A 57,671-nucleotide genomic window follows, 5' to 3' on the forward strand; every position below is an offset into this window, starting at 1 on the left:
TAAATCACAAATTGAGCAACATCCTACCAACATTTTTTGTACAACGTTAAATAAAAATGAAAATTTACTCTAAATTTATTTATCGAAGAAAATGGAACTTCAACCGCTAAATTGACTCAAAACCACAACATCTTCTAATAGACCCTTGTCAGCATAGGGACTGCTTGGGTATGATGACCGACAGAATTTAGGAAGTAGCGCAGACAATGATAAACAAAAAACAAAGTCTTACCCTTGTAAGCGCAGTAGCGCTTTCATTATCACTTAGCGGATGCAGTGTGTTTGATTGGTTGATTTATAAGCCAGACGTGCCACAAGGCAACTACATGGAAACACAGCAAGTCGAAAAACTTCGTGTCGACATGACTAAAGAGCAAGCAGAATATATTTTAGGTCGTCCAGTATTGCGCGACAGCTTCTCCGATGACACTTGGTATTATGTGTATCATTTTAAAAGTGGTCGAGATGCCAGCATTACCCATAAAGAATTAATCATTCATTTTAATGGCGACAAGATCTCCAGTGTTGCTGGTGATTATGACTTAAGTGCTGAATTTAACACCCCGCTTGATCAAAGCTCATTGCCGTCGGTTAACGAACCGGATCTTAAGCCTTTATTACCAGAAGTTCGCCCAGATGCGAAACCTTTGGTTGAAGAGCAACGTCCTGCGTTAAAAAACCAAGCTGAAAATGATAATGCACCAACATAAACCACGATAACATGTGATTTATGCCAATAAAAAGCAGGACCTCTCACGAGAGTCCTGCTTTTTTTATGACATTTTTCTAATATTATAATTTGATCAATCTAGTTAACTCTGCTCGAATTAACTGATGGAATAAAATCAATCTAGATTCAACATGGTAGGCTTAGCAAAAAATTTAAGATTAATATATTAGCTAACTTTAGCACCAGTAATTTTATTAATACGACCTTCATCTTTAGCTTTTTCAGCGCGCTTACGACGAACATCTTTAGGGTCTGCAATTAACGGCCGATAAATTTCAACACGCTGCCCAGGTACGAGTACTTCATCATGTTTGGCCTGGCGACTAAACACCCCAAGCTTAACCTCTTCAAGGTTAATATCCGGAAAAAATTTAATAATATCACTTTGCTTAACCGCTTCAATGAATGTGGTACCTGGCGACACCATCACCGAAATAATTTTCTGCTGTTTTGGCAATGCATAAATAACATCTACCGAGAACTTTTCTGTTTCATTAATCACGATAAATCACCTTTGCCCTATCGGTAAATGCCATTACCATCGACGACATCAAATCCTTAAACACTTTACCAAACGCCATATCAACCAGCATGTTTGAAAATTCAAAGTCCAAATCAAATTCAACTTTACAGGCATCTTCAGTCAGCTCAGTAAATTTCCACAAGCCATGCATGTGCTTAAACGGGCCATTTTCCAATTCAAGTGAAATCGATTTAGCTTGGATCACTTGGTTGCGGGTGGTAAATGTTTTACTGATCCCCGCCTTACTGACATCAACCGATGCCACCATGGTTTGACCATCAAACTCAAGCACCTTACCACCGACACAGCCCGGTAGAAAAGCATGATACGATTCAACATCATTGACTAAATCATACATCTGTAAGGCACTAAATCTAACCAGCATACTTTTGGAAATCTTGGGCATCTGACATCACTATCCTTAATACAATAGTGCGATTTTATCACGTTAAATAAAAAAGGCATCTCCGAGAGCGTTAAATCACGTTGGAAATAACACAATCACCAAGAAACTGGGTATAATCGTTGAAATATCAAAAATCTCCCCCATATCTATTAGTTAATAGTATTAGCATAATAGAGTTTATCAAATGGGCTCACTGCGGGTTGTCCAGCACCATCCTTCAGGTCAATAACGGCAATCAGAACGGTAATAATAATGGTAAAAAAGAAATCAGCAAACGCCTCAGCGAGCATCGCACGCAATAAACGCGCGACCTTTGAATACCGCATAGAAGACAAAATCGAAGCGGGATTACAACTTATGGGCTGGGAAGTTAAGTCCATTCGCATGGGTAAAGTAAATTTATCTGATTGTTATGTCTATATTAAAGAGGGTGAAGCCTTTATGCATGGTTGTACTATTCAACCACTTAATACAGCTTCAACCCATGTAATATGTGATCCAATCAGAACCAAAAAACTGCTATTAAAGCGCAGTGAAATTGACAAACTTGCCGGCCTAATTGAACGTCAAGGCTACACCTTGGTGCCACTATCAATGTACTGGCGCAAAGGTGCCTGGGTAAAAGTTGAAATTGGCTTAGGTAAAGGTAAAAAAGATCACGACAAACGTGAAGACACCAAAGAACGCGAGTGGAAAATTGAAAAAGCTCGTGTAATGAAAAAAGACAAAGAAAACGCTTAATCTCGTTGATAGGCCACTGAAACAATTAAAATTGATAAGTTGTTATTGAACACAGGCCTATAACGAACAGATAGTGAACAAACGATTATATTTTGTTAATGGACACTAGGTATTCATCTAACAAAGCGTTATAGTTAACTCAATTGGGGGCGATTCTGGATTCGACAGGATTCACGAAACCCAAGGAGCATGTCGAGGGGCGGTTGGCCTCGTAAAAAGCCGCACCGTTATAGTTGCAAACGACTCTAACTACTCTCTAGCAGCTTAGGCTAGCTAGCCATCAACCACACGTTTCGCACGTGGACAGTGGATTCTGATGGTCATATTACAGTGTGCTAGCGAGGGAACTCCGTCCGGGGGTGAACCGCGAAACAGTACCGGACTCACCAAGTAGCATCCTGTCTTTCGGAGACTGCTTGGTTAAATAAAAGAGAGACTAAACATGTAGTGCCGAGGATGTAGGCTTTCTGGACGCGGGTTCAAGTCCCGCCGCCTCCACCAATTACCGAAAGGGCTTAGCAGCAATGCTAAGCCCTTTTTCTTTATCTGCTAGCTCAGTTTAATCCGCTTTATTTTTGTGGTTGGATGAGTTTTATTATCCAATTAGTTTATTCGATACCAACACTTCATTGATACTTATTGCCTAGGCAACATTTACATCGTTAATGCCAATTTCAATCTTCATATTAAACAGTTATGAGTATGATAATATCGCTTTTTGAATATAAGCAACGTCGTGGCGCTTCGCCCACACCCGACCAAGAAGGGAAAAACTGCTTTCCCCTCTTGGATCTCCCCAGCAGCTCCGACAAAGTGTTGATCCTCATAGCTATAATAAAAATCGCCTAACGGCTCAGATGGTACATCCATGTACCCCTGAGCCTGTGCCATCATCCATGATGTCACTACGGCATTTTCATCACGCTATTTCGGACACTTCGGACGGAGAATCATTGAGCCTGCGGGTTAATTTCAAATCGAAGAGTTACTATGGTTAGAGCTTTACTTTAAAGTATCTTATTTAGACCATATTCAGTTAACAGCTATACAATATTTGACTAAATGGACGAATTTACATTATTAGGAAGATAACTATGCAGATTGAAAACGCTAAAGAATGGCGACAAAAATACCAGCTAAATAGAGACGATAACATAACGATATGGCGATATCTCAGTCTAGAAAAATGGTTATCCATGCTAACTACCCAAAAAATGGTATTTTCAAAATTAGCAGAGTTTTCTGATAGAAATGAAGTTGAATACCTAATTAATATTCTTACAAAAGATAATAAAAAGCAGCTTGGTAAAAGTTTAGTAGACCATATTGCGCATTTAAAACATGATTATTATGCTGTGTGCTGGAATGCTAAAGAAGGTGAATGCCGCTCACTTTGGTATGCATATACTGGGAATGCTAGGCTTGGAGTTGCAATACAATCTTCTGTTAAATCATTTTTTCGCAGTGTTGGATTTACGAACCCCTCACCTAGTTGCTACAAAGTAGCTTATGGGGTAATTACAGAAAACCCTGAATATCTGCAGATGAATGAACTTCCACTTTGTTGTAAATCAATAGCCTATGAGAGTGAGAATGAAATAAGGTTCTTACTAAACAATAGTACTGCTAGAACCGATTGGTCTAATATACCAGTTACATCTACAGCACCAGAGCTCCAGCCTCCGGTGATACAATTTGATTGTGACCTCAACATGCTTACAGAAGGATTTATGATTTCTCCTTTTGCTTCTGAGTGGCAAAAAGAAGCCATCCTTGAAACCACAAGAAAACTAGCACCAGAAATCATGGATAAATATATCAAATCAAGTATTAATGAGCATAATAGCTAGTAGGCTAAAATTTAGTCACGTAACGTGCAAGTGGTAGATTCAGTGTAACTGTCACTTGAGTTGCACATTTTTTCCAAGTCAAACTTTTCCAAGACTATATAATCAACAACAGCACTTCTAGTCATGCTGTTGCACATAGTCAAATTTATTGACTCTGGCTACATTACTAATAAGAGTAGGCAAAAGCGTCCATAAAAAATCCCTGCTGGCATTGCTGCCTGCGGGGATTTTTTGTTAATCAGCCTAAAGCTGATTAATGGTCACTTATAACGACTAGTTCAATCGTTATTAGCTTTGTTTTTTAACAAACTTCGATTTCAGCATCATTTGGCCGTTGCCATCGACTTTACAGTCAATGTCGTGGTCGCCGTCGACAAAGTGGTTGATCACTGCTTTAGTGCCGACTTTAAGCACGAGTGATGAACCTTTTACTTTAAGGTCTTTGATTAAGGTGACTTTGTCGCCTTCTGCTAATAAATTGCCGTTGGCATCTTTTAAAATGATGGCGTCTGGATCAACCACTTCTTCATTTGGGTTCCATTCATTGGCGCATTCTGGGCAAATTAACAATGTGCCGTCTGAATAAGCGTACGGAGACTCACATTTTGGGCATGGCGGGATTACATCACTCATATCTTTACTCTCTGTGTTCTTGGCAGTTGTCGAATAAGTTAATAGCGCTAATACGCAGTTCGACAGGCTTTATCGATTGGCGTGAGATAGAAAAACATCTACCCTGCCGAATATTGTAATAACATTATAATGCCATTATCACAAATTGACTACCCTAGGGTGATAAACCAGCTGATCCACTAGCCTGCTAACGTGACTATTGGAATTACCACTAGTGTCACCAATAGCCTAACAATAGGCGAATTGAAGCTTAGCTTTTTACTTGTGGATTAGGGCGACTTTGATTGTCACCAAAGCTCACATCATGCTTTTCGAGGTATTCGCGAATAAGCTGACGGGTGACTTGTGATGGGGTGAGATCTTGCGCAGCACACAGTTGTTCAAATGCCTGCTTTTTTAGCGGGTCCATTAATACAGTAAAACGTGCAGTTTTATTTTCCACAGTGGGCTAGCCTTTCATTACGACATGATAATTTGATTATAATGTAGTGTGTGGCTAAAGACCATATTCAGTATTTTTTATTCGCTGAACGATTCACTTGAGCTGTTCATTAGAGCTATTAACTAAAACCATTTACTCGAGCTAAGAAACAACTAGGCTGGTTAAACCTAATGATGCCCTAGCCCGAGTGTGTTTAGCTGTTAAGCAATGCTCGCTAAACGTGGTAACAGCGCTTTAAAAGTCGGTCTGGTTGATGAACTGTGCTGCAAGCAATCTTGCACTAACTGGCGCAACATTGCCGCTTGTGGTGTGTCTGGGTTATCGATGAGGTTTAGCATGTCATCGACCAAATAACCAAACGCCCTAACCTCAATAGCTTGCATTAATTGCAAATGCTGTGGGGTGAACTGCTTTAAATTTGAGGCGGCGCCAAAATCACCAAACAGCACGTTATCGTGGGTATTTATCATGATGTTGTGGGCATAAATATCACCATGACTTATACCATTTTGGTGTAAGTGAGCCAAAATATCAGCCATTTGGCTGGCAATATGAGTAATGCGCGCCCAGGTAAATACCGTTTGCGCTTCAAAAGTGTCACGGCTACAGGTTTGCAACGACGGCGGTAAACCTAAATTGCCGTAGCTTGGCGGAATAAGTTGCATCACTAAACCCAGTTGTTCTGGTTGATTAATTTGTGCCACCACATTAATCAAATTAGGGTGCTCGCCAGCGGTTAAGCAACAATCAAGCTCATCTGCTGGATAACCATCACTGGTTACCATGCCCTTAAACAATTTAATTGCGACATCAGCGTCGCTGCTAAAGCTTGTGTCAACTGAGCTTTCTGTATGGTGAGTTGCTTGATAAATTAATCCAGATGCGCCCTGCCCGAGTAACTGACCTAACGTAAACTGGGTTAATGGCACTATAGGTACGCGAGTATTATCGCAATGTTCTACATGACTAAACGCGTTACCTGCAAAAGCCAACCAGGCTAAGTTAGGTAGCTCAAATAACCAATATGGTAAGGCGGTAAGCTGGTTAGCCGATAAACGGATAAGAGCCAATTGATGACAATTAGCCATACTATTAGGCAGTGCGGTTAATCGGTTACCCGCTAACGCGAGTTTTTCCAGACGATGACACTGACCTAAACTGTCTGGCAACTGCTCAATGTGGTTATCGGTTAATATTAACCAACGAGTTTGCTTTGGAATGGATGTTTCGGGTACGGTGCGAATTTGATTGGCTTTAAAACCTATCATTTCGAGCTTTGGACACTGGCCTAATACGGCTGGTAGATGTTCAAATAGGTTATTCGACACAAACAAGATTTTGAGTTGATGCAAGTCAGCAAAGTTATCGGGCAATGACGATAATTGGTTATTGCTAAGATCGAGTACTTCTAGAGTATCGGCTAACTCAAACAGTTTTACAGGAAACTCCGTCAGTTGTTCTGCGATATTGACTCGTTGATAACCCAGTAACAAACCATCATTTAATTGTTGCAGTGTTTGCATCATGTTTCTCTTTGCCGAAAATTGTCGACATAGTAATAGAGTGCACCCACTGAGACAAATTTCTGCCAAAAAAAGACCACAGCAAAAGCTGTGGCCAAGACGGATGCTAAAAAACAAAAATTGGGGTTGATGACTTTAGCGCCATTTCTAACATAGAAAATACTGCTTAGAAATGGATTCCTACAAACTACGTTTTACTAACCTCTGCTGAAATCAGTAACGTAAAACAACAAACTAGGTTAAATCAATTCCGTTAACATGGTATCGGCGTATGCCACTAATTCGCCGCCATCACGTACTTTTGCCACATAATCTGGATTAGCAATAAATGGACGGCCAATAGCCAACAAATCAAACTTGTTGTCGGTAATGGCTGCACTACCCGTTTCGGCGGTGTAGCTACCTACACCCACTAAGGTGCCAGTGTAAACACTGCGTAGGTAGGTCGATATGCTGCCACCTAAGTAATCGAACTGCATTGAATCGTCAAAAATACCGCCATGTAAAAATGCTAAATTGCGTTTAGCTAACTCAGGTAACAAGTAGTCAAACACGTCACGGTCGCGTGGATCGGTAGCCATATTGAAATAGGCACCTGGAGAAACGCGAATAGCGGTGCGATCTGCGCCAATTCTGGCAACAATAGCGTCAACTACTTCTAAAGCAAAACGTGACATGTTTTCAGGGGTTTGGCCGTATTCGTCCTCACGACGGTTACTGTCATGATGTAAGAATTGATCAATTAAATAACCATTAGCACCATGAATCTCGACACCATCAAAACCAGCATCAATCGCATTTGCAGCTGCTTGAGCATAATCAACAACTAACTGCTTAATATCATCTAACGTGGCAGCCTTTGGCGTTTGGTAAACTAATTCGCGCATTCTAGGCACAGTACCTTCAACAGCTTGTGCAGAAGCAGATAATACGTCGCCACCATCAAAAAAATGTGGATGTGCTACACGGCCAGTGTGCCAAAGCTGAGCAAAAATTTTTCCGTCATTTTTGTGCACCGCATCGGTCACTACGCGCCAGCCGTCAATTTGAGCTGGAGTAAATAAACCAGGGGTATTTGGATAGCCTTGTGCATCTGGACGAATAATTGTCGCTTCACTGATAATCAAACCCGCTTCAGCACGGCGAGCATAATAGTCTGCAATAGCTTGAGTAGGAACAAGATCATCATCCGCCATACAACGCGTTAATGGTGCCATTAAAATCTTGTTTGATAATGTTAGGGTGTCATTGAGTTTGTATGGTGTAAATAAACTTGCCGTCATGTGCGATCTCCTTTCTTGAATATACATTCAAGATTAATCTTAATTGAATACACATTCAAGTATTTTTTGAATAATCGATCAAATGTAGTTAGACTCGAGCGTTATGAGTTATCACGCTTTGTTGTTGACCAGAAGTGACCAGATATGAGACACGCTGAATTTGATAGAGAAACGGTTTTACGCGCTGCAATGAGCACCTTTTTAGTGAATGGATACGCTAAAACCAGCATGCAAGATCTCACTAAAGCAACGGGGCTACATCCGGGGTCAATTTACTGTGCCTTTGATAATAAAAAAGGCTTATTTATTGCTGCTATTGAGCAATACCAACAAGATCGTAATGAACAGTTTCAGCAATTGTTTGCCAATGACCGATCAGCAGTCGACAACTTAGGTGCTTATTTAGCGCTAATCGTACAAGAATGTTTAAGCTGTGATGCAACCCAGGCGTGTTTACTGACCAAGTCACTCAGTGAAATGGGCGAGCAAGATGAACAAATAAAACAAATGACTTGCCAGTTTTTACAGCTATGGCACCAGTCACTTGCAATGGTGTTCGATACAGCAAAAGCGCAGAAGCTGATAGCACAGGACAGCGACAGTCAATTTTTAGCGCAGTATTTAGTGATGGGAATATACGGTTTACGAACAGTGGCTCACACTCAGCCTAATGAGCAAGTATTACAGCCTTTAGCAGATAAACTGTTAGCTGATTTACTACGCTGTGAGCCGGTAAAATAGTACAGCTAACTCGCGTGATAAATGCCCACATGTTAAAAATTACAAAAAAAAAGACACTTCACGTGTCTTTTTTTTACTTGAGCTTCATTTAATTTTCTAATTTGCTCATAACTCGTTGTGAGTAAACACGTTCACCCAGTGAGTTAAGTATTTTGCACTCGCCTTCTAATACCGCAATAATAGATTTACCTCGACGAAATGATTCAGGGATCATTACACGCCCAGTTTGGCTGATTTGCAGATCGGTCATCACAGCATTATGCATTTCTAAACCAACAGGGGCTTCGTAATACAAAATAGTCACCGTCGTATTTGACGTTTGACCTTCAGCAGATTCAGATTTCATATTCGGACTCTCATTTCTAACATACTGATTAAGTTTAGAAATGATATTGATCATCTAACTCATCAATACATCTCAGGGTAAAAGGATGAAACAATGGACTTTCAATATTGAGTTCACCCAATAGAGAAGTCGTTTCTCTTATTTTTATATTTCGGCTTTATACGATAATACACTGTTAAATTGTATTATCGATTTAATGCTCTTAGCACATAAACTTAACACAACTGATGTGTAAATATGAATACTTATGTCCTGTAAGTGCGAGGTGCTAGCGTTTTATTATGCAGTATTTACACTGTAAACAAGCCTATTAAACCTCATCTCGGGATGAGAAATAGGCCAACGCAAAAAGTCAGACGATTTCACGAGGGTCATCGCAAACGTTTTTGTTGCCTTATAAACAACACCAATTTACTTGGCAATTGCAGATCTATTGTACGTGAATGCAACCTAGTGACTAGGGCAAAGGACTGTTTGATAAACTTTTATTATTTTGCTACAAGGTTATTTATGCAAAATTTAGAACCAGCACCTAAACAGCACAACTTATTCCTGCTAGAATCGGTGACAATTTTTAGCCTTTAAACATTTAATAAAACGAGATTAAGATGGGCAGAGCATATCAAAATAAAAAAGAGTCCATGGCGAAAACCGCTGGCCAAAAGACACGAATTTACTCACGTTACGGTAAAGAGATTTATATTTGCGCTAAAGGTGGCGTCGACCCAGATGGCAACCTAGCACTACGTAGCTTGATTGCCCGCGCGAAGAAAGATCAAGTTCCTGCACACGTAATTGAACGTGCCATTGAAAAAGCTCGTGGTGGTGGTGGTGAAGATTATGATACCGCCCGCTATGAAGGTTTTGGTCCTGGCGGCTGCATGGTGATTGTTGACTGCTTAACAGACAATGGTAATCGCACATTTACTCAGGTTCGCCAAGCATTTGTTAAAAATGATGCCAAGTTAGGTAGCCCTGGTACTGTTGGCCATATGTTCGAACATCAAGCAGTTTTTGTGTTTGAAGGTGAAGACGATGAAGCCATTCTTGAATTGCTTATGATGGCCGACGTCGACGTTGCCGATGTAGAGCTAGAAGATGGCATCATCAGCGTATTTGCACCCGTATCTGAGTTTAACAATGCGCGCACTGTGTTAACTGAAGCCTTTCCAGAGATAGACTTTAAGGTAGAGAATTTAGCATTTGTGCCACAAACAATGACTGAACTTACTGGTGAAGATATTGAAAGTTTTGAAAAGTTCTTAGCGGCTCTTGATGATTGTGATGACGTTCAGAACGTTTACCACAATGCAGACATTAACGACGAAGAATAACTCAAACTAAGGCTGTTAAAGCGTTCTAAGCCTAAGTGCTAGAACGCTTTGCAGCTTGTTTCTATCAAAGCCGTCACGTCATTTTGTCACTCTCAATATCCACAACCTAAACATTCACAAGCTAAACACTAGGACGCTTCGCAGATAGATTCTATAAAAGCGATGAATCTGAAAGATTAAAAGTTCAACAGTCGAATCGAATCCCCCTTCCCGCTTTATTTTGCTATAGCTTTATTTTGCTATAGATTTTTAGTGATCTATGTAAGCGAAGCATACGCTTTTCATCATTGTTATCGCCCTAACAATCCGCCGAACACTTTGTCAGCAATGCATTCGAGGTTATCACCCTTACCGATGTTACCGCTTTAATTACTTTAAGCATGTTAAATTGGGCATGTTAAAAAGATCATTGGATAAAAGCTTAATTCATGTCACTCTAAATAATATTCTTTATACATGTTCTTTTTGAATATCAAACATCACTCAAATCAATTCTAACGACATATCGGCACTAAGCATTTAAAGGATGACCCATTGCTAACATTCATTAAAAATGAAAGTAAAAGTAACGGAGAACTTCAGCAGGCTCGCGTTATATCTCTGTTTTCATTAGTCGGAATGTCGATGACTTTTGTGATGGGCGTAATAAGCTTATTTAACAGTAATAATGTATTAACCATCACTCTATTTGTCTCCAGCATCATTTACTGTTTGGCTTACATTGTACTCAAAAAATACAACAAGCTTAACCTGAGCTCTTTTATTATCATTTACTCGTTATATATACTGATGTTCTACTTAGTCTTTACTGGCGGGGTGGAACAAACAGGTCCATTGTGGATATTTATTGTGGCGCCAGTTTCCGTCTATGTACTGGGATTAAGTTATGGTCTGGTTAACCTGCTATTTTTCTTGAGTATTATCGCTATTATTATGTTTTCACCGATAGAGATGCCTCAATATGCAACTTACTCAACTGAGTTTAAAGTCCGGTTAATATTGTCATTTTTAACCACTACCTTCCTCTCCGCGTTATATGAATATTCAAGAATGTTATCCTACAATAGTGCGCTGAAGCTCGGTAAAAAATATCAACAACTCGCATTATCTGATCCATTAACGACACTGGCTAACCGACGTAATGCGTTAACCATTTTACAGCAGGAAAAATCAAGAATTTCACGAAACAACGAACCATTATCTGTTTTGCTCTGCGATCTTGATCATTTTAAAATGGTCAATGATAAATACGGCCACAATTGCGGCGATATGGTGCTTACTGAGTTATCGCAGGTGTTTAAACAGAGTGTGAGGCAGCAAGATTGTGTCGCACGTTGGGGAGGCGAAGAGTTTCTGTTTATTCTGCCGCAAACCTCGGCTGAGCAAGCTTCTGTCATTGCAGAAAAAATTCGTACTAACGTACACCATCATAAGGTGTATTTTCTTAAACACGAGATTAGTCTAACCATCAGTATTGGCATTTCACAATTAACCGATGATCAAAATATTGATGAGCTTATCAACAATGCCGACAGATATTTGTATCAAGCGAAAAAGAATGGCAGAAACCAAGTGTATCCACAGCAAACAACATCTATCGACCTTTAAGCCGATTGGAGTATTTTCCATCACATAAATGTTGTTGCTGTTTTATACCCAAAAATAACAGCTAAATGCTAGAACGCTTCGCGGCTAGACTCTATACAAAGATAACGCAGAAGCTTTACAAACTTAACAAGCTGCAGCGAACGTATTGATGCTTTACTGCGCTTAGCTTTTTAGCAATGAAACGTTCTAGCAAGTCTAAGCTAGCTTGAGTTTGCTAGGTTGTTAGTTATGACTGGACAAGGTTAGTTATTATGACGCTTGAACAAAAAAACGCAGCCTAAGCTGCGTTTTTGGGTATCGTTATATAAACGACGATGCTTAACGTAAGTCCATTTCTTGCACTTTTTCGTAAGCGATTTCAGGTGCAGTTACATCTGGTTTTTCATGTAAGTCTGCTTTTAATTGACCTTTACGATGCTTTAGTGCCGCATCTAATTTTTTAGCGGCGCTCGTGATAGCGGGATACATGACTAAGTCAGTACCTTTAGCAGCAATGCGAGTTCCTTCATAGTTAGTTCTAATTTCAACATCATATTCACCATGCTCTTTAGCAATGATGATATCTAGCGAGATAAGCGTCGGGAAATGGCTAGCTATTTTAGCGAATTTTTCATCTACGTGTTGTTTGACAGTATCAGTAACATCAACATGGTGACCAGAAAGATTTATTTTCATAGATTGTCCTTAAAAGAATTTACTTGCCAAATTTATTGCGTATTACAACTGCATGCTGACATAAATAGTGTTGTTGTACAAATGCAGGCTGACATATTTAGACATCGGCATGTGCTTTGTATCACAAGTACTCAAACCTATAATGTGTTTTATATCTGTTTGTATACTTTACCAGCAATACCATTAATAAACGTGCATGGGGTCTATCTAATTGACCTAACCCTTACATTGATTAAACATCAGATTACTGGTTAAGTATAGACACAATTTAGTCCCAAAGGTTGCAACTTTTGTGTTGTTTACACAAGTGATGGTAAACCAATCAATTAACCGCTAAAAGCAGTTAATTTATAAGCAACTATACCCATTTTATTTTTGTAGACTTAACTAAATTAAGTCGAATTAATCATTAACAGGAACATTCATGGCTACTAATCAGATCCAAATTAACATTATTTCAGACGTAATGTGCCCATGGTGCATTGTCGGTTATCGCCGACTTGAACAAGCATTGAACAAATTTGACGATTTAGAGGTTAAATTGCAGTGGCATCCGTTTGAGCTAAATCCAGCAATGGGGCCAGAAGGTCAGCATTTAGGGGAACACATTGCAGAGAAATACGGTTCAACACCAGAGCAAAGCGCACAAAACCGTCAGCGATTAACCCAAATGGGTGCCGATTTAGGCTTTGAATTTAATTTTTCCGACTCATCACGTATTTACAACACGCTACTGGCCCACCAGCTACTCTATTGGGCTGCAGAGACGGGTAAGCAAACTGACTTGAAATTGGCGCTGTTTAGCAGTTATTTTACTGAGCAGAAAAACCCAGATGACATTGAAGTACTCATTGAAGCAGCTACAAAGGTTGGCTTAGATGCTGCTGAGGCACGTGCAGTGCTCAGCGACAAACGCTTTGAAACTGCGGTAAAAGAAGAAGAGCAATTGTGGATCAGCCGCGGAATTCAAGCCGTGCCTGCCATTGTGTTTAATCAACAATATTTAGTCTCTGGCGCACAAGCCCCCGACACTATTGCAGAATTGATTACCAAACTGCTCGCTGAAGCAGCATAAGTCGCTTTGAAGAAACACACAAAACCCAGCCTAAGCTGGGTTTTGTTTTTTACGAGACAACCACTTAAACCTAGTCCAACTTGGTAACTAATAAGGTTGGCGACTCAGTACTTGGGCCTGTCACCGTAAAGCGATAGGTACTGGCGATTGTGACATTAAAATGCATGTTGGTGCCTTTTTTCACTAAGGTTTTCAACAGCCCTTCAGTCACAGCGTCATCACCGGCTATTGCGCCGAAGTCAATTGTCGACCAATCTGTTGTCGCGATTTTAAATTCATTATCACCAGCAGCTAACGTAATATCGACGTGGTAAATGACATAGCACAGCACATACGCATTGATTACAAATAGATAGTATTCCGTTGTTTGAAAACTCATAGATAAATAACGAAAATATATATAAAAGCATGATTCAAAAGATATTTAAATCGCATTAATGGATAAGGCTTTATCAACATTGTTTGTATCGATTTCGCCACATTTAGTGGTCGTTTCAGTTTGACTATTTGGGTCAAATTAATGGACATTAGGGTACGCTTGGTGTTGAATCAATAGAGATGTGTTACCGTTTGGTGAGTGACCGATTTTCAGAGTAATTCACGCTAAATTAAGTTGTTATAAACACCACGTCTATGTGGTTTGGGGAGTACAAAATGGGCTTTAAATTAACGGTAAATTGGCAGTCTTCACCAAGTGAGGAAGGTGAATTTAATCGCGATCATGAGGTTAAATTTGGCACTGGGCAAACGATTCAAGCGTCATCTGCGCCTGAATACAAAGGTAATGCTGATAAAGTGAATCCAGAAGAAAGCTTACTTGCGGCTCTATCCTCATGCCACATGCTGACCTTTTTAGCGATTGCCCATTTAAAGCGGCTACCTGTTGCCAGTTATGTTGATAATGCCACTGCTGATTTAGGTAAAAATGAGGCGGGTAAAGTCGCTGTGGTTAAGATGACATTAGCACCTAATGTCACGTTTGCAGAAGGGATTGAAGTTGACGAAGAAACGTTAGCGAAGATACATGAAAAAGCCCATGCAAATTGCTTTATTGCTAACTCATTAGCATGTGAAGTTGAAATAAAGCAGTAAGATTTTTTACAGTTTTACATTTTTACATTTTTACATTTTTACATTTTTAATAATAACCCTCTCAACATGATGCTGAGAGGGTTATTTTTTATTGGTTTACTTAACTCAATATGAGGTTACTTCGCTTTTATGTCAGCTGCTTTACCTATTTTTGGCATTGGCAAGCCTTGTAATGGAGCAATAGGTTGTTGTACTAGTTCATCTTTCAAATAACTGATAGCAGCATCAAGCTGTGCATCTTTACCGCTAAAAGTGGCATAAGGTAAGTTATCAACTTCAATGTCTGGCTCAACCCCGTGACCTTCAACAACCCAACGGCCATCGATGGCATATTGTGGGTATTCTGCCACTCGTGCCATGCCTTTGTCGGTCACTGAATTTCGACCCGATAACCACACTCCAGCGCCCGCGGTTTGCTTACCGATAATAGGCGCAATGTTTAGCGCTCTAATACCGGCAGAAAAAGTCTCACCATCTGAGTAGGTCATTTGATCAGCCAACACAACTAAATGGCCTCTGAAGGTTTGTTGCATGTTTGCGTTTGTGCTGCCATGAGTTGGCTGCCAAAATGCCCACGCTCGGCGTAACAGTTTTTCGATAATCCAGCTGTCGATATTGCCACCACGATTGCGGCGAACATCGATGATTAAACCGTCTTTGTCGTAATTAGTATAAAACTCGCGAGCAAAGCTTTCGACATCACCGCTGCCCATGGCATACAAGTGTAAATAGCCAATATTACCTTTAGAGGCTTTGGCCACTTTGTCGCCGTTATACTCAACCCAATCAAGGTAACGTAGCTTGGCATCGGTACCAATATCATGGGGAGTCACTATGGTATTGATGGCTGTTTTACCACGGACTAAACCGAGCAACACTTGCTTGTTGCCTTGATTTCGCAGCAGTTGAGTTACATCGGCAATGTTAGTGATTTTCTTGCCATTAATGCTCGCAATCACATCCCCTTCTTTCGCATCAACCTCAATACGGGCCAATGGGGATGCCGACAACGGTAACTCAGGATCGGTTTGATAAATATGGCTTATTACCACACCTCTATCGGTTTGTGTTAGCCTTGCCCCTAATGCAGCGGCTTTGGCTGCATCGGCATCTTGGGCAATATCGCCACCTCGTACTTGTGAATGTAATGAGTTCAGTTCACCCATCATTTGGGTGAAAATATCATTCAGCTCATTACGATCGGTCAGCCTGTCGACCAAAGGTTGATATTTAGCTTTAGCGGCTTGCCAATCTACGCCGCGCATTTTTGGATCAAAAAACGAGTCGCGATGCATTAACCACGCATCTTCAAAAATTTGTTGCCATTCTTGCTGCGGCGAAATACTTAATTGCCATTGGTCGGTGCTGACTTTGGCGCGCGATACATCGCTGGGAAGTTTATCGCCGGCATCGACAATCATGAGGCTTTTAGGATCAGACTGTTTGCGCAGCATGACTTTACTGCCATCTTTTGATAGCGAATATTGGCCGACATCTTCACTAAAGGTGTCGACTTTAATATTAAGCGGGTCAAACTTAATCAGTTTTAGCTCGCTTTTATCTTGGCTACCATCCAATAAATACAGCTTATCTTTAGCTGCCGTTAAGCTATTGTAGTTACCTGCATCAACTGGCACTTGCCATAAGCGTTGGTTTAATCCGTCCCACTCTACTTTGACTTTTGCTGGGGTGTCTTGGTCTTTACTGTCAGCTTTTTTTGCGTCTTTACTAACGGTAAGCTCGGTTGGTTTGGCAAACGGAAAAGACGCTTTAGCATCTAACGCTAAGGCAAACACTTGAGTGCGCTTGTCAAAAATCGGTCCCATGTTACGGTCGCCCCAAGGCGAGCCAGGATTAGCTTTAAATTCGCGGTTAGACAAGAAATACAACCATTTACCATCGTGACTAAAGCTAGGAGAAAACGACTCGTATTTATCTGTGGTCAAGGTTTGTGATTTTGATTCGTTAATGGAATACAACACAATTTGCGGACGTTGTTTGCCAATTTCAGCCTTGGTTAGCGCAATAAATTGACTGTCGCCAGACCATTTTATGTCTTGGTAAGGGCCTAAACCCTCACCATTTTGTATGATTTTTTGGTTATTGTTGCGGCTTAAATCAAGTAACCATACATTGCCCATGTAATCGTCATGCACTAAATAACGGCCATTGGGAGATAACGACAAGCTGGTGCGTAAGGTGCTGCCATCTTTAGTGAGCTGCTTAGCACCAGCAGAACCGTCGGCAGGATATTGCCAAATTTCTTGTTCGCCAGACGCATCACTAATGCCATAAACCCATTTGCCGTCATCACTTAACAATGCATCGCGTACACGACTATCGGCGGGTGAGTCTATTTGCACTAAACGACGACCATCGTTGCTGGCAATAGCTACATGGCTACGGGCCGTTATTACTACGTTATCGCCTTGATGAGAAAATACTGTCGAGGTGGCGTAATCCATTGGGTCGTTAACCCACTGCTCACGGCGATGAGTAAAGTCGCTGGTAAGCTCTATGGCTACTGTTGATTCCGCAAGATCGGCTAGATTAAGTAACTTAATGTCGGCGCCCTGCTGAAACACAATACGGCCGTTATTAAGCTGAGCGTCACGCACTTGCCAGTCGCTGTATTGAGTGTGTTGCTTAATGTCTTTGCCATCTAGGGTCATTGACCAAATGTTGTCATTGCCAGATTGATCACTGACAAAGTAAACACGCTGGTTCCATAGCATTGGCTGTTTAACCGAGCCTTCATGGGCGCTGGTTAACTGCTGCGCTTCTTGTTTACTGCCTAACTTATAACGCCAAATTTCGCCTTTGGCGCCGCCGCGATACACTTTGACATTGTCGCCGCTAACTTGCAGACCAAATTGGGTAAAATAAACATATTCACCTTTATCATCAATGGTGCCTTCGACTGCGTCAGCTAACGGTAAATCGGTAATGGTTAAGGATTGTGGGTCAACGGTTTTAAGCACCCAGAAGTTAGCCGGGCCAAAGGCGTTGTCGGTTGAATACAATACTTCGCCAGACGCTGTCCAGCCTTGCAGACGTACTCGGCTGTTTTCAAAGCTCACACGTTTAGCTACGCCGCCTTCAATTGGCATCACATACACTTCGGTTGCGCCTTCATAATTGGCAGTATATGCCACCCATTTACCGTCTTTAGAAATAGTTGCGTCTAACTCTTCTGCGGCCAAACTGGTTAAGCGGCTGGCTTTGGTTTGATTGAGTTGCTTAGTCCAAAGATCGCCTTCGGCAGTAAACACTAAGGTTTGATCGTTTAAGGCTGGAGCACGGTAATAACCTTGATTTGAGGCGTTGGCGAATATCATTGATGAACACGCTAAAGTGCCTAGTGCCAACATACAATGCGCAACGGAGCGACGAAGTTTCATGGTAAGGAGCTTCCTTATAAAGTCGATAATTAGAGATAACGCGTTATCGAGTAGGCTATTTTTATTGATTGATTCACGTTATCAGAGTTATGCCAATTGTTGCAGTACAAAAATGTAACTAAGCTCTACAGGAAACAAAAACGGCTAAGCAATAATTGCTTAGCCGTTGGTATTTTACCGTCTTAGTGTTCTGGTATTTTGCTTACTGCGAAGTCAGTTGCAGAACAATTTTATGGTATTGCTCATAAAGTGGATGCGACGGATCTGATAGCTCTGGGAAGCGTTGATCGATGGTGATCATATAACGCTCAGCCTGAATCAGTTTATTGTCGGCCATTAATACTTTTAAACGAGCCAAAGCAACATCAGCAGTATCTAACTCAATGTCACCTTTTAACGAACCATTAAATGACTGTTTCACTTGTTGCACCTCCTTGTCATGGCTACGTGATTGCAGCTCTAATGCTTTCTTTTGTACTTCTGCATTTACTTTGGCAGGTGCTGGCGCGGCACTCATTACCGCGGACGATTTATCTGCCATTTGAGATTCAATGGTTCCGTTGCTATCAGACCGATTGTTATCAGATGCTTCACTGACTACATCACGATTAACACGTTCACTATTCATTGGCGCTGAACTCATCGACAATCCCTGTACGGCAATCGATTCTGCGGCTGTGGCATCTTCAACTGGTGATTCTGTTACTTTAGGTACATCCGATGTCGATTTGACCTGCTTAAATGATGACTGCTGAGCAGGTACGCTTTGCTCCGAGTCTGTGCCAAGGTGTTTTTGCAAACTTGGATTTAATATAAATAATCCCGCCACCAGCAACACTGAGGCAGCACTTGAGTACACCCAAGCATTGCGTTGCCAGATTGATTTTTTAGTTGAACTCACTTTAGTGACGTTAGCCCCCGAACGCGCCTTGGCTAATATGGCTTCATCAAGTTCTGCAGAGGGTTGCTCTAATGGTTGTTGATGATAAGCATCTTTGATTTCAGTTTGTAATGCAGTGAACTCTGCATCATGATCTTGTTGCTGATTCATAATGTTGTCTCCGGCCTTTGATTAGCAATACATTGCTTAATACTCTGATAAGCATAACGAATACGACTTTTAGTTGCTTCTAAAGTCACATTGGCAATGTCGCTTATCATGGCGGCGGTCATGCCCATTTCAATGTTGAGTAAAAAAGCCTCTTTTTGCACTGCGGGTAACTTAGCAATGCAACCCTTCATCATATCGGCTTGTTGCTGCTGCTCAACTTGTGGCTCGGGCGAAGCTTGATCGTCGGCTTGTAAGTTGTCCATAGTTTCATCTTCACCAAGCGGGGTAACCTTATCGAGAGGCTTAACGGCTCGCACGTGGTCAATCAATAAATTATGGGCAATTTTATATAACCAAGTGGTGAATTTAGCCGTGACTTGATATTGCTTCGCCGCATTAATCACCTTACCCCAGGTATCTTGATACAAATCTTCGGCTAGCTGCTGGTCATGTAATTGACGCACAAAATATCGGTACAAAGGGCCTTTGTGTTTAAGGTATAAGGCTTCGAACGCGCGTACGTCACCGGCTTGGTAGTCGAGCATCAGTTGCTCGTCACTTCCCACTTGAGGAATTAATGACTCATCCTTAGGGTGTATTGATGTTGGCACCATTTTATCCTTTTTGTGACGCATTTATTGGCTAACCCAACGAGTTTCAGGTTCAGTCATCAAAACCTGCTTATCGAGTACACTTGCAGTTTTTAACATTTGCACAAACTCATGGCGATAGCCAAAACGGTCTTGGCCCATTGCAGACTCAGCAAGTGTAATTAACTTAGCATAATCAGTATCGTGGACATAATTATTCTGGTTAAGCAGCTGACCAAAACCTGCAACTGCCGCAGCAAATCTAAAATCGTCACTGGCTTGGTGTAAATGCGTTAGCTGCTGCTCACGGTTAATGGGGTAAGTGATTAATTGACTGTCTTGTTCGCCAATCGCTTTATAACGCAGCTTTAAATAAGCCACTTCATTTGTGGTATGTGGATGAACTTTAGCATCATCTATTTGCGTCGATTCTGTGGCGGTATAACGCAGCGGATCAACTAGGCGATTATGGCTGTCGTTATAACGAATTTCATATAATGCAGTAACAGTATGACCCGCACCAATTTCGCCAGCATCAACAGCATCGTTATTAAAATCACTGCGATTTAACAAGCGATTTTCGTAACCAATCAGTCGGTACTCAGACACCACCGCAGGGTTAAACTCAATTTGCACTTTGACATCGTGAGCAATGGTTAACAGTGTGGCACTAAGTTGATCAACCAGCACTTTTCGTGCTTCATTTAAGGTGTCGATAAAGGCATATTGTCCGTTAGCTTTATTGGATAATTGCTCCAACAAATGGTAGTTGTAACTGGCAGAACCTGAACCTAGTCCAAAACCAAGTGTTGATAAGCCAATACCCTTTTTGCTTTGACTGGCAACGAAATCGACCAATTGCTGATGATCTGTCATCCCCAAGTTAAAGTCACCGTCGGTGGCTAATATGACTCGGTTACTGCCGTTTTCGATAAAGTGCTTTTGCGCTAATTGATACGCCAACTGAATACCTTGGCTACCGTTAGTGCCACCTTGCGCGCTTAACTGACTTAGGGCTGTTTTAATGGCGGTAAAGTCATTACCTGCGACGCCGTCAAGGACGACACCGCTGGCACCGGCGTACACCACAATCGATACTTTATCTTGCGCCGATAATTGCTGACTCAGCATTAGCATGGCTTGTTTCAATAATGGTAATTTATCAGCAGACGACATAGAGCCTGACACATCAAGTAATAACACCAAGTTACTTGCGCCAAGCTTATCAGGCGCAACATCAAACCCTTTAAGGCCAATACGTAATAACTGAGTATCTGCATTGTAAGGTGATGGTGCTAATTCAGTATTGACACTAAATGGCTGCTCAGAGTTTGTCGGTACTGGGTAGTCATAGCTGAAGTAATTGACTAACTCTTCTACCCTAACGGTATTCTTAGTCGGTAGTTGGCCTTGATTGATTAATCTGCGCGTAGTGCTGTAACTGCCAGTATCAACATCAATTGAAAATGTCGATACCGGTGTTTCGCCAGCAACCATATTGCCGTTTTGCACTACCGACTCAAACTTATCATTAATCGTTGGTGCCAAAGAGAAATTGCGGTCACTTACGCTAACATGCTGAGAACTCACAATACGCTGCGCCATTGACGATGCCATGACTTTAGCACTGCGAGGTAGCTCATTTGAGCCTTGGTATAAATCAGCCTGTGGTTCAGACGCCATCACTAAGCCTGCTACCTCAGATAACTCGGAACGCGCTTGTGCAGAAGAATCCGTTTTACTCGCGGATTGAATTTTAGAAGCGGGCTGATTTTTAGAAGTAGATTGGGGCTGACTTTGTTTCGCACTGTCTTTGGATTCTTGCGCACAACCACTGATAATAATCGCACTAATCACGATGGCTAAGGCGCTGCGAGTGAGTTGTTTATGGGTATTGTTCATGGTTATTCCTCTAATCTATCGACTGATTTATTCATATTGGCCGCATCAACACAGTGACCTTGCATACAGCTAATAACGAGCGCGATAAGTAAAAGGGTTATTTATATACAATGTGTTTAAGTAGTTTTCGTATTTAGAAACTGAGTGTTAGCCTCAAGAAACACTGAAATGCAGCCAACAGAGCACGGCTTATGCTATTATCTAGCACCTTTTTTATCGCCTTAATATTGACGTTAACAGCCGCTGTACCCTACTGAGCGAGTTAACTAAATATACTAATAGAATAAGTACGTTAAGGAGTTAACATGCAAGCCCTAGTTGCTGTTGTAATGGGTTCGAAAAGTGATTGGCCGACAATGGAAGCCGCCGCTGAGATTATGGATAAGTTACAAGTGCCTTATCATGTTGAAGTTGTTTCAGCTCACAGAACACCAGACAAGCTAATGGAATTTGCAAGTTCTGCTGCAGATAAAGGCTATAAAGTCATTATTGGTGGCGCAGGCGGAGCAGCCCATTTACCAGGCATGATCGCCTCTAAAACGCGTTTGCCAGTATTGGGAGTCCCAGTACAAAGCAAGGCGCTATCTGGCATGGACAGTCTATTGTCTATTGTACAAATGCCTAAAGGGATTGCCGTTGGCACCTTGGCTATCGGTACGGCTGGTGCGTTTAACGCAGGTTTACTTGCTAGCCAAATTTTGGCGATTACCGATGCCGCTTTAGCTGAGCGTTTAGAAGCATTTCGTGATGAGCAGACTCGCTCGATCCTTGATAATCCCGATCCGAGAGAAGACTAATGACGTTGCCAAAAAATCTATGGGTATTGGGTGACGGTCAATTAGGCGCCATGCTCAGTCATGCTGGCCAACCGTTAGGCATTAATGTGCGCCCAGTCGATATTATGACGCCATCAGATGCACAATTACCGCTAGAAGCTGACGACATCATTACCGCTGAACGCGAGCAATGGCCTGAGTCGCAGTTAAGTTTACAACTCAGCCAACATCCACATTTTATCAATGGCCCTGTATTTGGTCGTTTAGCGGATCGTTTTAGCCAAAAAAGTCTGCTCGATGAATTAGCCGTCGCCACATCACCATGGCAATTAGTTGATGATAATACCAGCACAGAGGCGCTACATCAGGCTTATGGTGAACGGGTATTATTAAAACGGCGCACTGGTGGTTATGACGGTAAAGGCCAACATTGGCTTAAGCAGGCAGAAGCAACAACCATCCCTGCCGATTGGCGTAATGAAGCCATTGCAGAACAAGCGATTAACTTTGATGAAGAAGTGTCACTAGTCGGTGTACGCACCCAGGATGGCCGCTGTTTATTTTATCCACTGACACTTAACCTGCATCAAGACGGTATTTTAATGGCATCTATCGCGCCTTTAAGCCGCTTAGCGCCTTTGCAAGCTGAATCAGAAGACATGTTGAGCAAGGTGATGCATGGCCTTGAATACGTGGGTGTGATGGCAATGGAATGTTTCCGTGTTGGCGAACACTTAATGGTCAATGAGTTAGCGCCGCGGGTGCATAATTCTGGCCATTGGACTCAAGCGGGCTGCCACATTAACCAGTTTGAATTGCACTTGCGTGCATTGTGTAATTTACCTTTGCATCAACCACAGGTTAATTTCCAATGTGTGATGGTTAACCTAATTGGTGTCGCTAAAGACGACCGCTGGTTAAGCCTGCCAAATGCCGAACTGTTTTGGTACAACAAAGACGTTCGTGTTGGTCGTAAAGTAGGTCACTTGAACCTGTCTGTGCATAATAAAGCGATGTTAGATGACAGCATTAGCCACTTAAAAGTGTGGATGCCACAGCAATATCAAGCACCATTAGATTGGATTTTGGCAGAGTTTGCTTAATAGATTGGTTAAACAAGCGGGTTTAATTAGTTTGTAAAATCAATTAAACAAGTCATCAAATCTGTTTCTTAGGGCTTTACCTAAAGACACACGAAAAAAGGAGCCTAGGCTCCTTTTTTGTTATTGATTTTTGGTGATTAATTTTTGGTGATTGAATTATTTCTTATGATTGAATAGCTAGGAATTTCGCTTAAAACGCTAATCATTGTTCGCCGTCATCAGTAAACCGATACACAAAGTCACTCAGACTTAATCAAAAAATACTCGCCATAACCACGACGAATCTAAATCTTCTTTGCATTGATGATACTGCGCAGCGTAGCGTTTTGAACGTTTGTCGACTTTATTGGCTACAGGCGTTAACCATCTTTTGGCTTTATAGCTACCACGCTTATAGCCGCCCCAACCTTCGTGATAATTTAAGTATTGGTTTTTAGCATCCCACTTTGATACGCCATTAATTTTATGGGTTTTGTAAATAAACCAGCCCATAAAGTCCATCGCATCATCAAAATCACTGCGGCTAGACCAACTATTACCGGTTTCGCGAACGTAGTCGTCCCACGTCATGGTTTTAGCTTGTGCGTAGCCATAGGCATCGCTGGCTCGTCCAGTGGGGATAAAACCTAAAAAGTATTCCATAGGTGGTGCGGCATTGTGTTTGAAGGAACTTTCTTGATACATCATCGCTAAAGGAACATGTACTGGTACGCCCCATTTTTCACGGGTGTCTACTGCGGCTTCATACCAAGAACGGTGTTCTTTAAAAATCGAACACAGATTATCAGGCTCTTTCGGAGGCGAGGTGGCACAACCCGCTAATGACAGTAATGCAATTGCGCTAACAACACCTAAAAAAAACTTCATAACACCTCTACCAGTACCTAAGATATTGATTCTGGACTCAGTTTTACATCAATTAAAAATCAATGCAATTATCCTTACATTTTTTTGTTGCATTGTTTTATACAGGAACAGGCATTCTTTCAACAATGCGCCTCAAACTGAAAAGATTGAGTGACCCTGATTGAGCACATAATTGATGGAGTGGGTATTAACGTTTCATTTCACATTGATGAGATTCTGTTTGCCAAATAATTGGCTGCCAGTAGCCCTGATTTTGACCAATATAGATTTTATCGGTATTGAATTGAGCTGCAATATGATAGCGCTGATCGAGCTCAACATTGACAGTAAACACTTTCACTTTACGGGCTGATAATGACACTTTTAATTCTGGTGAGTTAATCAGCTCTGCCACTGTAAATGCATGCTCGCCTGGCGATAATAGGTAATTGGGCCTTGAAATAACGGCAACGCCATCCAAGTGAGTGACCACGACACGGTATAAGTTGGCACTGTTATCGGGCGCTAAATAACTCGATACAGTACCGCACTCTACCATTTCATCTGGCGATGAAGCACAGCCATGTAAAGCTAATGCCACAACCGCTACAAGCAGTGCTCGCCAAGATGAATAAACTTGCATGATTACTTCGCCTCGAAAGTGCCTGCTGGAACAACATCACTAAAATAATGAGCGAGGAACGTCGCAAAATTATCTTGTGGTTGAGCTTCTAAACTGTGCTGCTCAAGCAAAGACTTTTTAGCTTCGTTTTCATAGCCTTGTTCGACTTCATCGCTTAATGGGTAATGGCTTAAAAATTCATGATAATCATTTGCCAGTTGTTTAACCCACACGCTATGGTCGGTGCCTTTAACCACAACTTCGTTTATCACCCGGCCCGATAACGTTTTATCTGGATCATCGATAGCTTCAGACCACGTGCTTAAGGCTGTTTGGTAAGCATGGCTATCATCACCATCGAGTAGCTTCGCAATTGTGTTTAATTGCCCAAATAACTCGTGCATCCATTGCGTTAGGCTAATGGTCTTACCGTTGCGTTGTAATTCAAGTCCAGGTTTACGACCTTCTAATACTACGGCTTTCAAGTTAGCGGCAATCTCTGCGTCGCCGACGGCATCAGTATCCTCAGATGGCGACAATAAGCAGTACAATAAAAATAGATCAAGAAAACGCACTTGAGTTGCATCTATCCCTACTGGGCTAAATGGATTAACGTCTAAGGCACGTACTTCAATGTACTCAACGCCTGCACGTGCTAATGCTTGTGAAGGTTTCTCGCCCTTTTGGGTGACACGTTTTGCACGGATTGGTGCATAAAATTCATTTTCAATCTGCAAAATATTACTATTGAGTTGGCGGAATTCACCGTCGACATTAATACCAATCTTTTCAAACTTTTTCGATGGCATTTTAATTGCTGCGCCGACGCCTTCAAGGTAATCAGGCAATGAGTTGTAGCTAATATTAAGCGTGTCTTGTTCTTTGTTGGTATAGCCTAAATCACTCATGCGCAATGAAGTTGCATAAGGAAGGTATAAGGTCCCTTTACCGGTTTTTTTAAATTCAAAATCGACGTCTTGATCTTTTATAAATGAACTACATAATGCCGGCGTTGACCCAAACAAATACGGTAACACCCACACTAAACGACGGTAGTTACGGATCAATCCAAAATAAGATTCTGAGATAAAGTCTTCAAAGCTAATATTTTTACTGCAACAAGCGGCACCATTGGTCATCTTGTCATCATACAAACGTTGCCATAAATCTTGCGACACCGAAAAGTTAAAATGAACCCCAGAAATGATCTGCATTAATGCACCATAACGATGGGTTAACCCTTTACGATATAAGGTTTTCATTTTACCGTTATTGGAGTTGCCATATCGTGCTACAGGGATATCACTGACTTCACCTACGTAACATGGCATGCTGACAGGCCACAATTTTTGGCCGTTAAGGTTACGCACACTGTAAGCGTGAGTTTGCGTTAACCCTTCGAGCAAATCATCAATACTATGACTCACTGGCGTAATAAATTCTAATAAGGCTTCGCTGTAATCAGTGGTAATGCGCGAATGGGTCAGAGCAGAACCGAGCGCTTCTGGGTGTCCGTCTTGTGCTAAATGGCCGTTTTCATCAATACGCAATGCTTCACGTTCAATACCACGTAACATGCCCAATAAAGCCTCACGGCCTTGAGTGTCGCTTAAGTGTTCGACTTTTTCATTGAAAGACTTCAATTTACTACTCTCTTTTATGGATTCGCATTGCGAGTAAACAGCTAGACCTGATAATAAACGAGATTATTACTGAAAACGCGAAAAAAAATGTAACTCAGTATAATTAGCGTGTTTATGGGTGTTAAATTAAAAACGGCAACATAAGTCGTCACCGTTGATTGAGCCTCAAACATTATCTTTTATTTGCCAAAAAACCGACATCGTATGATATTACGATTAAAGCACATAATTTAGCTCAATCTATATTTACAACAGATTGAGCTAAGGACATATCTCATGTATATGAGGCTAACATTAGCTTATTTCAAGGCTAGTGTTAACCCTAGTAGTAGCAAGTGTTCAACTAGTCGGCAAGTGTCATCATTTCAATCTGATACCCCAGCGCTGTTAACTGCGGTACAACTGTGGTTTTATCACCCACCACCAGCATCACCATATCATTGATATTTAATAATTTACTGGCAAGTTTGTTTAACTCTTCGGTTGAAATATTTTTCACAATTTTGTCTTGTTTAGCCGTAAAACTTTTATCGAGCTGATAACGTTGGATCATTCTTAAAAAACCGGCTTTTTGATACGGGGTTTCGTATTCTAATGCTTGGCTTTGCGCAATAGAACTGCGCATAAAGGCACTTTCTTCGTCAGTCATACCAGATGCTTGGTAAGCGTTAATTTCGTTAACAAACTCAGCTAATGCTAACCCTGTTACATCGCTTCTTACGCTAGCATACGCCATAAACTGACCGGTATCTTCTGCGCCACCAAACTGAGTGCGCGCACCATAGGTGTAACCTTTATCTTCACGTAGATTAAGATTAATACGGCTATTAAACGCATCCCCTAATGGGTAGTTCATCAGATAAGCTTTAAAATAATCACCTGTTGCATCATAGGGTAACGACACTTGGCCGATATTAATCACCGACTGTGCCGCACCGGGTTTATCAATCAAATAAATGGTGTTTTTAAGGTGTGTTGGTAATGCAGGCAGCGCTGCAACTTGAGTCGCCTCACCTTGCCATTCATTAAACATCGACAACTTAGGCATTATTTGTTGTTGATTTAAGTCAGACACCACGACCATCTGAGCATTACCTGCACGGTATTGCTGTTGGTAAAATTGCTTCACGTCATCTAGCGTTAATGCTGATATTGATTTAATCGTACCATCACTGCTGATCCCTAATGGGCTATTGTTGCCATATAACAAGGCAGAAAAACCACTACGGGCTAGATAGTTAGCATCGGACATTTGATGTTGCAAACCTTGCAACTGCTGTTGTTTAACTCGTTCAAAATCTGCAGCAACAAAACCGGGACTAAACAAACGCTCTTTAACGATGGCAAGCGTGGCATCTAAGTTTGCCGTTAAACTCGACACTTTAAGGTAACTTTGTGAATCGCTGGCGCCAAAACTAATCGATGAACCCAACATATCAAGCGCCCCAGCCAAATCCTCGCTGCTGCGTTGCTCGCTCGACTCATTGAGCATTGATGCAGTTAACTCAGCAAGACCCGCCTTGTTAATTGGGGTTAAACGATGGCCGCCATCCAAATAAATAAGCAGTTCGACAGTTGGCGTTTCGTCACTTTCAGTGCCCATTACTTTAATGCCATTTGCCAGCTTACTGTCCCATAATTGCGGCACGGTTAGTATCGGCGCCGCGGCTGATGTAGGGGTTTTATTGCGATCAAATGAAGATTTGGCGAAAGTGATATCGGTTAATCCCGTTACCGCTTCTTGCGCAATAGGCAAAGTAGTCGGTTCAAAATTATCCGCGTGGGCGATTAATTGTGTTTGCCCTTCTGGCACAATACTCATTACCACCATTGGCTTATTTTTAATGTAGGTATTAAATACCCGCATTACATCGGCTTTGGTGACGTTAGCATAACGAGCTAAATCAGCAGCCACCATGTCAGGTTTACCAAAAAAGGTTTGGTTAGCGGCAAGTGTCGAGACTTTTCCAGCGACACTTTGCATACCAAAAATAGTGCTGGCTTCGAACTGTACTTTGACTTTTTGCAAGTCATCGTCGGTTACGCCACGTTGTTCAAACTCACTGATAGTTTCATTAATTTTGCTTTCAAGCTCAGCAAGACTGCCGCCTTTACTCGGGTTAGCGACAGCGTAAAGTGATAACTGACAAGTAAGCTCTTGGCATGGATGGCTGACTGCAGCTTGGACTGCATAACCATCTTTGACCAAATTTTTATAGATAAGTGATGTTTTACCGCCACCGAGAATATTAGCGAGTAGATCGAGTGCGGCTTCGTCTTTGTGTTGCGCGTAAACAGTGGGGAATCCCATGTATATTAATGGCAAATGTACTTTGTCTTCCATCGATATATAACGGGTTTTATCCAATGTCACCATGGTTTTAGCTTCAGGCTTAACCGTAGGCCCCGCTGGAATTTCACCAAAGTATTTATTTACCCATGCTAACGTTTGGATCTCATCAAAGTCGCCACCAATGGTTAAGGTCGCATTATTAGGCCCATACCAACGTTGAAAAAAATGTTTCACATCAGCAACTGTGGCGCGATCTAAATCATCTGGCCAGCCAATAACAGGCCAAGAATACGGGTGACCCGCTGGATAAAACGCTTGGTTAAAACGTTCATTTAAACGGCCATAAGGACGGTTATCAATCCGTTGTGCACGTTCATTTTTAACGGTTTCACGTTGTACTTCGAATTTTTCGCTCGTGAGGGCGGGCAGTAAAAAGCCCATACGGTCAGACTCTAACCAGAGCATCTTCTCTAATTGATTACTTGGCACGGTTTCAAAATAATTGGTTCTGTCGGTATTGGTGGTGCCGTTTAATGTTCCGCCCGCTTCAGTAACCACTTTAAAATGCTGTTCATCACCAACGTGTTGTGAGCCTTGGAACATCATGTGTTCAAATAAATGTGCAAAGCCACTGCGACCGGCTAATTCACGGGCTGAACCGACATGATAGGTCACATCGACATGAGCTAATGGATCTGACTTATCTTGATGCAAAATCACGGTTAAGCCGTTGGCTAACTGATATTTTTTATAAGGAATGCTAACTTGATTTTCTGTCGGGGCCGCGGTTTCAATTAAGGTAACACCTTGGGGCAAACTCGACGACTGATACGCGTCATAGGCGCAACCACTTAATACAGCACTGATGGCCGCTGCTAACATCCATTTATTCAAATTTAGTTTCAAAATCGACTCCTTCCTTAAAACAAAAATAACCATCGTTGCAAGAGCAACGCGGTATCAATACTTAAACGTATACGTCATCAGCAATACAATGACGCTATAACGTAATAATTTACCCATAAACATAAATAATGAGGCTGGTAAGATAGGTATTTTTAACCATCCAGCCAGTAAACATAGCAAATCACCGATTATCGGTAACCAAGATAATAATAGGGCCCACATACCATATTTTTCTATCCATGCGAGTGCATAGCGGTATTGTCGACGTTGAATATCTTGTGGATTTTTGGCTAACCGCCCTGCTCGACCAAGACCATAACTGGTTATCGCACCAAGCGTATTACCAATAGTGGCCAGTATCAATAATTCGAACCATAAAGATGGCGTTTGATTAAGTAATGCCACCAGTAACACTTCTGAGCCGCCAGGCAACAGTGTTGCAGCCAAAAAGGCGCCGCTGAACATTAACCATAAACTCGTCATCGATAGATCTTATTGTGCACTAGCATATTCATTCCAATGACTATTCATTTTATTTTTATCGTACCTTCACAATGAATATCTGCACAGCACAATATGAAGATATTGAACGCGGTACCCCCTAAAGACCACTCACGACTATCTCAATCGCAACTTAGACATAATCCCGATACAGTTCATTGTTACGTAAATATGCAAGGTTACCCCAACTCAATATACAAAAATTGAGCAACAACAGCGCGAATTCGTTAATAAATAGTAAAAAAACTTAAAGTTATAATAACAAACTCAGTTATTCATATAAGTTATAATAAAATAACGTTGTTTGTCATTCGCTCACTTCATACAATGCGATTAATATTTATTAACCTCAGCGGGTTTATTAAGGCATTATTTAGCGTAAATACCACGCATAGCCATAAGAAACTAAACCGAATACCGCAACACATCGCCATTGTAGGGTTTAGCTTTTAAGTAATTAATCACTCATTAATGAACATAATGAGTTACGTACAACGATGTTGCCTAATCAGATTTAGCGACGTCACAATGACATAATTTGGAACTTTCATGATATTGCAAACGCTCAAACGCATCCCTTTTTGGCAGAAAGTCATTGCAGGTTTTGTTTTAGGAACACTCACCGGCGTCGGATTAGGCGAGTCAGCCGTGATGTTAAAGCCTCTTGGCGATCTGTTTATCAGTGCCATTAAAATGCTGGTTGCCCCTTTGGTATTTTGTGCCATTGTGGTGAGCATTACCTCGCTGGGCTCACAAGGTAATTTAAAGCGCTTAAGTTTTAAAACTTTAGCCATGTTTATGTTTACCGGCACCATTGCTTCATTTATTGGTTTAACTGTCGGCAGTCTTATCGACATGGGCGGTAACCTAGCCTTAGCCACATCAGAAGTTCGCGAACGTGATATTCCAGGCTTTGCTCAGGTATTACTCAATATGATCCCGGTGAATCCGTTTGCCTCATTAGCCGACGGCAATGTGCTTCAAATTATTGTCTTTGCCGCGTTAATTGGCATTGCCATTAATGCTGTGGGCGAGAAAGCAGCACCGCTTAAAAACGTGATTGAAGCTGGCGCTGAAGTGATGTTTCAACTAACGCGTATGGTATTAAAACTGACACCTATTGGTGTATTTGGTTTAATGGCTTGGGTTGTGGGCGAGTATGGCTTAAGTACATTATTACCATTGGGTAAGTTTATTATTGCGATTTATATTGCCGCGTTAATTCATATTATCTTTGTGTATGGCGGTTTAGTTAAATTTGCTGCGGGTTTAAGTCCACTGCAATTTTTCCGTAAAGCCATGCCGGCTCAAATTGTGGCCTTTAGTACCGCATCAAGCTTTGGTACTTTACCTGCCAGCACACGTAGTACTGAAGCAATGGGCGTATCGAAACGTTACAGTGCTTTTGTACTGCCACTCGGCGCAACCATGAACATGGACGGTTGTGGCGGTATTTATCCTGCTATTGCGGCCATTTTTATTGCGCAAATTTACGGTATTCCGCTTGATATGACGGACTACATGTTGATTGCGGTAACGGCAACGGTAGCGTCTGTCGGCACAGCAGGAGTTCCTGGTAGTGCGATGGTGATGTTAACTGTCACTTTGGGCGTGATAGGCTTACCACTAGAAGGTATTGCCTTCATCGCAGCCATAGACCGTATTATTGATATGATCCGCACGGCAACTAACGTGACTGGCGATATGATGACTGCGGTTGTGATTGGTAAATCGGAAGGCCAATTGGACGTAGAGCAGTTTTATTCAGATGAAAAACCGGTTGAGCAAGCCGCTTAACAATATTTCCATTGTATGGTTTGACCTAAAATACCTAGATTGTTTTTAAACAAGCCAGCACTTTTTAGTGCTGGTTTTTTAGTGTCCATCGTCAAAATAGTTGAATGCAAAAAAATGAGTGAAAGCTATTGAGGAGACGCTGGAATGACTTAAATGGCAAAAGGCTACGCATCCAAAAAGAGCTCAGTCGAAAGTCCGACTACACCAGAGAAGATCTATTTAGAACTCGACAGTTTCAATCCGATAATGCCAATAACAATCAACAGTAGACTCACTAATCGAATCAATGTTACTGACTCATTAAACAATACCATTCCTAGTACTGCTGTCCCTACCATTCCCACGCCAACCCAAATAGCGTAAGCCGTTCCAACGGGCAACGATTTCATCGCAATGCCCAGTAAGCCAATGCTAATCAACATGGCGACGATAGTACCGACACTTGGCCATAAGCGAGTAAAACCTTCGCTATATTTAAGTCCTATAGCCCATACTATTTCAAATAATCCCGCTATCACCAAAATAAACCAAGCCATACACACCTCTGTGTTACGGGGCCGTCCCCAGATGAAATAGAGAGGTAAGGTCGTCTTCACGTCACATAAACAGATATCGGTATCGCAAAAAAATCTAAGCCATTATATTGTGATTAGGGCATTCACTGAATAGGTTGCGAGCTACTATTGGTACGTTTTACCCTGACGCATCAACCAACCATTAATGTGGCGGCAATTAGGTTCGTGGTGAGTCCAATGCACAACACCGCCTTTGTTATTCCATTTATACACACCGTAAAATTGTATCTCATCACCGACAGATATCGCATCAATCCGTGGTGCTAAATCAATCTTTGATGTCTAGCACCTTTATTATCATCTGGTAGCAGCTTAACTACGGTTCCTAGACTTTGTACTTGAACATTGTCCTGCATGTGCTCAAAAGCTTGCTGGATTAATACATTATTTGGGGCTGCTGAGTGTTGAATTGTACAACTGGATTCGAATGAGCTGGTTGATGTATCGCTAAATGATTTAGCTGTACTATGTTGTGGTAAAACGAACCATTGATATGACAAAACAATTGTAACGAGTAACGCGAGCCATTTTTTTCATGGGTTTTGCTGTCCTTAGCCTAATTAACAAGGTAGTTAAACGGAATGGTATCCGACAATAACCACAAACAAGAGCACTATATTATTGAGATAGTGAGTAACAAACACCGTGTTTGAACAGTCACTTTCAACCAAGTTCTCTGTGTAAGTGATAAATAGACAACTGCAACCATAAAAGATCTGAATCCATCGAAAATGAATAGCGGCCAATAAAATAACCACCCAAACAAAATGTATCAAAAAAGTGACTTAATATAAAACAAAACAGCCCAAACGGATTAAAGTTTGGGCTGTTTTGTTAACGTCAAATATAAGCTATAAAAACAAACTACTTAGCCTAGCACCGCCAATAATACACCTGCAGCAACGGCACTACCTAGCACACCTGCAACGTTAGGCCCCATGGCATGCATGAGTAAGAAGTTTTGGTTGTTAGCCTCTAAACCAACCTTATTGACTACTCGTGCAGCCATTGGTACAGCAGATACGCCTGCAGCGCCAATAAGCGGGTTAATTTTTCCACCAGAGAGTTTACTCATTAATTTAGCCATCAATACCCCTGAAGCGGTACCAATACTAAACGCAACCGCGCCGAGAATTAAAATACCTAGCGTTTCGATACGCAGAAATTGATCTGCTGAAAGCTTAGACCCAACAGCAAGACCTAAAAAGATCGTCACTATGTTGATTAATTCATTTTGTGCCGTTTTCGATAAACGATCCACCACACCCGATTCGCGCATTAAATTGCCCAAACAGAACATACCAATTAATGGGGTTGCTGCGGGTAAAAATAAAATGGTTAACCCTAATACCATCAGTGGAAAGATAATTTTCTCTTTCTTACTGACTTCACGCAATTGTTCCATTTTAATTTCACGTTCTGCTTTGGTAGTGAGCAGTTTCATGATCGGCGGCTGAATTAATGGCACTAACGCCATGTATGAATATGCAGCAACGGCAATCGCCCCTAACAATTCAGGCGCCAGTTTAGAGGCTAAGAAAATCGCCGTCGGACCATCTGCGCCACCAATAATGGCAATAGCCGCAGCATCTTGCATACTAAACTCAAACCCAGGCACCCAATTTAAGGCAATAGCACCAATTAAGGTTGAGAAAATCCCAAATTGTGCCGCTGCGCCTAACAATAATGTTTTAGGATTAGCAATGAGTGCCCCAAAATCAGTTAATGCACCAACACCCATGAAGATAAGCAATGGGAACACCCCAGTCTCAATCCCGACATGATAAGCGTAATACAGTAAGCCACCTTCGTCGGTAAAACCTGCATTAGGAATGTTGGCTAATATGGCACCAAATCCAATAGGTAATAACAATAACGGCTCAAATCCTTTAATTATCGCTAGAAATAACAATAAACAACCCACAGCCATCATTAACAGTTGGCCACCAGTAAAGTTAGCGACACCTGTTTCAGCCCAAAAAGCCAATAATCCTTCCATTTCGACCTCTTATGCTAGTGATAACAATGTTGAACCTACAGTTACACTGTCACCCTGCTTAACCGCTAACTGAGTTACAACACCATCTTGTTGAGCACGAATTTCGGTTTCCATTTTCATCGCTTCGAGGATGATGATCACTTCACCGGTTTTAACCGCTTGACCATTACTGACTAACACTTTGAAAATATTTCCCGATAACGGCGCGGCCATGGTGCATTTAATCTCACCCGTTGGCGCTGAGGCGACCGTTGCAGACGCTGCCGCAATAGGTGCTGATGCTGGCGCGATATGACCGATCTCACCACCTTCACTCACTTCGACCACAAAATGTTGACCATCGACATCGACGGTATAGGTCTGTGGGCCTTTATCGACTTTCACTTGTAAATCATCTGCACTTGGGACAGGTTCAAATGCATCTGGATTGCCGCGATTTTTAAGAAACTTAAGACCAATTTGATTGAATAACGCGTAAGTCATTACATCGTCATCTTGTTCTGCAGCTAAGCTAAAGCCCTGCTCTTTGGCTGCTTCTGCAAGCTCTACACGTAACTTATCAAGTTCTGGTGCAATTAAATCGGCTGGACGACACGTAATAGGCTGCTCGCCTTTTAACACTCGGGCTTGTAGTTCGGCATTAACAGGCGCTGGCGTCGCACCATATTCGCCTTTTAGTACGCCTTCGGTCTCTTTGGTCATCGACTTGTAACGCTCACCCATCAGCACGTTGATCACTGACTGTGAACCTACAATTTGCGAGGTAGGCGTAACTAAAGGTAAGAAGCCAAGATCTGCGCGTACCCGTGGGATCTCTTCAAGCACGGCATCCATTTTGTCTGCTGCGCCCTGCTCTTTTAATTGATTTTCCATATTGGTTAGCATGCCACCAGGCACTTGAGCACGTAAAATACGTGAATCAATGCCCTTCAATGCACCTTCAAAACGAACGTATTTTTTACGTACTTCACGAAAATAGGCTGCTATTTCTTCTAGCAACACCATATCGTAACCTGTTGCTCTGTCGGTATCTTCAACCATTGCGACTAACGTTTCGGTAGCGCTGTGGCCGTAGGTTTGGCTCATTGAGGATATTGCGGTATCAAGCACATCAACACCCGCTTCAATCGCTTTTTGATATGTAGCGCTGCTTAAGCCCGTTGTGGCATGACAATGCATCGACACCATTAAATCCGTTTGTGATTTTAATCGACTAATAAGGTCGTAAGCTTGCATTGGCTTAAGTAAACCCGCCATATCTTTAATACATAAAGAGTCTGCGCCCATATCTTCTAGGCGTTTAGCCATATCAACCCAAGTATCAACGTTGTGAACAGGGCTAGTGGTAAATGAAATGGTACCTTGGGCGTGGCCGCCCACGTTTTTAACCGCTTTAACCGCTGTTTCAAGGTTACGTACATCGTTCATTGCATCGAAGATACGAAATACATCAACGCCATTGGTATGAGCTCGTTCAACAAAACGCGTAACGACATCATCGGCATAATGTCGATAACCCAATAAATTCTGACCTCGAAGCAACATTTGTTGCGGAGTATTAGGCATGGCTTTTTTCAATTCGCGAATACGATCCCATGGATCTTCGCCTAAATATCGAATGCATGAATCAAAAGTAGCGCCCCCCCAAGACTCGAGTGACCAGAATCCGACTTTGTCTAATAACGGTGCGATGGGTAACATATCGTCAATACGTAAACGTGTTGCCAATAATGATTGGTGTGCGTCACGCAGGACGACATCGGTTAATGCTAACGGCTTGCTCATAATGACTCCAAATTTATTTCGCGCGGTATTGATGTATCGCAGAGGTAATAGCGGCAACCAACTTAGGGTCTAAAACAGTATGTTCAGTTGCATTAGAACTTACTGTCGCTAGCGTAGGAACCTCTACAGAGGGCGGAAAAAGCTTGGCAACAATGCCAATGCCGATGATTAAGATACTCAAAAAAATAAATACTAAGCCCATGCCCATTACCATGATGCCTAGCGCATCGGATAACTGCTCAGATATCGATGTCATGTGTCCTCACTTTATCTGTTAAACATCAAACCAATGCGTTGACTATTATGTACCGTCTCTCAATGTGCGATCATGGTGCGATGTCACATAACGTGCACCAAGATAACAATATTGTTAACGACCACATAAATAACTCGAGCTATTCAAAAAGCATAAATATTCAAACTCAACGATTATTCAACGAAGTTTTATTTCATTGTAAAAACAACAAAAAGAGGCTGTAAACCTAAAATCCTGTCACAAAATATAAACAATTTACAACAACAATGCTATCTTTTTGTAAATTGGTCTTACCAAAACAAAGAAATCTAATTATGGAAAATCAATAAAACACAAAATAAATGGCAATAATCTGATGAATCATCAATAAAATCACTATATTCACTTTTAAAATAACAAATTCATAATTCAATGATAAAAATTACTCACACTTTATTGGTTTAACAAATTGATGAAATAGATGATTAAACATGACATGAGTAATAAGTGAATAAAGATGTGAAAATCAATTTTTATGAGATAAAGCGGTTGCAGTAAGATGAGAAAGACAATGAAAATTAAGCAAAAAAAAGCCCTGCATTAATGCAGGGATTTTTTATTATGGTGCGCGTGGGAGGAGTCGAACCTCCGACCGCCTGGTTCGTAGCCAGGTACTCTATCCAGCTGAGCTACACGCGCAAAATCGGTAAAACAAGCCATTCATAAATATTGCTATCGTCTGCATGTTAAGTGCGCGACGTTACTTAATGAATGGCGGAGAAGGAGGGATTCGAACCCTCGATGGGATTTAAAGCCCATACTCCCTTAGCAGGGGAGCGCCTTCGGCCACTCGGCCACCTCTCCGCAATATATGGTGCGCGTGGGAGGAGTCGAACCTCCGACCGCCTGGTTCGTAGCCAGGTACTCTATCCAGCTGAGCTACACGCGCATAAATTGGGTTTTAGTGAAACATGAAATGGTGCGCGTGGGAGGAGTCGAACCTCCGACCGCCTGGTTCGTAGCCAGGTACTCTATCCAGCTGAGCTACACGCGCATTCATGTTTAACACTTTAATAGATAATGGTGCGGATGGGAGGAGTCGAACCTCCGACCGCCTGGTTCGTAGCCAGGTACTCTATCCAGCTGAGCTACATCCGCATCGTATATCTATTGTAAGAAATGGCGGAGAAGGAGGGATTCGAACCCTCGATGGGATTTAAAGCCCATACTCCCTTAGCAGGGGAGCGCCTTCGGCCACTCGGCCACCTCTCCGTTTCTTGGCGCACATATTACTGTTTGATGAAAATAAGTCAAACCCTTTTTAGGAAACCTAACTTCATTTGGAGTGTTTTTAAGCACATTGGAGATAATAGACTCAAATCTTGATGAAAACAGTCGTTTTTTGATGAATATTCTTTTTAATTTACAGACATAATCTCATTAAACATCGGTTCATCCGACAAGCGTTTTAAGGTTTTTCACCAAAGAGATCTTTAAAGGCATCGTTGATTTAAAAACCTAGCCTCGTCAATTGGACAATTTATACTCGCAATGACAATTCCACATCATATTAAGTAATAGAAAATGGCAACATAAAGCCATTTTGAAGATGTTTATCTGCTTTGACTTGCATGAGCTTACGATGAATTTGTAATGTTCAACAATTACAACGCTAGGATCAGGCTGAATTATCCAAACTTAAATGAATATACGTTTAAAGAAAATGGCTTAGTACTGATGGTTAACTAGAAGTAGCATCCTGTGATCATTCAACACTCACTTAACTAAATGCATCAGACGGATAACATATATAATGACAAATCCTTTATAGATGCATTCAACAAACTTAATAAGTGTGCTGAAATCATCTTGTGAGAGCCTCATTCATTTCACTTCAACCTTGCATCAACTTAAAGGGAAATAGTCCTACTTACACTAACAAGCTTAAATTGAAGCTGTGAGGTGCTCTACGCTACAGCTAATGTAACCTCAACGCAGAATAACAGATGGATCAAGCGATAAACGTTAGAATAATAACAAGTCACTCATATTCAAATTGACCCGTTATTATTTGAATTTGGGTCTAAATTTGAGGCTAACCCGTGAAATCACACTTAACTAGTCTATCTTTCAATTGCCCCATAAAGCCAACAAAGCCTGTTTGATGGCAGTAAAAATGCCGAATAGAATTTAACGAACAAGGCTGATTAAACTAAACGGTAATATACCGTAATGTAAAAAACAAAAAAGCCAGCAAATGCTGGCTTAATGATATCGACATAATCTGCCGAAATTAGTAATTACCACCTTCAGAAGGGGTTCCTGACTTCTCAGATTGAATACGTTGGTAGATCTCTTCACGGTGAACAGATACTTCTTTAGGTGCATTTACACCAATACGTACCTGATTACCTTTAACACCTAGCACAGTAACGGTGACTTCATCACCGATCATTAATGTTTCGCCTACTCGACGAGTCAAAATTAGCATTCGATTGCTCCTTTAAGTTCAATCTGCATAACACGCTTTATCCGTAATATGCGCTCATTATAAGGTCTGCTTTACATAAAATCATAGTATCAATTTCTGAATACATCAGTTTATAAAGCAAATTCTCTTAGGAAATCATAAAACTTGACGATTAGTCGTCTTTTAAAACGAGAATAACCGTAAATTAATCACATTCACGATATAAGATTCAGTAGCTAAACAATCCAATACGGCAAACCAATAACAAAAACGACAGGAATTGAAAACCAATACAATATTAAAGTACTACACAAGTACAATAGTAAGCATTGCCCAACGCTTGCAACCCTTTAAACGCTTTTACTGTTAGCAAGTTAGTTCACTATGCCAAATCTACTCATAGCACTCAAGTCATAAAGTCGCATATCTTAGACTTTATGACTCAATTGCCAAAAAAAACGCTAATCTACAGATTTCATTAACTTAAACGTTCGTTTACCCAGGGCTCTACAAGGGCTAATGCTGCGGCTAAATTCTCAGGCTGAGTTCCACCAGCTTGTGCCATATCAGGACGTCCACCGCCCTTACCGCCAACATGTTGTGCAACCATTGCAACTAACTCACCCGCTTTGACCTTTTTGGTTAAATCGTTGCTGACACCAGCAATTAAATTAACTTTACCGTCTTTAGCAGTACCTAGCACAATAATCGCAGATTTTAACTTTTGCTTCAGCTCATCTTGTAATCCACGAAGTGAACCAGGGTCAATACCATCAAGCTGTTTAACTAAAAGTTTAACACCATTAATTTCTACCGCATCACCTGCCATATCGGCACTGGCCGCAGCAGCTAACTTATCTTTTAATTGAGATAAATCTTTTTCTAATTGCTTCACTTTATCTAGCTGAGCTTTTAACTTGACCACAACTGAAGCACTATCGGACTTAAGTAGTTGTGCAGCTTCATCTAACATGGCTTGCTGCTCGGCAATATAAGCCATTGCAGCAATACCCGTAACAGCTTCAATACGACGTACTCCTGCGGCAATGCCATTCTCAGAAGTAATTTTAAATAAACCAATATCACCAGTGCGGCCAACGTGAGTTCCACCACACAGTTCGATAGAGAAATCACCCATAGTGACAACACGTACTTGGTCATCGTATTTCTCACCAAATAATGCCATTGCACCTTTTTCTTTGGCTTCATCAATGGCCATTTCGGCGGTACAAAGTTCATGGTTGCGACGAATTTGGGTGTTAACCAAATCTTCAACAGCTTTCAATTCTGATGGCTTAACCGCTTCAAAATGAGCAAAGTCAAAGCGTAAGCGTTCAGGATTAACAAGTGAACCCTTTTGAGACACATGTGAGCCTAACACTTGACGTAATGCAGCATGCAATAAGTGAGTAACAGAATGATTCAATTGCGTACGATGGCGTAACTTTTTATCGACCTGCGCGGTTAACTGTTGCCCGATCACTAACTGACCTTGAGCTAGTTGACCTTGGTGACCTGTAGCTGGACCAAATTTTTGAGTGTCTGCAACGGTAAATACTACACCATCTGCTGTCAGCAGGCCTTTATCACCAACCTGCCCACCAGATTCTGCATAAAATGGAGTATTGTCTAATACTACGACGGCATCCTGACCCGCTGTCACGGTATCAACCGCTTTACCGTCAACATATAAAGCAATCACATTAGGCTGACCAGTTAACTCGGTATAACCACTGAATGCGGTTTCTGCGTCGATAATTAATTGGCTATTATAATCAGCACCAAAGTTACCTGCAGCTTGTGCACGGCTTCTTTGTTCAGCCATTGCTGACTCAAAGCCAGCTTCATCAACGTTAATATCACGTTCACGACAAACATCTGCAGTTAAATCAACAGGGAAGCCATAGGTGTCATACAGTTTAAATAAGGTGTCGCCGTCTAAAGTATCACCTTGCAAGTTGTTCAACGCGCCATCTAAAATAACTAAACCGCGCTCAAGAGTGCGAGCAAACTGCTCCTCTTCCGCTTTTAAGGCTTTTTCAACAATAGCTTGAGTTTGTTTTAAGCCAATGGCGGCATCGCCCATTACGCTAATAAGTGTTGGCACAAGTTTGTAGAAAAATGCGTCATTAGCGCCCAGCTTGTTACCATGACGAACTGCGCGACGAATAATACGACGCAACACATAACCACGACCTTCATTTGATGGCATAACACCATCAGCAATTAAAAATGCACATGAACGAATGTGGTCAGCAATAACACGCAGAGATTTATTTTCTAAATCAGTTACACCGATAATTTCAGCAGTTTTGGCAATAAGTTGTTTAAAAATATCGATTTCGTAGTTTGAATGCACGCCTTGCATAATCGCAGCAATTCGCTCAATACCCATACCTGTATCAACAGAAGGTTTTGGCAAAGGCAACATTTCACCGTCGGCTTGACGGTTGTACTGCATAAAGACAATGTTCCAAATTTCAATAAAGCGATCACCGTCTTCTTCAGGCGTACCTGGGCGGCCACCCCATATATGATCGCCATGGTCGTAGAAAATCTCACTACAAGGACCACAAGGACCAGTGTCACCCATCTGCCAGAAGTTATCTGACGCAAAAGCTCCGCCTTTATTATCACCAATGCGGATCATGTTTTCTGCTGGCACACCTATTTTTTGAGTCCAAAGATCATATGCTTCATCATCGGTTTCATAAATAGTCACGCAGAGGCGTTCTTTTGGCAGCTTGAGCGTTTCAGTTAAAAAGGTCCATGCAAAACGAATTGCATCTTCTTTGAAATAATCACCGAAACTGAAGTTACCTAACATTTCAAAAAACGTATGGTGACGAGCGGTATAACCCACGTTGTCTAAATCGTTATGTTTGCCACCTGCACGAACACAACGTTGAGAGGTTGTCGCACGAGTATAATTGCGCTTATCCATGCCGAGGAACACATCTTTAAACTGGTTCATACCTGCATTAGTGAATAACAGTGTTGGGTCATTTGTGGGAACAAGCGAGCTGCTATCAACAACCTGATGTCCGTTATCTTCAAAGTACTTTAAAAAAGCGCTTCTTAACTCTGCTGTAGTCTGAAACATGAAATGGCCCTGAATATAGAAAATACGAAAGTAACGAGCTTGGCATGCAAGCCTGTAAATGTAAGCATTATATACTGAATTTACGTCAATGTGCGAGATGAGTGACTCGATTATCCTCTTCGCAGAAACCGATAATAATAGTTATTAATAAGCTGTCTCATTGACTAAGCTTAAGTAGCATAAGTCTGGGTAATAAACGCTTCTCAAACAACCTCCTGCCCTACTAACCGCATTGGGTTAACTGACAATAGGCTATTTATTGCCTGTCAATTTGCTTAATTTAGCAAAACAAATATTGAGGTGGACAGGCTGGTTAGCAATAATGGTTTTTATCGAGTGCCGGACTACTCTTCAAATATAAAATGATCTAAATTCAGTTTAATTGATTCGAATAATTAGCCGCTATTAACTATTACGATAAAACAACAGTCTTGGATAGGAATAAACTAGCTTTAAAAATATATGAGATAACAGCAGATCTAGCAGGTAGTTTATTGCAGGATTTGATTTCACACGCTAAATACTAAATACCAAGCGCTTAGCTATTGAATATAAACAAGTTAATAAGTTTTACATTAAGGTAGCTTAAGCTTACTAAAAGTAATGTAGAGTAACAACGATGTCATAACAACGGCTGAAACTCACAATAACGAGTACATGAATTTTTGAGTATATCAATGATTAAGCGGTGTAGTTTTTAGCTGTGAAGTTATTCGCGGTATAAATGTCTGAAGATTTTAGGGGAATATTCGCGGCGCGCAAGATGCGCTACCGCGATAGAGGTAACTTACTGGCTAGCTTAAAACACTTCGCCAGTTTCAAGGTCAATATTCTCATCACTTTCTGTTTTTGAATCTGATGAATTAGCACCACCATTCAATAACATAGCACGTAAAGTGGTATTAATTTCGCTAGCAATGACTGGATTCTCAGTCAAGAACTTACCTGCGTTAGCACGGCCTTGACCAATTTTTTCGCCTTTGTAGCTATACCAAGCGCCCGCTTTATCAACTAACTTATGCGCAACGCCTAAATCGACTAACTCACCGGTACGGTTAATACCTTGTCCATAAAGGATTTGGAATTCCGCTTGCTTAAACGGAGCCGCAATTTTGTTTTTAACCACTTTGACGCGAGTTTCATTACCAACTACTTCGTCACCGTCTTTAATGGCACCGGTACGACGAATATCTAAACGTACTGAAGCGTAGAACTTAAGTGCATTACCACCGGTGGTAGTTTCTGGACTACCAAACATCACACCAATTTTCATACGAATTTGGTTAATAAAAATAAGCAAAGTATTTGATTGCTTAAGATTACCAGCCAGCTTACGCATTGCTTGGCTCATCATACGAGCGGCAAGGCCCATATGTGAATCACCAATTTCACCTTCAATTTCAGCTTTTGGCGTTAATGCCGCAACAGAATCGACCACAATAACGTCTACAGCACCAGAACGAGTTAACGCATCACAAATTTCTAATGCTTGCTCACCAGTGTCTGGTTGTGAACAAAGTAGGTTATCAATATCTACGCCTAGCTTTTTGGCATAAATAGGGTCCAGTGCATGCTCTGCATCAATAAACGCACAGGTTTTACCTTCGCGTTGCGCTGCGGCGATTACTTCAAGAGTTAACGTCGTTTTACCTGATGATTCTGGACCGTAAATTTCAACGATACGTCCCATTGGCAAACCGCCCGCACCGAGTGCGATATCCAATGAAAGCGAACCGGTAGAGATAGTTTCAACATCCATTGTGCGATCTTCGCCCAACTTCATAATTGAGCCTTTACCAAATTGCTTTTCAATTTGGCTTAAAACGGCGGCTAGTGCTTTCTCTTTATTTGGATCAACCTTCATTATAAAACCCTCTTAAGGCATTCAATACGTTTAGTAAAATGCTATTTCGACTTAGGTGAAGTGATGTGAATCATTTCAATATGTTCATCAGTATACTGTATAGTCATACAGTATCAAGTGCTGAGCTGATTTTTTTTTTAACCTTTGAGAATTGCCTATTTACATCAATATTTTATCCTCATAAAATTTTTTGTTTGAATCTATTTATACGCTGGGGACAAATATTGTTAAGATTAGTCCCATAAGATTTACGTCCTACGATTGATTAATAGTGAAGTGTTCATAATGACAGTGATTGATACCAGCGATTTAGAAAAACACACCCCGATGATGCGCCAGTATTTGGGCTTAAAAGCGGCCCATCCCGATATGTTATTGTTTTATCGAATGGGTGATTTTTATGAGCTGTTTTACGATGACGCTAAACGCGCTTCTGAAATGCTAGGTATTTCACTGACGGCTCGTGGTAAAAGCGGCGGTGACCCGATTCCCATGGCAGGCATTCCATATCACGCCGTCGAAGGCTATTTAGCAAAATTAGTTAACATTGGTCAGTCTGTGGCTATTTGTGAGCAAATTGGTGATCCAGCGACATCGAAAGGGCCCGTTGAACGCCAAGTGGTGCGTATTGTGACCCCAGGCACCTTAACCGACGAAGCTTTACTGCAAGAAAAACAAGACAATTTACTGGCGGCACTGTATCAGGGTAAAACGGGTTTTGGTTACGCGACGTTGGATATTTCATCAGGTCGCTTTGTGGTTGCTGAATTACCCACTCGTGAAGCTTTAGAAGCCGAATTACAACGCACTAATCCAGCTGAGCTACTGTACAGTGAAGATTTTACTGACATGTTATTGATCAATAATATGAAAGGCATCCGTCGTCGCCCTGAGTGGGAGTTTGACTACGACACCTGTATTAATTTACTGCTCAATCAATTTGGCACCAAAGATTTACACGGTTTTGGAATTACTGATGCACGATTAGCGTTACAAGCTGCAGGTTGTTTAATGCAGTATGTCAAAGATACCCAAAAGATGGCGTTGCCACATATCAACTCGATTGTGCGCTTTAATCAATCAGAATCAATTATTTTAGATGCCGCAACCAGACGTAATTTAGAGTTAACTCAAAATTTATCTGGTGGGCGGGAGAATACTCTCGCATGGGTATTGGATAATACTGCCACCCCTATGGGTAGCCGTATGTTACAACGTTGGATCCATGAGCCATTACGCAATCGTCAAACAATTCAATATAGACATAGTGCGGTCAGTGAACTGATTGAACAAGATTTGTATCAAACGTTACATGAGCAACTAAAAAGCTTAGGTGATATCGAACGTATTATGGCTCGTTTAGCACTACGCAGTGCCAGACCACGTGATTTTTCACGCTTAAAGCAAGCACTAACGCTTCTGCCTGAAATCCAGCAAACATTAGCAATATGCCAACAACCTCGATTAAACACGTTAGTACAATTACTGGGTGAATTTCCTGAACAACACGATTTATTAGAACGCGCTATTGTAGACAACCCTCCCATGTTAATTCGTGATGGTGGCGTTATCCGTACTGGCTATAATAATGAGTTAGATGAATGGCGCAAGTTGAGTGAAGGCGCCAGTGATTATTTAGTCGAACTTGAAGCTCGTGAGAAACAACAAACAGGGATTAATACCTTAAAAGTCGGCTATAACCGAGTTCATGGTTACTATATTGAAGTGAGCCGTTTACAGTCAGATAGAGTGCCACTGAGCTATCAGCGCCGCCAAACACTCAAAGGCACCGAACGTTATATCACCCCAGAATTGAAAGAATACGAAGAGAAAGTACTGTCTAGCCAGGGCAAAGCACTCGCGCTTGAAAAACAATTGTGGGAACAACTGTTTGACTTGTTGTTACCTAAACTACAAGAATTACAGCAGTTTGCAACGGCTGCTGCCGAGTTAGATATATTAAGTAACTTTGCCGAACGAGCAGAGTTATTTAATTATCAATGCCCACAAATGAGCCTCGACATTGGCATTAATATTGAAGCGGGCCGCCATCCTGTCGTTGAGCGAGTTAGCCAAGCAGCGTTTATTGCTAACCCAGTTGCATTAACACCACAGCGCCAAATGCTTATTGTTACAGGCCCAAATATGGGGGGTAAATCAACCTATATGCGCCAAGTAGCATTGATTACATTAATGGCACATATCGGCTGTTTCGTTCCAGCAGACCATGCTCAAATTGGTGAAATCGACCGGATTTTTACCCGTATTGGTGCATCAGATGATTTGGCATCAGGCCGGTCAACTTTCATGGTTGAAATGACCGAAACAGCTAATATTTTACATAATGCTACTGCAAACAGTTTAGTGTTAATGGACGAAATAGGTCGCGGCACCTCAACCTATGATGGTTTAGCACTCGCTTGGTCTGCTGCTGAATATCTTGCGAAAAACGTCAGTGCCCTGACATTATTTGCTACTCATTATTTTGAATTAACTCAATTGCCCGAGCTGTTACCGTCAGTGATTAATGTGCATTTAGATGCAATAGAACACGACGACACAATTGCCTTTATGCATTCGGTACAAGAAGGTGCTGCAAGTAAAAGTTATGGTCTACAAGTTGCAGCCCTAGCGGGTGTTCCGGCCTCCGTCATTAAAGCGGCAAAACATAAGCTTCATCAACTAGAAAACCGAGATATGACATTATCTCAACAGAATCCAACTCAAGTGAGTATGAACTTATTACCTCCAATTCCAGAGCCATCACTAGCACTGGAAAAGTTAGCCCAAATTAATCCGGACGAGTTGACGCCGAAGCAGGCTTTAGATTATTTGTATGAATTGAAGCGATTAAGTCACACGAACACCTAGCGTCGAAAATAACTGCTTAAGTGTTTTTTTGAACTGTGGAAGCCTGCAAAGGCTTCCATATCAATGACATACCAGGTGTTACATCGAACAAGTAACAGTCTCAGTAACAACTTTAAAAATACGTTGAAATGAACTAATAGCATTAAAACACCATCAATAATAGCTAGGTTATATCGTCAAATTGCAACTACACAACGCTTAAATTAAGTTGGCGATTAGTGGGATAAACCTAATCACATGAGTCAAAATACAAATACTCATATAGGTTTTAACCCGAACATCGCAACACCTTAATTGACCTTATTGAGACATTAACGATGACATATCATTTGTGTGTTGATGATAGTCTACCGCTTAATATTCACAATATACTTCCACTATCCATTAATCTCTGAATAATGCTTCAACTGACAGTCCTTGCGACCCTAGTAAGTCTTTTAAACGTTTAAGTGCTTCGACTTGAATTTGACGAACACGCTCACGTGTTAGACCAATTTCGGCACCGACATTTTCTAATGTTGAAGGCTCATATCCGAGCAAACCAAAACGTCGCGCTAATACTTCACGCTGTTTGGTATTCAATTCATTTAACCAGCCTACTATCGAATTAGATAAATCTTCATTTTGTACCCGATAATCTGGGCCAACGGAATCATCATCAGCAATAACATCTAATAATGCCTTCTCATTATCGCCGCTGAGAGGCGAGTCTACCGAAGTGATTCTTTCATTTAATTTCAACATACGACTGACATCACCGGTAGACACATCTAATTTTTCGGCGATCTCTTCTGCAGTAGGTTCGTGATCAAGCTTTTGGGCAAGCTGTCTTGCTGTCCGCAAGTACACATTTAATTCTTTTACAATATGAATCGGTAAACGAATAGTACGAGTCTGGTTCATGATCGCCCGTTCAATGGTTTGTCTAATCCACCAAGTCGCATAAGTGGAAAAACGGAAACCACGCTCAGGATCAAACTTTTCAACCGCTCGAATCAAGCCTAAATTGCCTTCTTCGATAAGATCGAGCAGCGCTAAGCCACGATTGTTATATCTTCTGGAAATTTTAACAACAAGACGGAGATTGCTTTCTATCATGCGGTTGCGAGACTTTTCGCATCCTTTGAGGGATTTACGTGAAAAAAACACTTCTTCCTCTGCTGTCAGTAGCGGAGAAAAACCTATTTCACCTAAATATAATTGAGTAGCGTCTAAATTTTTCTGTAAGTCATCTTGGACTTTTTCTTCAATATCAAGTTGTTGCACCAAATCGCGTTTATCGGTTGCAACTTCTGGTGGTTGTTTAGCTAGATCGACAAGACATTCTGCTGAAGCAGTATTATTTTTGCGGCTCATAATTGCTCTCCCAAACCTAATTTGTGGTATTTAATCTACTTCACTTGCTTATCCTCCGTTAATTATGTTGCTAAACAATTACTGTTTAGGTAGATATCGTAATGGGTTGACAGACTTACCATGAAATCGTACTTCAAAGTGAAGCATAACTTGGTGTGTCCCGGTACTGCCCATTTTTGCAACTGTTTGTCCTGCACTCACATATTGCTTTTCTTTAACCAATATCGTGTCGGCATGCGCATAAGCACTTAAAAAATCATCATTGTGCTTGATAATAACTAAGTTGCCATACCCGCGCAGTGCATTGCCGGCATACACGACTCTCCCATCTGCTGCGGCTTTAATAATATCGCCGCGATTACCAGCAATCTTTATACCTTGATTGCCTTGTTCTGATGCCGAAAAATATCCAACTATTCGACCTCTAACTGGCCAGAGCCATTGCTGAACTTGCTGTGGCAAATTAACAACAGAACTACTCGCACTTTGGTTAATTGTTTGTTGGGTAGTTGTTACAGAATACGCAGGCTTCACTTTGTGATCAAGATCTTTTTTCGTTCTGGCCGAAACGGCTACTGGGCTTGGGTTTGGCGTGGCAGCTGGTTTGATTGTTTTTAATTTAGAACTATCTGAGCTCGATATATAGGGCTTAGTGACGGCTTGGGTTTGCACTGAATTAACATAAGGTTGGGATGTTCGAGCTGGTGCCGATTGACTATTATTTGTAGCCGCTAAATTAAGCGTTTGCCCAGGATAAATAGTATAAGGAGCCGATAAACGATTCAAACGAGCAACTTCGACAAAATTACGCCCAGCTCCCCAAGCTATTGAATAAAGTGTATCGCCTTTCTTTACTTTATATTTATCGTTTTTTAACGAGCCTTTATGATATCGAGGACCATGATTTTTTGACGATAAGCTATCTACCGGTGCGGGACGATCAGCTTGAAAGCTGCATCCAGTGAGCATGATTGCTAAGACCACAAAGTTTGGCCAACCGGTATTCATCAAACAAAATCCTTAACGGGGAAAATACGTGATTGTTAAGCTAAAGAAGCTTACTCCAAACGAAAACATCAATAATTGATAAAATTCATTTCTATCGTGTTAACTAAGCCAAATCTCCATTAATAAGAGGTACAAATTTAACAGCCTCTATAATCTCAGATTGGAATGTCTGTCCGATACGGGTAATTTTGAGTAATTGCTGGGTGTCTTCTCCTACCGGAATAATCAATACGCCATGCTCGGACAACTGTTCAAGCAATGCTTGAGGTACTGTTGCAGCTGCAGCTGTCACCATTATTCCATCAAATGGTCCACGGTTTGACCACCCTTGCCAACCATCACCATATTTGAATGCGACATTGTGTAAATCTAGACGTTTTAATCTTTGACGAGCTTGTATTTGTAATGCTTTTATACGCTCAATTGTGAAAAGCTCAGGAATTAGCGATGCTAAAACAGCTGCTTGGTAACCTGAGCCAGTGCCAATCTCTAACACTTTTTGAGGATTGTGCTGCAGCAGCAGTTCAGTCATTCGAGCCACAATATAAGGCTGCGAAATTGTCTGTCCCTGTCCGATAGGTAATGCAGTATTCTCATACGCTTTATGAGCTAATGCACCATCAAGGAACAATTCACGTGGTGTTGTTGCTACAGCATGCAATACCGCAGGATGTCGGATCCCTGCGTCGGCCAATTTTTTGGCTAAATTCATTGCTGATGTAGAAGCTACGCGTGTCATATTTTTATTATCCAATCGGCTAATCCATCAAGTTGATTGTATGCCGTTAAGTCTACAGTGAGTGGCGTTATGGATACATATCCCGCGGCCACCGCACCAAAGTCAGTCCCTTCTCCGGCATCTTGCTCACTGCCAACAGGACCAAGCCAGTATATATCTTTACCCGCTGGATCTTGGGTTTTTATCATACCTTCAGCTTTATGTCGGGCACCTAAACGGGTGACTTTAATCCCTTTAATTTGTGCTAAAGGTAAATCAGGAACATTAACATTCAAAATTTGGTCACGGCTAATGGGGTGTTCCAGCAACCCTTTTACAATTTTGGCAGCAAAGATGGCTGCTGTATCGTAATGAATTAATGATTTTCCAACCAGTGACACTGCTATGGCAGGTAAACCTAAAAATCGTCCTTCCATTGCCGCTGCAACAGTGCCTGAATATAAGGTGTCATCCCCCATATTCGCCCCAGCATTGATACCAGAAACAACGATATCGGGTTCGGTTTGACACAATTGCCTAATAGCGAGATGGACACAATCTGTCGGAGTACCGTTAACAGAAATATAACCATTCTCTAAGTTATTAATTCTTAATGGATTAGTCAAGGTTAATGAATTGCTCGCACCAGAGCAATTACGATCCGGTGCGACGGTTAATACTTGCGCAAACTCACTCAATGCGTGGGTTAATGCAATAATACCGGGGGCTCTCACGCCATCATCATTACTGACTAAAATATTAATCATTAATTAACACTCTTCATTTTTTTGTGCTTGTTGCTCGGCAACCATGACTTTTCGTTGTGACTCTTGGACATCTTGATAATCAGCAAGTTCGCGTAACACCGAGGTGGCATAACTCCCTGCAGGTAATACAAATTCAAGAGTGAGCGTATCAGCATCAAACTGCCATTTCATTCCTTGAGGTTCAAGTAATAATGGCCGTCTCTCTTGTGATAAACCTGCTTCTTCGAGTCCCTGTAAATCAGCCGATAATTCAGCTAATGGCGTTAATTCTAAAGCTAATGCCTCACCTTGTGCTAATGGCGTTCCCCTTCCCCAAAGTGGAGCGGAAAGTTGGATATCTTTTTCAGCTAAGCGGTTGTTGAGTACCTCATCCCATACTTCGGCGGTAAAATAGCTTTTACTACCAGCTAACATAACGCAATCACCCGCGACGGTATCTGCCTGATGATTAGCTAATCGAAATGACACCACCTGATTGAACACATTAGAACGCACAGCTGATAAATACATGCTGCGTTTATGGCGATCTTTTATGTTACGACCACCACTCAGCATTTGTCTCCCTAAGATCAGGTTTTTACCATCGTGGCCAAAGCGCTGCTCACCAAAGTAATTAGGGACTCCGAGTTTTGCTATCTGCTGTAAACGAGACTCGGCATCGGCCGTATCATTGATATTGCGTAATGTCAGAACAAATCGATTTCCTAGCAAGGCGCCAATACGCAATTTTTTACTGTGACGACTGCTCGACAGAATGGTTAATTTATCATCATTCAGCTGCGTCCACTCTGGCGTTTCTTTACCAGGAATGCGTATCCCGAACCATTGTTCAGTGATGGCATTTTTGTCTTTCTGACCTGCAAAAGTCACTTCTTTTGGATGCACTTTCGCAAATTTAGCTAATATCTCGGCAACATAAACGGTATTCATGCCATTTTTACGTACATGAAGCATATGATGCTCGCCTTCCCCTGTTGGAGTAAAAGGCAAAATTTCTTTAACTATAAAGTCGCTGTTATAGGTACGTAAATCAGCTTGGCTTATTGGTTTACCAAATAGGTAATGTAATTCTTTCATGTGACAGAACTCTCTTTATTTTTTAGGTTATTGGCTCTTCATCAACACAACAGCTTCAACAGCAATGCCTTCTTTACGTCCAGTAAAACCGAGATTTTCGGTTGTTGTCGCTTTAACATTAATATTATCGATATCTGTTTGTAAGTCAGCACTTAAGCACTGACGTATTGCTTCAATGTGTGGCGCCATTTTAGGTGCTTGAGCAATAATAGTGACATCAAGATTGCCTAAAACAAACTGCTTTTGCAGTGCAAGTTGATAACAGTGTTTTAATAGCACTCGACTATCGGCACCGGCAAAATTAGCATCAGTATCAGGAAAGTGTTTACCTATATCACCTAACGCCATCGCTCCTAATATCGCATCACTAATGGCATGCAGTACCACATCGCCGTCAGAATGGGCAATCAGTCCACTGTCATAAGGAACAGTAACACCACCTAAAACCAGTGGGCTATCACCGCCAAATTTATGTACATCAAAACCATGACCGATACGAATATTCATTTAAAAACCTTATCTTAACTTGCTTAGAGCTGATATTAACGAGTGCGGCTATTTCAGTTAACTATTGTTGTGACATAAACAGAGCAGCCAATTGTAAATCATCTGGATGAGTCACTTTGATATTATCCATTCGGCCATTAACCAACCCCGGCATAACCCCAGCCCATTCCATGGCACTGGCTTCATCGGTAATAGGTACCTGCGCTGCTAATGCAGCCGATAAATGAGTACGTAAAATCGAGACTGGGAAAAATTGCGGCGTTAATGCATGCCATAGCAACGAGCGGTCAACAGTATGAACAATAAGCCCACTGGCGTCACTGCGCTTCATGGTGTCACGAACGGGTGCAGCAAGAATGGCACCTTGTGGATGAATGGCGACAGACTCAATCAATTGGGTGATATCTTGGTGAGTTACACAAGGTCTTGCGGCATCATGAACGAGAGCCCACGCCCCTGGATTATAGTTGTGCGCATAATCTAATGCTGCTAAAACAGAATCAGCACGCTCTCCACCACCAACAACTTGGGTTAATTTAGGATGTTGTGATTGTGGTAATTGGTTGAAATAGTTGTCTTGTGGATGCAATGCAACAATGACCTGATCTATATCAGGATGAGCTAATAACGTATCTAATGTATGGCCAAGAATGCTTTGTTGGCCAAGCATTAAATATTGCTTAGGTTTGTCTGCCCCCATGCGACTGCCAATGCCTGCAGCAGGCACAATTGCAATAATGGAGCGAGGATTGTTTGACATATATGCAGCACCAATATTTAAAGTAATATGATTAAGGGTTAAACCTGCTGTGCAACTCAATGTTAACGATTAAATTGGTTCCGTTCACGTAGTTCACTGCCAACGACCCGATAAAAAGTTTCACCTTCTTTAACCATACCTAACTCGTTACGGGCACGCTCTTCAATGGCTTCTGTGCCACGTTTTAAATCGATAATCTCTTCTTTAAGAATTTGATTTCGAGCGACAAGCTTGCCGTTACTTTGTTCTTGGCCTGCTATTTGGGTTTGCAATAAGACATATTCAGACAAATTGTTATCGCCCAACCAAAGCCGGTACTGTAAAAGTGACAATAAACAAATCAGTAAAAATATTAGTTGCTTCATAATATTAACTTATGTCGAAGTAATCCTTAGAAAATATGTCCGTTATAGTACAACAAAAAAGGCCACCGAGTGGTGGCCTTTTTAAGCTAAAGCAAAAATATTATCCTTGGCCTTTAACTTCTTTAAGACCGTTATATGGTGCTTTTGAACCTAGAGCTTCTTCTATACGTAGCAATTGGTTGTACTTAGCAACACGGTCACTACGGCTTAGTGAACCGGTTTTGATTTGACCTGCCGCTGTACCAACAGCTAAATCAGCAATCGTTGAATCTTCTGTCTCGCCACTACGGTGAGAAATAACAACAGTAAAACCTGCATCTTTGGCCATTTTAATTGCAGCCAAAGTTTCGGTTAAGGTACCGATTTGGTTGAATTTAATCAAAATAGAGTTAGCGATGCCGTTGTCGATACCACGCTTAAGAATTTTAGTGTTTGTTACGAATAGATCGTCACCCACTAATTGGATTTTATCGCCCATTAGTTTAGTTTGGTGAGCAAAACCATCCCAGTCAGACTCGTCCAGACCATCTTCGATAGAAACGATTGGGTAGCGTTCAGTAAGACCTTGTAAGAAGAAGTTAAATTCTTCAGAAGTAAACTTCTTGCCTTCACCTTTAAGATCGTAGATGTTGGCTTCTTTGTCGTAAAATTCAGAAGCAGCACAATCCATCGCTAACGTGATATCTTTACCTAGCTCGTAACCTGCGTTGGCAACAGCAACTTTGATTGCTGCAAGTGCAGCTTCGTTAGATGCTAGGTTTGGAGCAAAACCACCTTCATCACCAACCGCAGTTGAGTGACCGTCAGCTTTAAGTACTTTAGCAAGGCTGTGGAATACTTCCGCGCCCATACGTAGGCCTTCACGGAAAGTTTTAGCGCCAACAGGTTGGATCATAAACTCTTGAATATCAACGCTGTTATCGGCGTGCTCGCCACCATTGATGATGTTCATCATTGGAAGAGGCATAGAGTAAACACCTGGTGTACCGTTTAGATCAGCAATGTGAGCATATAAAGGGACGTGTTTAGCAGCAGCGGCAGCTTTTGCAACTGCTAGAGAAACAGCAAGAATGGCGTTAGCGCCAAACTTTGCTTTGTTTTCGGTACCATCTAAGTCAATCATGATTTGGTCAAGTTCAGCTTGAGCCAATGCATCTTTGCCTTTAAGTGCTTCAGCAATTGGGCCATTAACAGCAGCAACCGCTTTAAGAACACCTTTACCTAAGTAACGTGCTTTGTCGCCATCACGCAGCTCTAATGCTTCGCGACTACCGGTTGATGCGCCAGATGGTGCCGCAGCCATACCAATAAAACCGCCTTCTAAATGCACTTCAGCTTCTACTGTTGGGTTACCGCGCGAATCCATAATCTCGCGACCAATCACTTTAATGATGTTAGCCATAATTCCCTCGTACTTTGTGTAAGTAAATTAAAAAATTAAAAGAAATAAAAAGTTAATACCAATAAAAATACATAACAGACTTAAAAAAGCAGATTTATTGGTATATAACTTTCAGTTTAGTAATTTTAAATCGATTAATGCTTAGGATAAATCGAATTAGACTTTGCATCAACTTAGTTTTCACTGCTGTTACACGTCATCAGTGCGATTATATGATCTAACGCAAGTATCTTGAATAAAAAAGCCGCTAATGGATACATTAGCGGCTGGTTCATTAATCGATATCGCGTTTTTGATACGCATAAGAAGCGGCTATAAACCCTTCAAACAATGCATGACCGTCGCGTGGGGTTGAGGTGAATTCCGGGTGGAATTGACTCGCAACAAACCATGGGTGATTTGGTAATTCAATCATCTCGATCAGTTTACGATCAGATGACAAACCACTAAACACTAAACCGGCCTTCTCTAGGCGTTCAATGTAGTTGTTATTCACTTCGTAACGGTGACGATGACGTTCAACACAAGTAGCAGAATCATAGGCTATTGCCGCTTTTGTGCCTTCTTTTAAATGACATAGCTGAGCGCCTAAACGCATAGTGCCACCTAAATCTGAAGACTCATGACGCGTCTCAACATCCCCTTCTTCATTAATCCACTCAGTAATTAAACCCACTACTGGATAAGGTGTCTGTGGATTAAACTCAGTTGAGTGCGCACCTTCTAAACCTGCTACATGACGAGCAAATTCAATTAATGCTACCTGCATACCTAAACAGATACCAAAGTACGGAAGATTGTTTTCACGAGCAAATTTAGCAGCAAAAATCTTACCTTCTACGCCACGTTCGCCAAAGCCGCCAGGTACTAAAATACCATCTAGACCTTGCAACACTTCTTCGCCTTTAGCTTCAACTGTTTGTGAATCAATGTACTTAATGTTCACTGTCACACGGTTTTTTAAGCCTGCATGCTTTAATGCTTCATTCACCGACTTGTATGCATCAGGAAGTTCAATGTACTTACCGACCATACCAATAGTGACTTCACCATTTGGATTGGCTTCTTGGTAAATAACGTTTTCCCACTCAGACAAATCAGCTTCGTTACACGTTAAATTAAAACGTTTAATGACTAAATCATCTAATCCTTGTGAGCGTAATAACGCAGGGATTTTGTAGATGCTATCAACGTCTTTTAATGAAATAACCGCACGTTCTTCTACGTTACAGAATAGTGAAATTTTAGCTTTTTCATTGGCAGGAATTGCACGGTCGCCACGACAAACTAATACATCCGGCGCAATACCAATTGAACGCAACTCTTTAACAGAGTGTTGAGTCGGTTTGGTTTTAATTTCACCAGCAGCGCCTAAGAATGGCACTAAGGTTAAATGCATAAATAGTGTACGTTCGCGTCCTAGCTCAGAACCTAATTGACGAATAGATTCAAGAAACGGCAATGATTCAATGTCACCTACCGTGCCACCAATTTCGACAATCGCCACATCATGGCCTTCACCACCAGCTAACACTTTTTCTTTGATCGCGTTAGTAATGTGTGGAATAACCTGAATGGTTGCGCCTAAATAATCACCACGACGTTCTTTACTAATGACTTCTTCGTAAATACGGCCAGTAGTAAAGTTATTGCGACGATTCATTTTGGTTCGAATGAAACGTTCGTAATGACCTAAATCGAGATCGGTTTCTGCACCATCTTCAGTCACGAAAACTTCACCGTGCTGAGTTGGGCTCATGGTACCCGGATCGACGTTAATATAGGGGTCAAGTTTCATAATGGTTACATTGAGGCCACGCGCCTCTAAAATTGCCGCGAGCGAAGCTGCTGCAATGCCTTTACCTAGTGATGAAACAACGCCACCAGTAACGAAGATATACCTTGTAGTCATGCTGAACCTGAGAAAATGTGTTGGAAAAAACGTGCTTGTAAGAAAGCACTAGGACGGGGCGATATTATAGCAAAGCCACCTCGTTTCGACAAACTTAAACGCGCTAATTTTAGCTTAATTTATGTTTTCGTGTTGTTTTACTACATTCCAGTAGTGGTCTAATTCTTCCAGGCTATGCTGTTGTATCGGTTTTCCACTATTGTCTACGCATTGCTCAACCCCTCTAAATCTGCGTTCAAATTTATGATTGGCTTGACGTAGTGCTTGTTCAGGATCAACGTTTAAATGACGGGCAAGGTTCACTACAGCAAACAATAAATCGCCCATTTCATCAACAATTCTCGGCTGATAAAAATCAGGGTCTTTATGTCGTAGATTAACTTCTACCAGTACTTCATCGATTTCTTCATGTATTTTGGCAACAACAGGCTCAAGCTCGCCCCAATCAAAGCCAACTTTAGCCA

48 protein-coding genes, 6 tRNA genes, 1 other RNA gene and 1 pseudogene (1 of these 56 running past the window's edge) are annotated in these 57,671 nt (G+C 41.5%); 13 read left to right on the forward strand and 43 right to left on the reverse strand.

Going from position 1 to position 57,671, the window contains the following annotated elements; all coding sequences use genetic code 11:
• Nucleotides 1–206: 206 nt before the first annotated feature.
• On the forward strand, nt 207–710 hold the full coding sequence (locus EGC86_RS07395; protein WP_011636571.1) for an outer membrane protein assembly factor BamE: 504 nt from the start codon (nt 207–209) through the stop codon (nt 708–710).
• 186 nt (nt 711–896) lie between these two features.
• Here the strand turns inward: EGC86_RS07395 and EGC86_RS07400 are convergent, their stop codons facing one another.
• Together EGC86_RS07400 and EGC86_RS07405 are read right to left on the reverse strand one after the other, a co-directional pair.
• Nucleotides 897–1,232 carry an RnfH family protein gene (locus EGC86_RS07400; protein WP_011636570.1) on the reverse strand — a complete coding sequence of 112 codons (336 nt, stop codon included), beginning with the start codon at nt 1,230–1,232 and terminating at the stop codon, nt 897–899.
• Nucleotides 1,225–1,659, reverse strand: a complete 435-nt coding sequence (locus tag EGC86_RS07405; RefSeq protein WP_011636569.1) for an SRPBCC family protein — start codon at nt 1,657–1,659, stop codon at nt 1,225–1,227. The genes EGC86_RS07400 and EGC86_RS07405 overlap by 8 nt, the downstream gene beginning before the upstream one ends.
• Nucleotides 1,660–1,911: 252 nt before the next feature.
• Here EGC86_RS07405 and smpB point away from each other — a divergent pair, with 252 nt between their 5' ends.
• The 3 genes from smpB to EGC86_RS07420 all read left to right on the forward strand — a co-directional run bounded on the left by smpB (nt 1,912) and on the right by EGC86_RS07420 (nt 4,250).
• A complete protein-coding gene (gene smpB / locus EGC86_RS07410; RefSeq protein WP_011636568.1) occupies nt 1,912–2,400 on the forward strand; it encodes an SsrA-binding protein SmpB in 489 nt (162 codons plus the stop codon).
• Nucleotides 2,401–2,545: 145 nt separating this feature from the next.
• Nucleotides 2,546–2,901, forward strand: a transfer-messenger RNA (tmRNA) gene (gene ssrA / locus EGC86_RS07415).
• A 593-nt stretch (nt 2,902–3,494) separates the two neighbouring features.
• Complete coding sequence (locus tag EGC86_RS07420; RefSeq protein ID WP_123777114.1) at nt 3,495–4,250, forward strand: hypothetical protein; 756 nt, start codon at nt 3,495–3,497, stop codon at nt 4,248–4,250.
• A 288-nt stretch (nt 4,251–4,538) separates the two neighbouring features.
• Here the strand turns inward: EGC86_RS07420 and EGC86_RS07425 are convergent, their stop codons facing one another.
• The 4 genes from EGC86_RS07425 to EGC86_RS07440 all read right to left on the reverse strand — a co-directional run bounded on the left by EGC86_RS07425 (nt 4,539) and on the right by EGC86_RS07440 (nt 8,131).
• The gene (locus EGC86_RS07425) at nt 4,539–4,883 is read right to left on the reverse strand and encodes a zinc ribbon domain-containing protein YjdM (protein ID WP_011636566.1); all 345 of its coding nucleotides are present in this window, start codon (nt 4,881–4,883) and stop codon (nt 4,539–4,541) included.
• Between the two features lie 250 nt (nt 4,884–5,133).
• Nucleotides 5,134–5,325: a ribbon-helix-helix domain-containing protein gene (locus tag EGC86_RS07430; RefSeq protein WP_011636565.1), complete on the reverse strand. Its 192-nt coding sequence runs from the start codon at nt 5,323–5,325 to the stop codon at nt 5,134–5,136.
• Nucleotides 5,326–5,525: 200 nt separating this feature from the next.
• The gene (locus tag EGC86_RS07435; RefSeq protein WP_245423125.1) at nt 5,526–6,848 is read right to left on the reverse strand and encodes a leucine-rich repeat-containing protein kinase family protein; all 1,323 of its coding nucleotides are present in this window, start codon (nt 6,846–6,848) and stop codon (nt 5,526–5,528) included.
• 239 nt (nt 6,849–7,087) lie between these two features.
• A complete protein-coding gene (locus tag EGC86_RS07440; protein ID WP_011636563.1) occupies nt 7,088–8,131 on the reverse strand; it encodes an alkene reductase in 1,044 nt (347 codons plus the stop codon).
• A 144-nt stretch (nt 8,132–8,275) separates the two neighbouring features.
• Here EGC86_RS07440 and EGC86_RS07445 point away from each other — a divergent pair, with 144 nt between their 5' ends.
• On the forward strand, nt 8,276–8,872 hold the full coding sequence (locus tag EGC86_RS07445) for a TetR/AcrR family transcriptional regulator (RefSeq protein WP_011636562.1): 597 nt from the start codon (nt 8,276–8,278) through the stop codon (nt 8,870–8,872).
• Nucleotides 8,873–8,960: 88 nt separating this feature from the next.
• On the opposite strand, the gene EGC86_RS07450 is transcribed toward EGC86_RS07445, so the two are convergent.
• A complete protein-coding gene (locus tag EGC86_RS07450; RefSeq protein WP_123777116.1) occupies nt 8,961–9,218 on the reverse strand; it encodes a TIGR02922 family protein in 258 nt (85 codons plus the stop codon).
• Between the two features lie 608 nt (nt 9,219–9,826).
• On the opposite strand from EGC86_RS07450, the gene EGC86_RS07455 reads away from it, so the two are divergent.
• Together EGC86_RS07455 and EGC86_RS07460 are read left to right on the forward strand one after the other, a co-directional pair.
• A complete protein-coding gene (locus tag EGC86_RS07455) occupies nt 9,827–10,552 on the forward strand; it encodes a YebC/PmpR family DNA-binding transcriptional regulator (protein ID WP_011636560.1) in 726 nt (241 codons plus the stop codon).
• 534 nt (nt 10,553–11,086) lie between these two features.
• Nucleotides 11,087–12,160 carry a GGDEF domain-containing protein gene (locus tag EGC86_RS07460; protein WP_123777117.1) on the forward strand — a complete coding sequence of 358 codons (1,074 nt, stop codon included), beginning with the start codon at nt 11,087–11,089 and terminating at the stop codon, nt 12,158–12,160.
• A gap of 318 nt (nt 12,161–12,478) precedes the next feature.
• Here EGC86_RS07460 and hpf read toward each other — a convergent pair whose 3' ends face one another.
• Complete coding sequence (gene hpf / locus EGC86_RS07465) at nt 12,479–12,835, reverse strand: ribosome hibernation-promoting factor, HPF/YfiA family (RefSeq protein ID WP_011636558.1); 357 nt, start codon at nt 12,833–12,835, stop codon at nt 12,479–12,481.
• A 424-nt stretch (nt 12,836–13,259) separates the two neighbouring features.
• On the opposite strand from hpf, the gene EGC86_RS07470 reads away from it, so the two are divergent.
• The gene (locus EGC86_RS07470; RefSeq protein ID WP_123777118.1) at nt 13,260–13,910 is read left to right on the forward strand and encodes a DsbA family oxidoreductase; all 651 of its coding nucleotides are present in this window, start codon (nt 13,260–13,262) and stop codon (nt 13,908–13,910) included.
• 70 nt (nt 13,911–13,980) lie between these two features.
• On the opposite strand, the gene EGC86_RS07475 is transcribed toward EGC86_RS07470, so the two are convergent.
• Nucleotides 13,981–14,289: an early set domain-containing protein gene (locus tag EGC86_RS07475; protein WP_123777119.1), complete on the reverse strand. Its 309-nt coding sequence runs from the start codon at nt 14,287–14,289 to the stop codon at nt 13,981–13,983.
• Between the two features lie 275 nt (nt 14,290–14,564).
• Here EGC86_RS07475 and EGC86_RS07480 point away from each other — a divergent pair, with 275 nt between their 5' ends.
• A complete protein-coding gene (locus EGC86_RS07480) occupies nt 14,565–15,002 on the forward strand; it encodes an OsmC family protein (protein WP_011636555.1) in 438 nt (145 codons plus the stop codon).
• 116 nt (nt 15,003–15,118) lie between these two features.
• On the opposite strand, the gene EGC86_RS07485 is transcribed toward EGC86_RS07480, so the two are convergent.
• The 4 genes from EGC86_RS07485 to EGC86_RS07500 all read right to left on the reverse strand — a co-directional run bounded on the left by EGC86_RS07485 (nt 15,119) and on the right by EGC86_RS07500 (nt 21,946).
• On the reverse strand, nt 15,119–18,403 hold the full coding sequence (locus EGC86_RS07485; protein ID WP_123777120.1) for a S41 family peptidase: 3,285 nt from the start codon (nt 18,401–18,403) through the stop codon (nt 15,119–15,121).
• 202 nt (nt 18,404–18,605) lie between these two features.
• Nucleotides 18,606–19,454: a hypothetical protein gene (locus EGC86_RS07490; protein ID WP_123777121.1), complete on the reverse strand. Its 849-nt coding sequence runs from the start codon at nt 19,452–19,454 to the stop codon at nt 18,606–18,608.
• Complete coding sequence (locus EGC86_RS07495; protein ID WP_165872390.1) at nt 19,451–20,068, reverse strand: sigma-70 family RNA polymerase sigma factor; 618 nt, start codon at nt 20,066–20,068, stop codon at nt 19,451–19,453. The genes EGC86_RS07490 and EGC86_RS07495 overlap by 4 nt, the downstream gene beginning before the upstream one ends.
• Nucleotides 20,069–20,089: 21 nt before the next feature.
• Nucleotides 20,090–21,946 carry a vWA domain-containing protein gene (locus EGC86_RS07500; protein ID WP_123777123.1) on the reverse strand — a complete coding sequence of 619 codons (1,857 nt, stop codon included), beginning with the start codon at nt 21,944–21,946 and terminating at the stop codon, nt 20,090–20,092.
• A gap of 305 nt (nt 21,947–22,251) precedes the next feature.
• Between EGC86_RS07500 and purE the strand changes: the two genes are divergently transcribed.
• A complete protein-coding gene (gene purE, locus EGC86_RS07505; RefSeq protein ID WP_011636550.1) occupies nt 22,252–22,743 on the forward strand; it encodes a 5-(carboxyamino)imidazole ribonucleotide mutase in 492 nt (163 codons plus the stop codon).
• Nucleotides 22,743–23,825 carry a 5-(carboxyamino)imidazole ribonucleotide synthase gene (purK, locus tag EGC86_RS07510; protein WP_123777124.1) on the forward strand — a complete coding sequence of 361 codons (1,083 nt, stop codon included), beginning with the start codon at nt 22,743–22,745 and terminating at the stop codon, nt 23,823–23,825. Before purE ends, purK begins: the two co-directional genes overlap by 1 nt.
• A gap of 249 nt (nt 23,826–24,074) precedes the next feature.
• Here purK and EGC86_RS07515 read toward each other — a convergent pair whose 3' ends face one another.
• The 5 genes from EGC86_RS07515 to EGC86_RS07535 form a co-directional block, all read right to left on the reverse strand.
• Complete coding sequence (locus EGC86_RS07515) at nt 24,075–24,692, reverse strand: transglycosylase SLT domain-containing protein (RefSeq protein WP_011636548.1); 618 nt, start codon at nt 24,690–24,692, stop codon at nt 24,075–24,077.
• A gap of 187 nt (nt 24,693–24,879) precedes the next feature.
• Complete coding sequence (locus tag EGC86_RS07520; protein ID WP_011636547.1) at nt 24,880–25,314, reverse strand: hypothetical protein; 435 nt, start codon at nt 25,312–25,314, stop codon at nt 24,880–24,882.
• A 2-nt stretch (nt 25,315–25,316) separates the two neighbouring features.
• Nucleotides 25,317–26,954, reverse strand: coding sequence for a glutamate--cysteine ligase (gshA, locus tag EGC86_RS07525; RefSeq protein ID WP_281047832.1), 1,638 nt, complete (start codon nt 26,952–26,954; stop codon nt 25,317–25,319).
• 325 nt (nt 26,955–27,279) lie between these two features.
• The gene (locus tag EGC86_RS07530; protein WP_165872391.1) at nt 27,280–30,123 is read right to left on the reverse strand and encodes a M16 family metallopeptidase; all 2,844 of its coding nucleotides are present in this window, start codon (nt 30,121–30,123) and stop codon (nt 27,280–27,282) included.
• A 66-nt stretch (nt 30,124–30,189) separates the two neighbouring features.
• Entirely contained in the window at nt 30,190–30,618 is a 429-nt protein-coding gene (locus EGC86_RS07535; RefSeq protein ID WP_123777126.1) for a YqaA family protein, read from the reverse strand.
• 567 nt (nt 30,619–31,185) lie between these two features.
• Between EGC86_RS07535 and EGC86_RS07540 the strand changes: the two genes are divergently transcribed.
• Complete coding sequence (locus tag EGC86_RS07540) at nt 31,186–32,433, forward strand: dicarboxylate/amino acid:cation symporter (protein WP_123777127.1); 1,248 nt, start codon at nt 31,186–31,188, stop codon at nt 32,431–32,433.
• A 215-nt stretch (nt 32,434–32,648) separates the two neighbouring features.
• On the opposite strand, the gene sugE is transcribed toward EGC86_RS07540, so the two are convergent.
• From sugE to recA, 14 genes and pseudogenes are all read right to left on the reverse strand, one after another.
• Nucleotides 32,649–32,969 (reverse strand): quaternary ammonium compound efflux SMR transporter SugE, encoded by a 321-nt coding sequence (sugE, locus tag EGC86_RS07545; protein ID WP_123777128.1) that lies wholly within the window; start codon nt 32,967–32,969, stop codon nt 32,649–32,651.
• A gap of 144 nt (nt 32,970–33,113) precedes the next feature.
• Nucleotides 33,114–33,508, reverse strand: a pseudogene (locus EGC86_RS21140) (DUF3465 domain-containing protein).
• 368 nt (nt 33,509–33,876) lie between these two features.
• Nucleotides 33,877–35,007: a sodium ion-translocating decarboxylase subunit beta gene (locus EGC86_RS07555; RefSeq protein ID WP_011636541.1), complete on the reverse strand. Its 1,131-nt coding sequence runs from the start codon at nt 35,005–35,007 to the stop codon at nt 33,877–33,879.
• Between the two features lie 9 nt (nt 35,008–35,016).
• Entirely contained in the window at nt 35,017–36,792 is a 1,776-nt protein-coding gene (gene oadA, locus EGC86_RS07560) for a sodium-extruding oxaloacetate decarboxylase subunit alpha (RefSeq protein ID WP_123777129.1), read from the reverse strand.
• Between the two features lie 13 nt (nt 36,793–36,805).
• A complete protein-coding gene (locus EGC86_RS07565) occupies nt 36,806–37,048 on the reverse strand; it encodes an OadG family transporter subunit (protein WP_123777130.1) in 243 nt (80 codons plus the stop codon).
• A 601-nt stretch (nt 37,049–37,649) separates the two neighbouring features.
• Nucleotides 37,650–37,726: transfer RNA gene (locus tag EGC86_RS07570), tRNA-Arg, on the reverse strand.
• A gap of 73 nt (nt 37,727–37,799) precedes the next feature.
• Nucleotides 37,800–37,891, reverse strand: a tRNA-Ser gene (locus tag EGC86_RS07575).
• Nucleotides 37,892–37,899: 8 nt separating this feature from the next.
• Nucleotides 37,900–37,976 (reverse strand) — tRNA-Arg (locus tag EGC86_RS07580).
• A gap of 28 nt (nt 37,977–38,004) precedes the next feature.
• A tRNA-Arg gene (locus tag EGC86_RS07585) sits at nt 38,005–38,081 on the reverse strand.
• Between the two features lie 27 nt (nt 38,082–38,108).
• A tRNA-Arg gene (locus EGC86_RS07590) sits at nt 38,109–38,185 on the reverse strand.
• Nucleotides 38,186–38,207: 22 nt separating this feature from the next.
• A tRNA-Ser gene (locus tag EGC86_RS07595) sits at nt 38,208–38,299 on the reverse strand.
• Nucleotides 38,300–39,320: 1,021 nt separating this feature from the next.
• The gene (csrA, locus tag EGC86_RS07600) at nt 39,321–39,518 is read right to left on the reverse strand and encodes a carbon storage regulator CsrA (protein ID WP_011636538.1); all 198 of its coding nucleotides are present in this window, start codon (nt 39,516–39,518) and stop codon (nt 39,321–39,323) included.
• 457 nt (nt 39,519–39,975) lie between these two features.
• Nucleotides 39,976–42,600, reverse strand: a complete 2,625-nt coding sequence (gene alaS, locus EGC86_RS07605; protein WP_123777131.1) for an alanine--tRNA ligase — start codon at nt 42,598–42,600, stop codon at nt 39,976–39,978.
• A gap of 799 nt (nt 42,601–43,399) precedes the next feature.
• The gene (gene recA, locus EGC86_RS07610; RefSeq protein ID WP_011636536.1) at nt 43,400–44,464 is read right to left on the reverse strand and encodes a recombinase RecA; all 1,065 of its coding nucleotides are present in this window, start codon (nt 44,462–44,464) and stop codon (nt 43,400–43,402) included.
• Between the two features lie 285 nt (nt 44,465–44,749).
• Here recA and mutS point away from each other — a divergent pair, with 285 nt between their 5' ends.
• Nucleotides 44,750–47,335 (forward strand): DNA mismatch repair protein MutS, encoded by a 2,586-nt coding sequence (mutS, locus tag EGC86_RS07615; protein ID WP_123777132.1) that lies wholly within the window; start codon nt 44,750–44,752, stop codon nt 47,333–47,335.
• A gap of 384 nt (nt 47,336–47,719) precedes the next feature.
• Here mutS and rpoS read toward each other — a convergent pair whose 3' ends face one another.
• From rpoS to mazG, 11 genes are all read right to left on the reverse strand, one after another.
• Nucleotides 47,720–48,691, reverse strand: coding sequence for an RNA polymerase sigma factor RpoS (gene rpoS / locus EGC86_RS07620; RefSeq protein ID WP_011636534.1), 972 nt, complete (start codon nt 48,689–48,691; stop codon nt 47,720–47,722).
• A 78-nt stretch (nt 48,692–48,769) separates the two neighbouring features.
• Nucleotides 48,770–49,702 (reverse strand): peptidoglycan DD-metalloendopeptidase family protein, encoded by a 933-nt coding sequence (locus EGC86_RS07625; protein ID WP_425376021.1) that lies wholly within the window; start codon nt 49,700–49,702, stop codon nt 48,770–48,772.
• A gap of 100 nt (nt 49,703–49,802) precedes the next feature.
• The gene (locus tag EGC86_RS07630; protein ID WP_123777134.1) at nt 49,803–50,438 is read right to left on the reverse strand and encodes a protein-L-isoaspartate(D-aspartate) O-methyltransferase; all 636 of its coding nucleotides are present in this window, start codon (nt 50,436–50,438) and stop codon (nt 49,803–49,805) included.
• The gene (gene surE / locus EGC86_RS07635) at nt 50,435–51,184 is read right to left on the reverse strand and encodes a 5'/3'-nucleotidase SurE (RefSeq protein ID WP_011636531.1); all 750 of its coding nucleotides are present in this window, start codon (nt 51,182–51,184) and stop codon (nt 50,435–50,437) included. Before surE ends, EGC86_RS07630 begins: the two co-directional genes overlap by 4 nt.
• 3 nt (nt 51,185–51,187) lie before the next feature.
• Nucleotides 51,188–52,261 (reverse strand): tRNA pseudouridine(13) synthase TruD, encoded by a 1,074-nt coding sequence (gene truD / locus EGC86_RS07640; protein WP_123777135.1) that lies wholly within the window; start codon nt 52,259–52,261, stop codon nt 51,188–51,190.
• Nucleotides 52,262–52,288: 27 nt separating this feature from the next.
• Nucleotides 52,289–52,768, reverse strand: a complete 480-nt coding sequence (ispF, locus tag EGC86_RS07645; RefSeq protein ID WP_011636529.1) for a 2-C-methyl-D-erythritol 2,4-cyclodiphosphate synthase — start codon at nt 52,766–52,768, stop codon at nt 52,289–52,291.
• Nucleotides 52,769–52,829: 61 nt separating this feature from the next.
• Complete coding sequence (gene ispD, locus EGC86_RS07650) at nt 52,830–53,528, reverse strand: 2-C-methyl-D-erythritol 4-phosphate cytidylyltransferase (RefSeq protein WP_123777136.1); 699 nt, start codon at nt 53,526–53,528, stop codon at nt 52,830–52,832.
• A 62-nt stretch (nt 53,529–53,590) separates the two neighbouring features.
• Nucleotides 53,591–53,893, reverse strand: a complete 303-nt coding sequence (gene ftsB, locus EGC86_RS07655; protein ID WP_102036124.1) for a cell division protein FtsB — start codon at nt 53,891–53,893, stop codon at nt 53,591–53,593.
• Nucleotides 53,894–53,993: 100 nt separating this feature from the next.
• Complete coding sequence (gene eno, locus EGC86_RS07660; protein WP_101085635.1) at nt 53,994–55,295, reverse strand: phosphopyruvate hydratase; 1,302 nt, start codon at nt 55,293–55,295, stop codon at nt 53,994–53,996.
• A 274-nt stretch (nt 55,296–55,569) separates the two neighbouring features.
• Nucleotides 55,570–57,207, reverse strand: a complete 1,638-nt coding sequence (locus EGC86_RS07665) for a CTP synthase (protein ID WP_102036125.1) — start codon at nt 57,205–57,207, stop codon at nt 55,570–55,572.
• Nucleotides 57,208–57,321: 114 nt separating this feature from the next.
• Nucleotides 57,322–57,671, reverse strand: partial view of a nucleoside triphosphate pyrophosphohydrolase gene (gene mazG, locus EGC86_RS07670; protein ID WP_165872392.1) — the 3' portion only. 502 nt of this gene lie beyond the right edge of the window; 350 of the gene's 852 nt are visible here — the last part of the coding sequence; its start codon lies off the right edge, out of view; it ends in the stop codon at nt 57,322–57,324.

Source organism: Shewanella frigidimarina (assembly GCF_003797125.1).
GTDB lineage: Bacteria > Pseudomonadota > Gammaproteobacteria > Enterobacterales > Shewanellaceae > Shewanella > Shewanella frigidimarina.

What these genes read in the sequence shown, in the direction of transcription:
- EGC86_RS07395 (WP_011636571.1), top strand. Translation starts at nt 207, where the DNA reads ATGATAAACAAAAAACAAAGTCTTACCCTTGTAAGCGCAGTAGCGCTT.
- EGC86_RS07405 (WP_011636569.1), bottom strand. Translation starts at nt 1,659, where the DNA reads ATGCCCAAGATTTCCAAAAGTATGCTGGTTAGATTTAGTGCCTTACAG.
- smpB (WP_011636568.1), top strand. Translation starts at nt 1,912, where the DNA reads ATGGTAAAAAAGAAATCAGCAAACGCCTCAGCGAGCATCGCACGCAAT.
- EGC86_RS07420 (WP_123777114.1), top strand. Translation starts at nt 3,495, where the DNA reads ATGCAGATTGAAAACGCTAAAGAATGGCGACAAAAATACCAGCTAAAT.
- EGC86_RS07425 (WP_011636566.1), bottom strand. Translation starts at nt 4,883, where the DNA reads ATGAGTGATGTAATCCCGCCATGCCCAAAATGTGAGTCTCCGTACGCT.
- EGC86_RS07435 (WP_245423125.1), bottom strand. Translation starts at nt 6,848, where the DNA reads ATGCAAACACTGCAACAATTAAATGATGGTTTGTTACTGGGTTATCAA.
- EGC86_RS07440 (WP_011636563.1), bottom strand. Translation starts at nt 8,131, where the DNA reads ATGACGGCAAGTTTATTTACACCATACAAACTCAATGACACCCTAACA.
- EGC86_RS07445 (WP_011636562.1), top strand. Translation starts at nt 8,276, where the DNA reads ATGAGACACGCTGAATTTGATAGAGAAACGGTTTTACGCGCTGCAATG.
- EGC86_RS07450 (WP_123777116.1), bottom strand. Translation starts at nt 9,218, where the DNA reads ATGAAATCTGAATCTGCTGAAGGTCAAACGTCAAATACGACGGTGACT.
- EGC86_RS07455 (WP_011636560.1), top strand. Translation starts at nt 9,827, where the DNA reads ATGGGCAGAGCATATCAAAATAAAAAAGAGTCCATGGCGAAAACCGCT.
- hpf (WP_011636558.1), bottom strand. Translation starts at nt 12,835, where the DNA reads ATGAAAATAAATCTTTCTGGTCACCATGTTGATGTTACTGATACTGTC.
- EGC86_RS07470 (WP_123777118.1), top strand. Translation starts at nt 13,260, where the DNA reads ATGGCTACTAATCAGATCCAAATTAACATTATTTCAGACGTAATGTGC.
- EGC86_RS07475 (WP_123777119.1), bottom strand. Translation starts at nt 14,289, where the DNA reads ATGAGTTTTCAAACAACGGAATACTATCTATTTGTAATCAATGCGTAT.
- EGC86_RS07480 (WP_011636555.1), top strand. Translation starts at nt 14,565, where the DNA reads ATGGGCTTTAAATTAACGGTAAATTGGCAGTCTTCACCAAGTGAGGAA.
- EGC86_RS07485 (WP_123777120.1), bottom strand. Translation starts at nt 18,403, where the DNA reads ATGAAACTTCGTCGCTCCGTTGCGCATTGTATGTTGGCACTAGGCACT.
- EGC86_RS07490 (WP_123777121.1), bottom strand. Translation starts at nt 19,454, where the DNA reads ATGAATCAGCAACAAGATCATGATGCAGAGTTCACTGCATTACAAACT.
- EGC86_RS07495 (WP_165872390.1), bottom strand. Translation starts at nt 20,068, where the DNA reads ATGGTGCCAACATCAATACACCCTAAGGATGAGTCATTAATTCCTCAA.
- EGC86_RS07500 (WP_123777123.1), bottom strand. Translation starts at nt 21,946, where the DNA reads ATGAACAATACCCATAAACAACTCACTCGCAGCGCCTTAGCCATCGTG.
- purE (WP_011636550.1), top strand. Translation starts at nt 22,252, where the DNA reads ATGCAAGCCCTAGTTGCTGTTGTAATGGGTTCGAAAAGTGATTGGCCG.
- purK (WP_123777124.1), top strand. Translation starts at nt 22,743, where the DNA reads ATGACGTTGCCAAAAAATCTATGGGTATTGGGTGACGGTCAATTAGGC.
- EGC86_RS07515 (WP_011636548.1), bottom strand. Translation starts at nt 24,692, where the DNA reads ATGAAGTTTTTTTTAGGTGTTGTTAGCGCAATTGCATTACTGTCATTA.
- EGC86_RS07520 (WP_011636547.1), bottom strand. Translation starts at nt 25,314, where the DNA reads ATGCAAGTTTATTCATCTTGGCGAGCACTGCTTGTAGCGGTTGTGGCA.
- EGC86_RS07535 (WP_123777126.1), bottom strand. Translation starts at nt 30,618, where the DNA reads ATGACGAGTTTATGGTTAATGTTCAGCGGCGCCTTTTTGGCTGCAACA.
- EGC86_RS07540 (WP_123777127.1), top strand. Translation starts at nt 31,186, where the DNA reads ATGATATTGCAAACGCTCAAACGCATCCCTTTTTGGCAGAAAGTCATT.
- sugE (WP_123777128.1), bottom strand. Translation starts at nt 32,969, where the DNA reads ATGGCTTGGTTTATTTTGGTGATAGCGGGATTATTTGAAATAGTATGG.
- EGC86_RS07555 (WP_011636541.1), bottom strand. Translation starts at nt 35,007, where the DNA reads ATGGAAGGATTATTGGCTTTTTGGGCTGAAACAGGTGTCGCTAACTTT.
- oadA (WP_123777129.1), bottom strand. Translation starts at nt 36,792, where the DNA reads ATGAGCAAGCCGTTAGCATTAACCGATGTCGTCCTGCGTGACGCACAC.
- EGC86_RS07565 (WP_123777130.1), bottom strand. Translation starts at nt 37,048, where the DNA reads ATGACATCGATATCTGAGCAGTTATCCGATGCGCTAGGCATCATGGTA.
- csrA (WP_011636538.1), bottom strand. Translation starts at nt 39,518, where the DNA reads ATGCTAATTTTGACTCGTCGAGTAGGCGAAACATTAATGATCGGTGAT.
- alaS (WP_123777131.1), bottom strand. Translation starts at nt 42,600, where the DNA reads ATGTTTCAGACTACAGCAGAGTTAAGAAGCGCTTTTTTAAAGTACTTT.
- recA (WP_011636536.1), bottom strand. Translation starts at nt 44,464, where the DNA reads ATGAAGGTTGATCCAAATAAAGAGAAAGCACTAGCCGCCGTTTTAAGC.
- mutS (WP_123777132.1), top strand. Translation starts at nt 44,750, where the DNA reads ATGACAGTGATTGATACCAGCGATTTAGAAAAACACACCCCGATGATG.
- rpoS (WP_011636534.1), bottom strand. Translation starts at nt 48,691, where the DNA reads ATGAGCCGCAAAAATAATACTGCTTCAGCAGAATGTCTTGTCGATCTA.
- EGC86_RS07630 (WP_123777134.1), bottom strand. Translation starts at nt 50,438, where the DNA reads ATGACACGCGTAGCTTCTACATCAGCAATGAATTTAGCCAAAAAATTG.
- surE (WP_011636531.1), bottom strand. Translation starts at nt 51,184, where the DNA reads ATGATTAATATTTTAGTCAGTAATGATGATGGCGTGAGAGCCCCCGGT.
- truD (WP_123777135.1), bottom strand. Translation starts at nt 52,261, where the DNA reads ATGAAAGAATTACATTACCTATTTGGTAAACCAATAAGCCAAGCTGAT.
- ispF (WP_011636529.1), bottom strand. Translation starts at nt 52,768, where the DNA reads ATGAATATTCGTATCGGTCATGGTTTTGATGTACATAAATTTGGCGGT.
- ispD (WP_123777136.1), bottom strand. Translation starts at nt 53,528, where the DNA reads ATGTCAAACAATCCTCGCTCCATTATTGCAATTGTGCCTGCTGCAGGC.
- ftsB (WP_102036124.1), bottom strand. Translation starts at nt 53,893, where the DNA reads ATGAAGCAACTAATATTTTTACTGATTTGTTTATTGTCACTTTTACAG.
- eno (WP_101085635.1), bottom strand. Translation starts at nt 55,295, where the DNA reads ATGGCTAACATCATTAAAGTGATTGGTCGCGAGATTATGGATTCGCGC.
- EGC86_RS07665 (WP_102036125.1), bottom strand. Translation starts at nt 57,207, where the DNA reads ATGACTACAAGGTATATCTTCGTTACTGGTGGCGTTGTTTCATCACTA.